Genomic DNA, 42,239 nt, shown 5'->3' with positions numbered 1-42,239 from the left:
CGAGTCCCGTCAACCGCGCCATTTTCCATTCTTTCATGATATCGATACATTGTTGAATGGTTCTGGCCGTCTTTGTGAGGCCACACCAAAGGGCTCAAGCCCCATTCAATCAATTGAATAGGGCAGGGTGCCGCGTTTGTCGGGGTCAATGGTCAAGGCGCGCTCCAAGGGCGGCACAGATCTCTGGTGGCAGTTTTTGCGTTCGCAGATGCGACATGAAATGCCAATGGGTTCATAAGCATTCGGGTTTTTCACATCCAAATCATCGGCATAGACCAAATCGGACGCGTGACTTATCTCGCAGCCCAGCCCAATCGCATAGCGTCGCACTGGCGCATGAAAAGATCCGCCAGATTTAGACACGTCACGCGCAATCGATAGATAGCGCACGCCATCGGGTGTTTCCGCCAATTGGCGCAAGAATCGACCCGGTGTTTCAAAGGCTTGGTGTACGTTCCACAAGGGGCAGGCGCCGCCGTAGCGCGCGAATTGAAGCCGTGTAGACGAGTGCCGCTTGGTGATGGTGCCGGCTTGATCCACGCGCACGAAATAGAATGGGATGCCTTTTGCGCCGACGCGTTGCAGTGTGGACAGGCGATGCCCGACTTGTTCGATTGAGGCCCCAAAGCGGTCCCCGAGCATTTCAAGATCATGGCGTGTCTCGCCTGCTGCCGCCAAAAAGTCGGTGTAGGGAAGCAAGGCCGCACCAGCAAAGTAATTGGCCAAGCCAATGCGGGCAATTTTACGCGCGTCTTCTGTGTGAAAACGCGCCAAATCCAATGTCGCATCCAGCAAATCATTCTGCGTTAGCAGCGCCAATTGGTGAAGAATTTGAAAGCTTTGCGTGGCCTTTGATGTGCGTGCGCATAGCGATAGAATGCCTCGTTCTTTGTCAAAATGGCGCACGTTGTCTGAATTGTAGCGGACGTGGATGCCTTGTGATTTTAAAACGTCAGTTGCGGCAACTGACGCGTCGCGCGTTTGTCCGTTCGGGCTGGAAAAATGTTCTGCCGCACGATCGATGGAATCAATATAATTGTCGCAATAGTGAAAGAAGTCACGGACCTCTTCCCACGGCGATGGGCGGGCGGGGCTGTCGTCGCGACCCAACGCGTCATCGAGTGAGGCCAATCGTTCTGAGCCCTGTCTGTAGGCGCTGTGCAGTTTTAGAAATGCTCGCGCAAGTGCAGGTGCGTTGCTTGCTGCCAGACGTAAGTCAGCCAAAGGTGGTGCGCCGTCGGAGAAAACCGGATCGGCCAGCGCCTCGCGCATGTCTGTAACCATGCGTTCGGCATCCCCTGTTGACAGTTCTGTCACGTCAAAGCCGAATTCTTGCGCCAAGGCCAAAACAACGCCTGTCGACACGGGGCGATTATTGTTTTCCATTTGGTTGAGGTAGGGCAAAGACACCCCGAGCTTTTCCGCAAATGCCCGTTGGGTCAGTCCCAAACGGGTGCGCGTTTCGCGTAGCTTTGCGCCAGCGTAGAGTTTCTGCTGAGCCATGGGACCTCACATATTTGCATGTTTGCGTATGTCTAGCATCGCTTTTGCAAACCTAGTGCGCAAGGGGAAGTCTTTGGTCTGCAGTGCGACTTATGTACGCTTTCAGTCTGTCCCGCGCGAGGAGCCTTGCTTTACAGGCTTAAGGCGCGCTCCCTACGGATAACCCAAACAATGGCTATGATGCTCAGTAGGGACACTATCATCATAATCATCAACAGGGGTAGGATACCGTGATCCACGGACATAAATGTTCCCGCAAAAGCCGATAAGGCTGCGCCACCGCCGATCATCATCGCGCCGCCAAGGCCCGCGGCGGTGCCAGTCAGCTTTGGGCGCACTGACATGGATCCTGTGATGGCGTTGGGCAGTGTCAAACCGTTGCCAAAGCCAAGCGGGATCATGAACGCAAAGAACCAAAAGGCTGTGATGTGGTCCGTGTAAATGAACAAGGCGCATAGGGTAATGCTAGTAAAGGGGATCAAGGTGCCGATGAGGCACATATTGTTCATGCCGATTCGCACCGAGTAGCGTGCGGAAAGGAAGTTGCCAAAAAAGTATCCGATGGCGGGGGCACCAATCCCCATGCCGAGGGCGGCCTCAGAAATGCCAAAAATCTGCACACCAACAAACGGCGCGCCGCCCAAAAAGGCAAAAAACGCGCCAGAGGCAAGGGCAGAACACAGGGCGTATCCCAAAAATCGTTGTGATGTCAGTAGGTCAGGAAAGCCTTTTGCCATATCAAGAAACGATCCGCTGGATGTCGGCGCGGTTTCTCCCATGTCGAAATAAAGTAACGCAAGCAAACCTAAGCCAGATATCAACAGCAACCAAAATGTGCTTTCCCAGCCAAAAGCCATAGCCAAAAATCCGCCAACTGTTGGTGCGATCATCGGCACCAAAGACATGCCCATGGTCACATAGGCCATCATCTTGGCGGCGATTGCGCCGGGGTAGACGTCGCGCACGACAGCGCGTGACAACACCATCGCTGTGACCACGCCCGCTTGCGCGCCGCGTAGGATCAAAAACATCTGAATCGTGGTGGCCTGCATTGCGGCATAGGTGGCAATGATAAACAAAACTACGCCAACAAGGGCGACAGGGCGCCTGCCAAAGCGGTCTGACATCGGTCCGACGATCAGTTGCAAAGCTGCGTTCATGCCCATGAAAACGCCAATGGACAGCTGCATATACGCGTAATTTGTACCGAAATATTCGGTCATTTCTGGCAAAGCGGGTAAAAATACGTTCATCGTCATGGCGGAAATCCCAGCCATGAGCACCAATGTTAGAATATGTGGCGGTGTGGTTCGGTCTAAAAAGCGGATTTTTGAATGTGTGTTCATTGGCTCACAATAGAAGCGAAAGGGCGGACGTCTACCGCAATCTTGGCGCGCATTTGCACAGGGGTTCGTCATGTTTGCGCCATCTGTTGCCTTGATCTGATTTGCGACTTTGCAATTAGCGCAAGGCCGCCTTTGCATCCTTTGCAAATCTGCCAAACTTTGCTTTGTTCGCGCTGATCACGCAGCTAAGGTGGGATAAGCCGAAGAGGAGCCTACCTGTGAAAGATATCATTCAAGAACTTCATGATCGTCGGTCTGACGCCCGTTTGGGCGGGGGGCAACGCCGTATCGACGCACAGCACGCCAAAGGTAAGCTGACAGCGCGCGAACGGGTCGAGCTTTTGCTGGACGAAGGCAGTTTCGAAGAATTTGACATGTTCAAAACCCATCGCTGTACCGATTTCGGTATGGAAAAATCCAAGCCTGCGGGTGATGGGGTGATCACAGGTTGGGGCACAATCAATGGCCGTATGGTCTATGTGTTCTCTCAAGATTTTACGGTGTTCGGCGGCTCTTTGTCTGAAACGCACGCGGAAAAAATCTGCAAGATTATGGATATGGCGATGCAAAACGGCGCGCCCGTGATCGGCATCAATGATTCCGGCGGCGCGCGTATTCAAGAAGGTGTGGCGTCTTTGGCGGGCTACGCCGAAGTGTTTCAGCGCAATATCATGGCGTCTGGCGTTGTGCCGCAAATCTCTGTGATCATGGGGCCCTGTGCTGGCGGTGCGGTTTATTCGCCTGCCATGACGGACTTTATTTTCATGGTGAAAGACACGTCCTATATGTTTGTGACTGGTCCTGATGTGGTGAAAACAGTCACCAACGAAGTGGTCACCGCTGAGGAACTGGGCGGTGCGTCCACCCATACCAAAAAATCATCCGTTGCAGATGGCGCTTTTGAGAATGACGTGGAAACCTTGATCGAAGTGCGTCGCTTGATCGATTTTTTGCCGCAAAACAATCGCGAAAAAGCGCCTGTGCGTCCGTTCTTTGATGATCCCGCGCGCATTGATTTGTCGCTTGATACGATCATTCCTGATAACGCGAACACGCCCTACGATATGAAGGAAGTGATTCATAAAGTTGTCGATGAGGGTGATTTTTATGAAATCCAAGCCGAACATGCCAAAAATATAATCACAGGCTTTGCCCGCATAGAAGGTCAAACCATCGGCGTTGTGGCGAACCAACCCATGGTGCTTGCGGGCTGTCTTGATATTGACAGTTCCAAAAAAGCCGCGCGGTTTGTGCGGTTTTGTGATGCCTTTGAAATTCCTGTTCTGACACTTGTGGATGTGCCTGGGTTCTTGCCTGGCACCAGCCAAGAATACGGTGGCGTTATCAAACACGGTGCCAAGCTTTTGTTTGCTTATGGCGAGGCAACCGTCCCGAAAGTCACTGTTATTACACGCAAAGCTTATGGTGGAGCTTATGACGTGATGGCGTCCAAACATCTGCGTGGTGATTTTAATTATGCGTGGCCAACCGCAGAGATCGCGGTCATGGGCGCCAAAGGGGCGACTGAAATTATCCACCGTGGTGACTTGAATGACGCGGAAAAAATCGCGGCTCATACGGTTGATTACGAAGACCGCTTTGCCAATCCATTCGTCGCCGCAGAGCGCGGATTTATCGATGAGGTGATCCAGCCGCAATCCACGCGCAAACGTGTGGCGCGGGCTTTTGCGTCACTTCGCAATAAAAAGCTCGAAAATCCATGGAAGAAGCACGACAATATCCCTCTGTAATTTGGGATAATGTGAGGACACCATGGGAAAAACTGGAATGCATCAACAGTGGCATATGCTGCGCGCGGACGACGGAGTGCTCACGCTGTCTCGTCGTTTGCCCGCACGCTTTGATTTCTCGGCGAAAACCGTGATTTCAGGCGGTGCAAACCTGCGAAAAGGGCGTATGGCCACGCAGGTGCGTCAAGACATGTGGCGCGTGTTGCAATCCTTGCGTGGCTTTGCGCCTGTGGTGCAGGTCAAAGTGCAAGGTGATGATTTGGAAATCACCGCAGGCGGCGCTGTTGCTGGGCGTTTTCCGAAGCTGCGATCCGAAACTTTGGTGTCTGATGTTTTGGAATGCCCTGATCGTCGCGCCAGATGGGTGCGCAGTGCGCGGAGGGCCGCAGCATGAAAGTTGCATTGTTTCTTGCGCTGACAGTCGCCGCCGCAGCATCGGCCCATGCCGATCTGACGCCACGGGAATTGGATGTTATCACTGTCCCCTCTGGCCAGCCGGTCACGTTTTTTGAAAGCTTGCTGGATCGTCCTGCCACAGGGCTGACAGCGCGCTTTCGTTTCGTTGCGCCTGAATTGCCGCAAACGCTGGCTGCCTTGAGCTATGATGAACTTGAGGCTGATCTGGCCTATTTGTGCGATACCTATGCGATGCCACGCATCGCGGCCCCCGTGCCGTCGGTGATCGTTATTTCTTTGTCCGAGCGCGAAACTGTTTTCGGATCCATCGAACAAGATGTGGCACAGGTGTTTGAGGCCTACCGCCCAGCGGGCACAGTCTGCGAATGGGAGGCGTTTTAAAATGGCACCTAAGTTTCATTTGTTTGACAAAGGCCCACGCCCTGTCGCGCCGTTTTCCCATGCGGTCGAAGACGATGGTTGGGTGATTTTGACGGGGCAAATGCCCACCGATCCGAATGCCCCAGATGCGCCTTTGCCAGATGGGATCGAAGCACAAACGCGGCGTGTGATGGACAATCTTGCGCTGATATTGGCCGAGTTGGATCTTGATTTAAGTCATGTTGTGCAATGTCGGTGCTTTTTGACCGCATTTGAGCGTGATTACGCGCTGTTCAATGACACCTACAAAAGTTATTTCCTCGAAGGCCAGCTTCCGGCACGCACCACGGTGGGCGTGACCGCTCTGGCTGTTGGCGCATTGGTCGAAATCGACCTGATCGCGCGCAGACCGCAGGAGAACGCATAACATGCCACCCAAAGATTACATGCCCAAACACAAGGGTTTTCCCGGGCGCTTTCCCGGCTCGGATTATCAATTTACGTTGCGCCGCGCCAATCCAAAAGGCGTGACGCCGCTCAAAGCGTTAGAGCGTTTCAAAGATCGCAAGCCTGTCGACAAACGCGTGGATGCGGCCTTTCTCACTGCGATTTGGGAAATGTTCGGCGATCAACCGTTCGAACGCGGTAATTTGGATGCGGGGCGTTTGTCATGGTTTTGGGGGCGTGAAATCGTGCCCGCTGATCCTGACAATTTTGATCCTGCCTCTTACGAGGCGCTGATCCAAGTCAATGTCAAGATTGCCCAAGTGACGTTCCCTGATTTGTTCGTGGCAGATGATCCCTTTGATGCAGATGCTGAAACCGATGAGGAGCCTTGGTAGGATGCGCGGATTGTCGCTGTCATATGACGTCATTGCGCAAAAGTTTGCCCGTGCTGGGGGGGCTTTTGACGCAAAGCTTGCGTGTTTGATAGCGGTCTTTCATTCTATTGATATCCGGTGCGCTTCGAACATTGCGCGCTCAGATACACGACGTTCTTACGACCCTTCCCTTGGGGCAAGGATTGCACCCGATGCGTGCGGTCCTTGCCTTCTTTCTTTTTCTTTCGGTGATGCTGCGCGTTTTGCGCCGCCTTTCGCCGAAACTGTTCGTGTCTGTGGATTTTACTTTTCTCGAACTGCTTTTTTTGGCAGAGTGAAAGTAAGTGCAACACAACAAAGAGCAGTAAAATCATGCGCAAATCACTTCTTACATTCGCCCTCATCTCAGTCACAGCCCTTGCCGGTTGTTTGGACAACGACGCAGAACGCGCCATCGCGGGTGGTCTTGCTGGCGCACTTGTTGCGGATGCGACGGGTGGCAGTGCGGCCGTTGGCGCGCTTGGCGGCGCTGCTGCTGGCGCACTGTGCGACGACGCAGGCGTTTGTCGCTAAAAAACAGTCTACAGATTTGGCTTTGAGTGCGCTGTTTGGCGGACTTGGGCGTAATGAAAAACAAGGTTTCCGAGCTGGCCAGCTCGGGAGCCTTTTTTCATGCGCATGATTTGAAATACCATCGCTGGCCGCGCCACTGTGTGTGCTGGGCAATCGATACGAAGAAAGAAAAAGGGAGAGCACATGTTTGACAAGATTCTGATCGCCAACCGAGGTGAAATCGCTTGCCGTGTCATAAAATCCGCGCAGAAAATGGGGATCAAAACCGTCGCCATTTATTCAGATGCTGACAAAAATGCGCTGCATGTGAAAATGGCGGATGAAGCGGTTCACATCGGGCCTGCGCCAGCCAACCAATCCTATATCGTGATTGAAAAGGTTTTGGAGGCTGTACGCCAGACTGGCGCGCAAGCTGTGCATCCTGGTTATGGGTTCTTGTCTGAGAATGCCAAATTTGCCGAGGCGTTGAAAGCTGAAGGCGTGGCCTTTATCGGGCCTCCTGTGGGCGCGATTGAAGCTATGGGCGACAAAATCACGTCGAAAAGACTCGCACAGGACGCCAATGTCAGCACCGTTCCGGGATATATGGGGTTGATCGAGAACGCTGACGAAGCCGTGAAAATCTCTAGCGAAATCGGCTATCCTGTGATGATCAAAGCCTCCGCGGGTGGCGGCGGCAAGGGCATGCGCGTGGCCTATAATGACGCTGAGGCGCGCGAAGGGTTTCAATCGTCCAAAAACGAGGCCGCGTCATCCTTTGGCGATGATCGTATTTTTATTGAGAAATTCGTCACCCAGCCGCGCCACATCGAAATTCAAGTGCTTTGCGATACTCATGGCAATGGCATTTACTTGCAAGAACGCGAATGCTCGATCCAACGCCGCAATCAAAAAGTGATTGAGGAAGCGCCAAGTCCGTTTTTGGACGCGGCCACCCGCAAAGCCATGGGCGAACAGGCTGTCGCTTTGGCGCAAGCGGTGGATTACGCCTCAGCTGGGACTGTGGAATTTATCGTCGATGGCGACCGCAATTTCTACTTTCTTGAAATGAACACCCGCTTGCAGGTGGAACACCCAGTGACCGAGTTGATCACCGGTATCGATTTGGTCGAACAGATGATCAATATCGCCGCAGGCGCGCCTTTGGGCATCCAACAAGAAGACGTGCAAATGAATGGCTGGGCAATGGAAAGCCGTTTGTACGCCGAAGATCCTTACCGCAATTTCTTGCCCTCCATCGGCCGTTTGAGCAAATATCGCCCGCCTGCCGAAAGCGTCTCAGATACCCATATTGTGCGCAATGACACAGGCGTTTTTGAGGGCGGCGAGATTTCGATGTATTACGATCCGATGATCGCGAAACTCTGCACTTGGGCACCAACGCGCGCCGAAGCTATTGATCACATGAGCGATGCTTTGGATGCGTTCGAGATCGAAGGTATCGGGCATAACCTGCCGTTTTTGTCTGCCGTTATGGATCACCCGCGCTTTGTCTCTGGCAATATCACCACCGCCTTTATCGAAGAAGAATACCCCGACGGGTTTGAAGGTGCTGTGCTGAGTGATGCGCAACTGCGCAAAATCGCGGCAGCCAGTGCGGCGATGTACCGTGTCGCTGAAATTCGTCGCACGCGCATTTCTGGCCGTATGGACAACCACGAACGCATTGTTGGCTCTGACTGGGTTGTGCAGATCGGTGATCAAGAATTCCCTGTCAGCATCGAGGCCGATAAAACCGGATCGAACGTCACGCTGGGCGATCAGCTGATGCGCGTTGAAAGCGCTTGGGTGCCAGGGCAAACCTTGGCTGTGGTTGCGATTGATGGCGCAAAGGTGACGTTGAAAGTGGGCAAAGTGGCAGGCGGTTTCCGCATCCGCAATCGTGGTGCCGACCTCACAGTCTACGTGCGCAGTCCGCGTGCGGCAGAATTGTCAAAGCACATGCTTGAAAAAGTACCTGCGGACACGTCCAAATTGCTGCTGTGCCCAATGCCTGGGTTGATCGTGGGCGTTGATGTGGCTGTTGGCGATGAAATCCAAGAAGGGCAAACGCTATGCACTGTTGAGGCGATGAAAATGGAAAACATCCTGCGTGCAGAGCGCAAAGGCGTGGTGTCCAAAATCAACGCCAACGCGGGTGACAGCTTGGCAGTCGACGAAGTGATCATGGAGTTTGAATAATCTCTTGGCCTACAAAGCTATGCCAATCCTCAGGCTCAAAGCCTCGCACGTGACCGCAGCCTATCGTGCGGCCTGTGCGGCGTCTTTGATGTCTTGGATTTCTTGCTGGCGTAGCGGTGTTTTGTCGATGGCGCGTGTCAGTTCACGCAAATCCCACGGGTCGGGTTTGCGCAACAACACAGTGCCGTCTTTATCGACCACCACCAAAGCAAAGCCACGCGGACGCAGTGTTTTGCGCACGTCGCTCAACGTATCAGAATTGGTGTCCGTCAGCACGACAATATCACGCTCGAACAATCGCTCGGGTCGCTCTGCCAGCAGATCCATTTGTTGGCGAAAACTGGGATCAAGTGGACTGTCGGCAAAGACCGCCACGACGCGGTTGATCCACTTGAAATCCGCCAAACTTACGCCCTCTGCATCTTGCGACAGGGGCGCCAAAACTGGTGTCTCTTGTGCAAAGGCTGCGGGCGCGACATTGATTAGAACTGCGCCTAGGGCGCTGAGAAATATGTGTTTCATCGATCCTCCGGTCCCTGTCTATATAGGGCCCTTTGCAGGATTTACCAAGATTACCACCAAGTGTTTTGCTGCAATGGCCCTGCAGTCACACATGTTTGAAAGGGACCTCTCATGACCGATAGAAAACTCTGGACTGATCTTGCCAGCAAAGAGCTTCGCGGCAAGCCTGTGGACAGCCTCGCGTGGGAAACGCTGGAAGGCATCACGGTCAAGCCACTCTATGACGAAGATGACATCAAAGACTTGCCCCATCTTGGCAACACGCCTGGGGAGGCGCCGTTTACGCGGGGCGTGAAAGCGACGATGTACGCAGGACGCCCTTGGACCATTCGCCAATACGCGGGCTTTTCCACGGCAGAAGAATCAAACGCCTTTTATCGCAAAGCACTGGATGCGGGCCAACAGGGCGTGTCGGTTGCTTTCGATTTGGCCACCCACCGTGGCTATGACAGTGATCATCCGCGTGTTGAGGGCGATGTCGGCAAGGCAGGTGTGGCGATCGACAGCGTGGAAGACATGAAAATTCTATTTGACGGTATTCCGCTGGATAAAGTGTCCGTGTCAATGACCATGAATGGCGCGGTGATCCCGATTTTGGCGTCTTTCATCGTCACTGGTGAAGAGCAAGGCCACGACAAAGCGCAGCTCGCGGGCACCATTCAAAACGACATTCTCAAAGAATTTATGGTGCGCAACACTTATATTTATCCGCCTGAACCCTCGATGCGGATCATCGCAGATATCATTGAATATACCGCCAATGAGATGCCGAAATTCAACTCGATTTCGATTTCCGGCTACCATATGCAAGAAGCAGGCGCGAATTTGGTACAAGAGCTGGCGTTCACTTTGGCCGACGGGCGCGAATATGTACGCACCGCGATCAAGGCGGGTATGGATGTGGACAAATTCGCCCCACGTCTGTCGTTCTTCTTTGCCATTGGCATGAACTTTTTCATGGAAGCGGCCAAGCTGCGTGCGGCGCGTTTGTTGTGGACGCGGGTGATGGATGAGTTCGAGCCCAAGTCAGAAAAATCCAAAATGTTGCGCACCCATTGCCAAACCTCTGGCGTGTCGCTGCAAGAGCAAGACCCTTACAACAACGTGATCCGCACTGCATATGAGGCGATGTCAGCGGCTTTGGGGGGCACGCAGTCTTTGCACACCAATGCGCTTGATGAAGCCATCGCTTTGCCGACTGAATTTTCTGCTCGCATCGCGCGCAACACCCAACTGATCTTACAAGAAGAGACAGGCATCACCAATGTCGTCGATCCGCTGGCGGGCTCTTATTACGTCGAAAGCCTGACCGCTGAATTGGCAGATAAAGCTTGGGCCTTGATGGAAGAGGTCGAAGACATGGGCGGCATGACCAAGGCGGTTAACACGGGTATGCCGAAACTGCGCATCGAGGAATCTGCCGCCAAACGCCAAGCTTTGATTGATCGTGGCACTGAGGTGATCGTGGGCGTGAACAAATACCGTAAAGACAATGAAGATCCGATTGATATCTTAGATGTCGACAATGTCGCTGTGCGCTTGAGCCAAATGGCGCGGCTTGAGAAAATCCGCGAAACGCGGGACGATGCCTTGGTGTCAGAAACTCTGTCCGATCTGGAAGCGGCGGCGCAAACTGGCAAAGGCAATCTTTTAACCTTGGCGGTCGAGGCCGCACGGGCACGGGCCACTGTTGGGGAAATTTCTATGGCAATGGAAAAATCATTTGGGCGTCACCGCGCAGAAGTGAAAACTTTGGCGGGCGTATATGGTGCTGCCTATGAAGGCGACGCAGGTTTTGCGCAAATCCAAGCCGACGTTGAAGCCTTCGCGGAGAAAGAGGGCCGTCGCCCCCGTATGCTGGTGGTTAAAATGGGCCAAGACGGTCACGATCGCGGCGCGAAAGTCATAGCGACCGCCTTTGCCGATATCGGCTTTGACGTCGATGTGGGGCCTTTGTTCCAAACTCCAGCCGAGGCCGCACAAGATGCCATCGATAATGATGTGCATATCATCGGAATTTCGTCACAGGCGGCAGGGCATAAAACGCTCGCACCGAAATTGATCAATGAACTCAAAGCGCAAGGGGCAGGGGACATTATTGTAATTTGTGGCGGAGTCATTCCGCAGCAAGATTATGCCTTTTTGAAAGAGGCGGGGGTCAAAGCGATCTTTGGGCCCGGCACCAATATCCCGGTGGCTGCGCGTGAAATTCTGGAATTGATTGGCAACGCGAAAGCATAAAAAATGGGCATGAGGGAGTGCAGACCCTTTTGTACTTTTCATTCTCTTGCTAGAGGGGCACCATACCCGAAAACGGCGCTTCGTTGCTGCCGTTCGATTAAGCATATTATTTTTGGTGACCCATGCCGTATGAATTAGACCACTTGGTGGTCTGCGCTTCCGAATTAAACCAAGGACGCCTTTGGGCGGAAGGGCTTTTGGATGTGCCTTTGGAATCCCGTGGCACCCATGCGCTTATGGGCACGCAGAATCACATCGCACGCCTTGATGTTGGGTCATATTTCGAAGTGATTTCTGTCGATCCTGATGCCCCAAAGCCCGATCATGCGCGTTGGTTCGGATTGGACGATTTCGGCGGTGGGCCAAAGCTGTCAAATTGGGTGATCCGCTGTGATGATTTGGATGAAGCGTGGGAACGCGCACCTGCCACAGTGGGGCGAATTATGTCGTTCGAACGCGGTGATTATGCGTGGCGTATGTTGGTGCCTGACGATGGAAAGCCCTTGTTCGACGGGTGCTTTCCGACCTTTATTGAATGGCAATCATCGCACCCTACAGTACAGCTGCCGCACCGAGACCTACGGTTGCGTCGTTTGAAATTGACCCACCCAAACGCAACTGATTTGCGTGCAGCACTTGCACCTTTTGTCGAAGCGATGGAAAAGGTCTCGATTGGCGAAGGCGCTGTGGCGTCATTACAAGCCGAAATTGGATCAGCCTCAGGGGAGATTTGGATCGCATGACACTTCGTACGGCAACACCCGCAGATGCGCAGGCCATCAAGGCAATCATGAAACCTGTGGTCGAGGGCTCGACAGCAACCTTTTCATCGGTGGAACGTAGCGTCGAAGACTGGGCCACTTTGATTGAGGCTCGCCTCAAAGATGGGCGCGCATTTTATGTGGCGGAAGTTGACGGTAAGGTGGCCGGATACGCCACCTATGAACAGTTTCGCAGTTCGAACAACGGCTACCGGCATACAATGGAGCATTCCGTTTACCTAAGTGATGCCGCGCAGGGACGTGGATATGGGCGTATTTTGCTGATCACCATCGAAGAACATGCCCGCGAGGCGGGGCATAAATCGATGATCGGCGTGATTGATGCCGACAACACGGCCTCCATCGCGTTTCACGAGGCGCTTGGGTACAAAGAGGTTGGTCGCATTCCGCAGTCTGGTTTTAAATTTGATCGCTGGCTGGATGCACTTTTCATGCAAAAGATGCTGTGAATTTCAGCGTATCTGCGCCTGTGGCAATCCGTCATGAGTTTGTGACCTGACAGTCTTTCGTCTTTTCGCTAAGGTCTTTTCATGTCCATTTGGTTCCGCATATTAGACGCCATCGCGGCGTTGCGCGCTGGCGAAAGCCTGTCTGCCGTTTTTGATCGTCTGCGATCTGAACCCGAACAACGCGTGGGTTTTGCCATTGCTGTGATCGCTTTAGGGGCAAAAATGGCCAAGGCCGACGGGCAAGTGACACGCGACGAAGTCACGGCTTTTCGCGAAGTTTTCGATATTTCCAGCGAAGATGAAGCCGCAGCGGGGCGTGTGTTCAACCTTGCCCGCCAAGATGTTGCAGGGTTCGAAGATTACGCCAAACGGGTGAAATCCATGTATGGCGACAATTGTACGCCGCTGCTGGATCTGTTGGACGGGCTGTTTCACATCGCAATGGCGGATGGCGAATATCACCCGAATGAGGATGCATTTTTACACCGTGTGGCTGAGATTTTCGAAATCAGTGATCGTAAATTTCGTATCATTCGGGCGCGCTTTGTGCCTGATGCCGAACGTGATCCCTATGATATTTTAGGCGTGGACCCGAACATGGCTATTGAGGATATCAAAATGGCCTATAAAGGGCTTGTTCGTGAAACGCACCCTGACAAAATGATCGCACGTGGGGTGCCTCAAGAAGCGGTACAGATGGCGACGCGACGCTTGGCAGAGATTAACGGCGCGTGGGATGATATCGCTTTGGAACGCGCAAGCTAGTGCGCATTGCCACGTACAATGTGGAATGGTTCGACGCGCTGTTTGATGCACAAGGCAGGCCGCTGTTGGATGGCGCTTGGTCGCGGCGTCATGATGTTAAGCGCATTGATCAATTACATGCATTGGCAAAGGTGTTCAGGACACTGGACGCTGATGCGATCATGGTTATTGAAGCGCCAGATACATCGCGCAAGCGTGACACAGTGCAAGCCCTTGAACAATTTGCGGATTTTTCAGGCATACGCGCCCGCGCCGTCACAACCGGCTTTCTCAATGATACCCAACAAGAAATCGCGCTGCTCTATGATCCGTTAATTTTGCGAGCCAAGCACGATCCGCGCGGGATACCGGTGGAGGATGCGGGGCGAGATGATCTGGATGGTCGCCCCCCGATGTTCAACTCAGTCTATCATCTCGATATTGACACTGATATGAGCCGCGATCCCATTGCCTTTTCCAAGCCTCCGTTAGAATTGGCCATGCAAGTGCGTGCGACTGGGTTTGCCTTTCGGATGATTGGCGTCCATGTGAAATCAAAAGCGCCCCATGGTGCACGGAGCCGCGATGAGGAAATTCGTATTTCCATCGAAAACCGTCGAAAACAGCAGGCACAATGCATTTGGTTACGTGAACGGATCGAGCAGCATTTGAGTGCAGGCGATCCATTGATTGTGCTTGGGGACTTTAACGATGGACCTGGGCTGGATGAATTCGAAGCCTTGTTCGGGCGTTCAGGTCTGGAGATTGTGATTGGTGAAGGGGTGGGGCGCAGGGCGGAAGATCATCGTTTGTTTGATCCCCATGCGCGGATGGCGATGGCCCCACGTGCCAGTGCCGCGCCCACCACATCACGGTTCTTCATTCGGCATGAAAATCGATATCTATCAGCTTTGTTAGATTATATCATGGTGTCAAAAGACTTGGCACCAAAGGGCAGATGGCGGATTTGGCATCCTTTTGATGATCGCGCATGCTACGAGGATGTCGCATTGCGTGAAGCTTTGCTGACCGCATCCGACCATTTTCCAGTGACTTTGGATTTGGATCTCATGACTGGAAATTTGGACACAAAGAATGGATGAAACCTGAACTCAGAAGCTGTATACAGGAAATATGAAACATATTTTGCGTCACATCCCTTTTGTCATTTTTGTTTTGCCGAGCTTGGCATGGGCTGATGACAGCCCGCAAGCTCCGACAGATACGCCCATGTCGGAAGGGTTTGAACTGCTGCGCGAGGGGGCGGAGCTGCTGATGCAGGATCTTTTTGATGGTCTGGAGCCTGCGCTGAAAGGGTTTGAATCCTTCGCACTTGAGCTTGATGCTTACGCACCGCCAGTAATGTTGCCCAATGGCGACATCATCATTCGGCGTAAAACTTTAGCAGAGGACGATATGGGAACGCCGGCCGCGCCAGTGCCACCCCTTCCACGCCCGCGCGTTGAAATTGACCCTATGCCTGATGACGATATCGAAATTTAGCTTCTGGCGTGCTTGATCTGTGTGTTTGCACCAAGAGACGACGCCAAGGACATAAATCGCGCCTCTGACACTTCGCCAAACAGATCTATTGCCTGTGGACGCAGGGTCAAAATCAGTTCTTTTTTCTTTGGAAAATAGCTTAGCTTTGCGATCTCGTCAGGTGCATCCACGGCGATCATCGCGCCAAAGCGCATGGCTTTGCCAAGCACTTCTGCGTTTTGAATTTCCTTGTCTGACAGCATCTCAATGAGCGGCGCAAAGCTTGTGCCTTCGCGAGAGTTTTTATAACGGTGCAATAAGGCAAGACCTAAGAACACACGTTCCTTATGTGTCAGCCCGCCAAGATTGGCGCGTGTCGCATTGTCAAAACACACTTCAGCGCGATAATCGGGATGCGCGCGCCATGTCACATCATGTAACAAACAAGCGGCGCGGATGAGGCGCATTTTATTGTAATCGCGAGCCTTAAAAATAGGCTCGATAAACCGGTGCAACCGCTTGCCAACACCGGGGATCCGTGCGTCTTTTTGTTCGGCAAAACGACAGGCTTCGATAAGCGGATCACGGGCGCGCACAGAGGTCGGCATTTGTTCGTAGAGCATACCTTCGCGGATGCCGTATGATGAAATACAAATTTCCTTTGGCTTAAAGGTCCGTACCAATTGGCGTAGCACTTCTGAAGCAATCGGAACCAAGGCCATGCGCGCAGAGGACGTGCCAGTTTTGGCGCGAATTTCTTCCAGATTGTTTGCGCGAATGTATTGGATTGTCTTGGTCACATCGCGCACAGACATGCGGTATTCGTGCAGGACATGCAGTGGGTATCCGCGTCGTTCCATATCAATACGTGCGATGGCACGCCATGAGCCGCCAACCAAAAAAATGCGCTTATGATCCATCCCCATGGTTTCGGCTAGGTCCGCCATGATGGGTTTGATGTGGTCTTTAATGCCTTTGCGCCCGCCTTTGAGACCTTGCAACTTCAGTGGCCCAAGCGGCGAGGTGATACGTTTGCCGACGTCACCATCGCCGACAACGGCCAATTCCATCGATGATCCACCAATGTCGCAAATCATGCCTTTCGCGTCAGGCCAGCCAAGTAATACACCCTGCGCAGACAGGCGTGCCTCTTCTTCGCCGTCGATAACCCAAAGGCTCAGGCCGGTCTCCTGCAATATTTCCTCCCGAAATGCAGGACCGTCCTGAGCCTCCCGCACTGCAGCCGTGGCAACGGCTGTCAGTGGGGGGATTCCCATACCTTGTGCGAGCTTTTGAAATCGCTTGATCGCCGATAAGGCGCGCGCCTTACCCGTGGGATTCAATAACCCTGTTTCGCGCAGGCCTGCGCCTAAACCACACAAGATTTTCTCATTGTAAAAATACGCGGGGCTACGCGCAGCCCCATCAAACACAACCATACGTACCGAGTTGGACCCGACATCGACGACACCGACACGTGACAAAGCGCGCGCATCTTCGTCTAGGAAAAGCGGGCGACCAAACACGCCCCATTCGTTTTGGGCTGCGGCTTGCGCCTGCGCTGTTACAGGTGTTAGCAAATTGTTTTCCTCGGTGGCTGTGGCGCAGACTGCCAAATCAAGGGCAGTGCTGTCAATCGTTGAGCACGTTTACGGCTGTCTTTGGAACACCAGCCAAAATGCGCGAGGTTAAAGGTCAGTATGTGTGAGCTCAGGCACATCCTTAACCCCCGCAGAGCCACGTCCCGATAAAGACGGGTGTTCCATAAAGAATTGGTGGCACGAAAAAGGCGTCATATCTGGATCAAGTTCAGGGCGCTGCCATGTGCCATCCCCTGCCAAAATCCAACTTTGTGCAACATCGGCCATATTTGCCGCCATGATCTGTTGTAGAATTTGTGCTTTCACGGTGGGGTTCTTGATTTCAACCAGCGTTTCGACGCGGCGGTTAAGATTGCGACCCATCCAATCGGCGGATGACATATACACATGCGCTTTCTTCGATGGCAGGCCTTTGCCGTTGCCAAAGCAAACAATACGCGAGTGTTCCAAAAACCGTCCGATAATAGATTTAACACGAATATTTTCAGACAGCCCTTTAACGCCGGGGCGCAAGCCGCAGATTCCGCGGATGACAAGGTTGATTTTGACGCCGTCTTGGCTTGCAGAATAGAGCGCGTCAATGACCTGCGGTTCAATCAGGGAATTCATTTTAGCCCAAATTTCGGCGGGTTTTCCGGCGCGCGCAAATTCTGCTTCTCGCGCAATTCCAGCCAAGAGGTCCGTTTTCAACGTATGTGGTGAAATGGACAGATTTTCCAACCCTTCGGGCGGCGCATAGCCCCCAATGTAATTAAAGACCTTAGTGGCATCTCGTCCCAGCGCGGCATCACATGTGAAAAAGCTCAAATCGGTATAAATTCGAGCCGTAATCGGATGATAATTGCCGGTGCCAAAATGCGTATAGGTCACAAGTTTGGAGCCTTCGCGGCGCACCACTGTGGAAATTTTCGCATGGGTTTTGTAGTTGGTGAACCCGTATATTACATGCACCCCAGAGCGTTCCAAGCGGCGCGACTGGCGTATATTGGCGGCTTCGTCAAAGCGGGCTTTTAACTCGACCAATGCCGTAACCATCTTGCCGTTTTCGGCAGCTTCACAAAGCGCTGAAACAATCGGGCTGTCATGTGATGTCCGATAAAGCGTCTGTTTGATCGCCACCACATTTGGATCATTTGCAGCCTGTGCCAAGAACCGAATCACAAGGTCGAACGTTTCATAGGGGTGGTGGAGCAAAATGTCTTTTTGAGTGATCGCCGCGAACATATCGCCTTCGTGATCTTGCACCCGTTCAGGCACGCGTGGCGTATAATTTGGCCATTGCAAATCTCTTCGGCTGTCCAGCACCAGCTCATTCAAGTCTGTCAGTCCTAACATGCCAGGCACTTCAAGGATTTCGTCTTCTGACAGGCCCAATTGTTCTTTGATCACGTTTCGCAATTCGTCAGGCGCGCCCTGGGAAATTTTTAATCGCACAACTTCACCACGGCGCCTGCGTTTCAGCGCGGTTTCAAATTCACGCACCAAATCCTCTGCCTCTTCTTCGACCTCTAGATCGCTGTCACGCAATACGCCAAAGGTGCAGGACCCTTCGGCAGTGTAGCCCGGGAACAGATTGCGAATGTAGATAAGCAGCAAGTCTTCAAGCGGTAAAAAACGATCAATTGTGTCAGGGGTTTCTGGCAGGCGAATAAACCGATCAATCAGGGCAGGGATCGGCAATAGAGCTTGCAGTGTACGTTTGTCTTTGTCACGGACCAATTGTAAGGCCAAAACAAAACCAGAGTTGGGCACAAACGGAAACGGATGCGCGGGGTCGATAGCCAAAGGTGATAAGACCGGAAACACTTGGGTCAAAAACACGTCTCGCAGATGTTTAAAATCGTCGTCGTTCAATTGGTCTGGGTCCACAATCGAGATGCCTTGCGAATGCATCTCGCTGCGAATCTGTTCCCAAGCCGTAACCTGCGCATCCAGCAAATCGCGCGCATCTTTGGAGATAAGCACCAATTGTTCAGCAGGCGATCGCCCATCTGCGGCAGGTGTCGTGTTGCCAGCTTTGGCCAATTCACGCAAACCTGCGACGCGTACAGTGTAGAATTCATCCAGATTGGCCGCAGAAATTGACACAAAGCGCAATCGCTCCAGCAATGGCACCCGTGGATTTTGCGCTTCGCCTAAAACGCGCCAGTTGAACCCTAGCCAACTCAGTTCACGATTGAAAAACCGTTTTGGCCCCTCAAGGCATTCTGCGGGTAAATCTATAGGCTCTGGGAATGGCGCATTCAGAAAATCTGTTGATGTCGTCAAAGTCATATCGCTTAAGTTTGCCGATGAGAGAGGATTTCAGAAGTTATCCTGCGCGCTCAAAGAGATATTGTCCAGAACTTGTGCTGCAAACTTGCGCGAAATTGGCTTGCCCAACCGCAAGGCGGCAGCATCAAGCGCTTCAACGATGCTGCGCAAATTGGCTGTTGAACGCTCCATCCGTTTGACCAAAAATGGGATCAAGGGGTAGGAAATTGCCAGCTGACGATCCTCAAACTGTTTGAGAAGCATGGCAGACAGTAACGCATCATCTGGCGCATTGATTTTGGTGACACAAGTGCCCTGCATGCGCGAGGCTAAATCGGGCAGGCATAGAGGCCAAAGATTTGGTGGTCTGCTGGCGGTCACCAACAATCGTCCACCTTCCGCCAATATCAAATTGTGTAGGTGAAAAAGGGCTTCTTCGGTGTCGCGCGCATTTGATAAATCGGCAATGCGATCGGCATTCTCGACCACGACATGGCGCATGCTGGCCAACATCGGAATATCTGCATGGGCCAGTTCATCGACATCAATGATGATGGCATCGCGATCCACAGCCCACACATGTGCCATATGAGTTTTGCCTGATCCACGAGGACCTGTGAGCACAAGCTTGTTGCTGGGCCAGAGCTCAGGTGTGTCCAGTGTTGCGAGTGCTATGGCATTGGATGGCGAGACAAAAAATGCCTCGCGCTGTAACGCTTCGCGCACAGGAAGATCAAAAGTCAGTTGCTCCGCCATCAGTTAAGAATGCTCGGGGTCATCAGTGGCGGTGGTGGCTGGGCCGGCGTCCGTTGCGGTGCGCTGACTTGTCGCCTCTAACCCAGTATACAACCGACTTTCATGGTATTGCTCCACCGCGAAACGCGCGACGACACCGATTGACGCGGCAACTGGCACCGCAATCAGCATCCCAACGAAGCCGAATATTGCTCCAAAAGCAGTCAAAGCAAAAATAAGCCATACAGGGTGTAAGCCGATGGAAGATCCTACCAGATTAGGTGTCAAAATATTGCCCTCAAAAAACTGCCCCAAAGCAAAGATACCAATCACTAGCCCGATGCGCAGCCAATCGGTTGCTGCGGTAACGGTGACCCCGTCGACCACCTCTGTACCGCCCCAAAATTGAAACAGTGCCAAACCTATGGATAAAACGCCCCCTACAAGCGCACCGACATAGGGAATAAATGTCAGTGCCCCTGCGATTGCACCTGTCACCAAGCCAAATTTTAGCCCAACAAGCATTAAAGCTGCGGCATAGAACCCGCCCAAAATCAAACAGACTGTGCCTTGGCCGCGGATGAATGAGGCAAGCGTCTTGTCAATTTGGAACGCAAGGCGACGCACCACAGGTGCGTGATCGCGCGGCAAAAGATTATCGATTTCTTCAACCATCCGGTCCCAGTCGAGTAGGAGATAAAAGGTGATCACCGGTACCAAGAATAAGATCATCATGACGTTAAAAATGCTCATGACGGACCCTACGGCCGTTGATAGCAGTTCTCCGCCTTTGGATTGAATGGTCTCACCGATTTGTAGCAACGACTGATGCAGCTGGCTTTGCTCGTCAAGAATTTCAGGGAATTTCGCGGTTAGAAATTTTTGTAAGTCGTCGAACAATTGCGGTGCAGTGGCAATTAAATCGGTGGCTTGGCCAACAAGTGTTGGTAAAACCAATAAGGCAATCAGCACAAAGGCAAAGGCTGCTACGGCGGTGATAACCACTGTGGCAACCGCTCGTGATAATCCCATTGCCTCTAATCTGTCGGCCACTGGATCAAGCATGTAAGCCACAGCCATTGCCAAGATGAATGGCAACATGACATCGCTTAAAAGCCATATTGCACCTAAGAATACAACGCTGGCGATACTCCAATATTTGACTTGGTCGCGAACTGGTAGGGCCAAAATCATTCTCCATGTTTTGTTACATATCGCCCTGTCGTCGCTTGCGTTCAAGTCCTAGCTGCTCAAAGAGCCGTTGATTTTGTAATTTGGCCACTGCCCGTGATATGAGCTTCCTGTACTGTCTGCGATAAAAGAGGGTCGTCAGAAATATTTTGTTCGAAGGATTCGTCACTGGCACCAAAGTCAGGATCTGTGGTTACAAATGTTTGAACAAGAGAACTCATCGATTGAGCTGCATTCGACAGTTGAGAGTTTGCCGCAGTTGTTTCTTCGAACATAGCCGTGTTTTGTTGTGTGACGCTTTCTAATTCACCAACAGCTGAGTTCACGCTTGTGAGATTTCGAGATTGATTGGCTGTCGATTCCGCCACGGAACTTAAGCGATTTGTAATTTTGTCCACCGAACTTTTGATGCCTTCAAGGGCATTTCCTGTTTTGTTTACAAGGTCGGCGCCACCTGAAATTTGTTGAACAGAAGAATTGATCAATTCATTAATTTCACGCGCTGCGTTTGATGACCGTTGAGCCAGCGCCCGCACTTCAGACGCCACAACAGCAAATCCACGTCCTGCATCGCCTGCGCGCGCGGCCTCGACACCCGCATTGAGCGCAAGCAGGTTTGTTTGGAATGCGATGTCATCAATAACGCTGGTGATTTTATTGATCTCTTTTGAACTGTTTTCGATCTCTGCCATTGCTTTGACCGCGTCTTGCATGATTTTACTGCCCTCAGCAGCCTCATGGGACGTAATCTCGGCAAGTTTTTGAGCGTCTCCAGAATCTTTGGCCACAGTGCTAAGGGATTCTGTCAACCCAGTGATTGATCTTGCAATTTCAGCCAGAGTTTCGGCCTGACGTTCGGTGCGCAAAGACAGATCATTGGCAGAGTTGGCGATTTCGCGCGACTGATCTTGAATGTTCCCTGATTGATCTCGCACTTGGTGAATAGTTGCCCCTAACTTTGACACGGCCAAATTGAAGCTGTGACGTAAGTCTTCGTAGTTGTCGTCCAGCGCTTCGGTGATTTTTGTGCTTAGATCACCGGAAGACAATTGGTCTAGATGGCGGCCAAAGACTGTAACCAATTGGTGCAATGCCGTATCACGATTTTTTTGAGCAGCATCTGAAATTTTACGTAGTTCTGCTCGTTCAAGCTGTGCTTCTTGGAATTCTGCGAGTGCGCGTTCCGCTTCAACCTTGGCAATGGCAGCTTCTTCGGTGGCGGTTTTTGCAGATATCAAGGCCTGTTCTGTGCGACTTTTTTCCTCACCGGCTTGCGTGGAGGCGGCACGAGCCTCGTCTAGAGCCGCATTGGTCTGCTCTTCTTTGTCTTTGATGATTGCATCGAGTTTGCTGCGCATGTGGATCATATGGGACAAAATTGCGGTTTCCATGATCACAACCACTGCATGAAAAGCTGTTCGTCCGAGGTTTTGTGTCAAGTCGATTGATGGATATAGTAAGGCTGGTGCCACCAGCGTGAACAGCACATGATGCAGAGCGATGGTTGCGGCCGCAGTCAATAGGGCAGCATTTTTGTTCATGAGCACTATCATAGCCAGAACAGCAAAATACACCATGTGCACGTCAATTTGCAGCGGATGCCCTATGAGAGCCGCATTCAAAGTGATCGTAACGCCGACGAGGGAAAGGGCGATGAAAACCTTGGCGGATTCTGTTCTAGATCGCGCTGCAAAGAACGCAACAGATGAAAAAAACACTGCCCCGACGATGGCGATGATGATCTGTCCGCCCTCTAAGGCCACAAAGCCGACGGTGGCAATTGCTAAGCCCATGCATAGCTTAGAGAGAACATTAACGCCTTGCAGTGTGGTAGGATCGATTTTGTCACGGGAACTAAACATTTTTGACTCCGCATAGAATGGCGAGCAAGTCACCGTTAAGAATAAAGAGTGCGCCACTGTGTTTTAGCGCATTACGTGCCTCTTGAGACGGTGCATCTATGATGGCTGCGAGTACGGTTCTGATCGGAAAAATTTCCTTTGTGCCAGAGGCCTTGATAGCACTGTCCATGTCTGCCCATGGGGCAAAGACTGCGATCACAGGCCCTGATTCCTTTGGCGGCACCGAGAGCAACGCAATGGGCGTAAAGGCGAGGCTGAACAATATAACCACCCCGTATAAAATGTATTTCACATGCGCACCTGTAACCTTGGAAAAAGAGAAGTGTTTCATACTTGTGCACGAGAGAGGCTACAAAATGGTTAAGTTCTAAAGGCAAAAGGTCTTGGCGTCTTGTTTGCATGAGGCGGATCGCTTAGACGGATATAAATTCACCTATACCTAGAGGCTATACGATGCGCCTAAGCCGTTACTTTTTGCCCGTTCTCAAAGAAACCCCTGCGGACGCCCAGATTGCGTCTCATCGATTGATGTTGCGTGCGGGGATGATCCGTCAGCAATCTGCGGGTATCTATTCATGGTTGCCTTTGGGTTATAAGGTTCTGAAAAAGGTCGAAAATATCGTCCATGAGGAGCAGCAGCGTGTGGGCCATATCCCACTTTTGATGCCGACATTGCAGTCTGCGGACTTGTGGCGTGAAAGTGGTCGTTACGACGCTTATGGCGACGAGATGCTGCGGATTTCTGATCGCCAAGGTCGTGACATGTTATATGGTCCGACCAATGAGGAAATGATCACAGATATTTTTCGTGCTCATGTGGGGTCTTACAAAGACTTGCCTTTGACGCTCTACCACATTCAGTGGAAATTCCGTGACGAAGTGCGTCCACGTTTTGGTGTGATGCGGGGCCGTGAGTTCTTGATGAAAGACGGCTATAACTTTGATTTAACTAAAGAAGACGCGATGCACGCTTACAATCGCCATCTTGTGTCTTACTTGCGCACCTATGAGCGTATGGGGCTGCAAGCCATTCCTATGCGTGCAGATTCAGGACCTATTGGTGGCGATGATACGCATGAGTTCTTAGTGCTGGCCGACACAGGCGAATCCGAGGTGTTTTACGATAAAGGTGTCACGGACATCAAACTCGGTGAGCGCGACATCGATCCTTATGATGTCGATCAATGCCGTGGCGTGATGGAAGAATTCACATCACTTTACGCGCGCACAGACGAGACCCATGACGCTGATGAGTTTGCTAAGGTGCCTGCGGACCGTCAAATGACAGCGCGTGGTATTGAGGTGGGGCAAATTTTCTACTTCGGCACCAAATACTCTGAGAGCATGGGCGCAGAAGTCGTTGGCCAAGATGGTAAAAAGACCCCTGTGCACATGGGATCGCATGGCATCGGCGTGTCACGTTTGCTCGGCGCTTTGATCGAAGCCAATCACGATGATAAGGGCATTATCTGGCCTGAAGGCGTGACCCCGTTTCATGTCGGCATCGTGAACCTGAAACAAGGTGATGAGGACGCTGACGGAGCCTGTGAGGCGCTTTACAAATCCTTCCAAGCCTTGGGTCTTGATCCTTTGTATGATGATCGCAAAGAACGTGCTGGCGGCAAATTCGCGACGATGGATTTAATTGGTCTGCCGTGGCGTATCACCGTTGGCCCGCGTGGGTTGAAAAACGGAGTGGTCGAAGTGACATCGCGCCGGACTGGTGAGTCTGAGGAAATGACGCCCGAGCTGGCCATTGAAAAAATCGCAAAAATCTACGCGGAACTCTAAACATCCAGGCACTTAACTTGCATGTCTCGACACTATTACAAACGCCCTGCAATTATTTGTGGGGCGTTTTGCTGTTTCTGTAGGCCTCTGCGGCAAAGACCCGCGCACCGTATAAGGATGGCTTGGCGTCATAGGGCGAATCTGACTAACCTTGCTGTAAGAACAAACAAAAATACCAGCTCCGAGGCAGAGCATGATCTTAAAAACACTGACACTCATAGGCGGGATGTTCGGTGCGGCAACGCTGTCGCAATTCCCTGAATTTACTCAACAATATATGCAGCGTTTGGGCGGACAGGTCGATGCGCTCGCTGTGGTGATCCAAGATTTTGACACCTCTGCGGGAAAAGCAAACATGACTCGTGACGCGGCTTTGGCCTCCATGGGTGGTTCAGTATTTTTGGAGAATCGCCGCAATGATATGCGCGCGACCATTGAACGTCATCGTAGGCTTAAAGAAGACCTTGCCGCACTCACCACCGCCTCGCCAATTGCGCGGGTGTCTATGCCGCATCGATTGCGCGATCAGGCCGTGGTGCGTGCGACTTATGACACCTTTCGCCCTGCCTTGCCTTTGACGCTTGAGGGCGCTTTGTCCTCTGGGATTGGCTTTGCAATCGGTTGGGCCTTTATTGCAGCTGTGCTGCATTTCATAATGTGGCCGTTTCGCCGGCGTCGTCCAGCACGGTTTTAGCTGTGCGAGGGGGATTGCGGACTGATGCAGCACAGTTCGACGGGCATTTGGAACACGTCCTATTGCTGTCGCAAATGTTTGGCGAACTTGACCTTTTGTAACTTTGCCAACATGGTCGCCTAAGCAATCAATGGCGCCAAAGGAAGACCCTGTGACCCAAACCAAACCCGTCTCAAGGCCTCCGTTCTCACGGTTTGAATGGCTGATCGCTTGGCGTTATTTGCGTGCCCGCCGCGAAGAAGGCGGCGTGTCGACGATGACGTGGATTTCACTCATAGGTATCACTCTGGCTGTGGCCGCTTTGATCATCACTTTGGCCGTGCGCACAGGCTTTCGCAACGAATTTGTTGATACAATTCTGGGCTCTAACGCTCATGTCACCGTCTATTCGTCAATCTATGTAGAAGAGGGCCAGACCTCACGCGCGATCACCGATTTCGATGCTTGGTCTGATGCAATCCGCGCCGTCCCAGGTGTCACTCGTGCCGCCCCTTTGGTGCGCGGGCAGGTGCTTGGGTCTTACCGGTCCTCCAATGCCGCTATCGATGTTTACGGCATCTCTTACGATGACCTGTTGACCATCCCGCGTGTGGGGCAAACGCCTGATGACTCTTGGGGCGATATTTCGCGCTTTTCTGATGGCATTGCTATTGGCTCTGGTGTCGCACGCGAACTGGGGGTCGCTGTTGGTGATCGGATCAAATTGATCTCGCCAAACGGGGCCAAAACCGCCTTTGGAACCTCGCCGCGTGTGTCGTCTTATGACGTCGTTTATGTCTTTACCGCTGGGCGATATGATATCGATAAAACAAGAGCTTACCTGCCTTTCGCTGAGGCGCAAAAATACTTTAACCGTGCGGGCGCTGCCGATGAAATCGAGGTCATGGTGGAACACCCTGAGCAGGTCGATGATCTGGCGCTTCCCTTACTGACGGCTGTGGGCGAACGCGGCATGGTTTGGACGTGGCGCGATGCCTCTGGGTCGTTTTTGCGCGCCTTGGACATCGAAGACAATGTGATGTTCGTCATTCTATCCATTTTAGTGCTTATCGCTGCGATGAATATCGTTTCTGGGCTGATCATGCTGGTCAAAAACAAAGGCCGAGATATCGGCATTTTACGCACCATTGGATTGACGCAAGCCTCTGTAATGCGGGTGTTTTTCATCTGTGGTGCCTTCACCGGTATCATCGGTACTGTGGCTGGTGTGGCCCTTGGGGCGCTCTTTGCGATGTACATCGATAACATCATGGCTTTCGTGAATTATCTCAACGGTGGGGGGGCTTGGGACCCGTCCATTCGGGGCATTTATGCCTTGCCTGCTGAGCTGCGATTTGTCGATGTGGCCAAAGCCGTATCCCTGTCTTTGGGCCTGTCGTTTATTGTGACCATTTTTCCGGCGCGTAAGGCCGCACGTATGAACCCTGTGGAGGCGCTGCGTTATGAGTGATATGCTGCAAATACAAGGGGTTAAAAAGCATTATAACATCCATAAACCCAATGAAATTCGGGTGCTCAATGGTGTGGATTTGACGGTTAAAAAGGGCGAAGTTGTGGCGTTGGTTGCCCCCTCTGGAGCCGGTAAATCGACGCTTTTGCACATCGCTGGGCTGCTGGATTCCGCCAATGGTGGCACTGTGCATATCAACGGCACAGATGTCACAGGATTGGACGACCATGCGCGCACGGCTATGCGGCGGGCGCAGGTGGGATTTATCTATCAGTTTCACCATCTTTTGCCGGAATTTTCCGCGTTGGAAAATATCGTTTTGCCGCAGCTGGCCAATGGTGTTCCGCAAGCGGATGCTGAGGCTAGAGCCTTGAAATTGTTGACATCTGTTGGTGTCGAGGCCCGTGCAGATCACCGTCCTGCGGCGATGTCGGGTGGGGAGCAACAGCGGGTGGCGTTTTGCCGTGCGTTGGCCAATCAACCTGCATTGTTATTGGCGGATGAACCGACTGGGAACCTTGATCCAGCGACGTCAGACCGTGTGTTTGAGGCGCTGATGACGGTCGCACGCGACGAGGGACTGGCCGCTTTGATTGCCACGCATAATATGGAATTGGCGGGCAAAATGGATCGCGTTCTGCGGCTGGACAATGGCGTGCTGATTGAGGCCTGAGCCCCGTGTTTTAAAGACATTATGGCGCGTGTTTTAAACTGTTTAACACTTTGGGGCAGGGCGGTTTTACATGTTTTAATGGTTTTTGCGCGGCCATTCCCGCTTGATCGACCAAATCCAGACAAAAACGCCCCGCAGCGATCGCGCGATTGGGACAGGACGCGAGATCATTGCGGGGCGCAGGTCTTGCGCTGAAATCGGGAATTATTTCAGGGCATGAACCAGTAGGCCAATCGCACCGATGAGGGCGGCGGTTTCGCCGACGTTATTGTTCGATTGCTTGGCATGGGATGGTTTGACGGGGACATATTTGGTTTGAACTTGTTTGACCTGAACCTGTTTTTTGTGAACCGGTTTGGCTTGAACATGCTTGGCTGGCACTTGCTTGGTTGTGGTGGTGACCACCACGGTTTGCTGTCCGGACTGGTGTCCACGCGCAAGAGCAGGTGTTGCGGCCATAAGCATGGCGGTGACGATGAGGACAGAACGAGTTACTTTGGTCGGGCGCATAACGGCCTCCTTACTGTTGGATATAGGTAATACGCGTTGGGCGCTGGGTTCCGTCGCGGCTCCGTCATTTTTTTGCTTTATGTGCAAACAGTCAGGCCAGTGTGCGCTCAGTTTACTGTTTGTCCACGATGTTTTGTGTCTGCTGGGACTGCACAGTGTGACGCGGATCGTCGGAGTCGGCCAAAGCGGGCGAGGCCATCAAAGCGGAGAGGGTGAGGATGAGGGATTTGAAAAAGTTATTCATTTTGAGGGTCCTAAATCTATGCCCACGAAAGGGGCTTATTTGCCCACAAAGGAGGCCCAAGATGAGCCAGCTTCGGGCTGCGTCAGACCGTTTTGCGGGACTTGTCCTATAGATAAAGGGGGGTGCTGGCCCGATCTCAAGAGCGCGCACGAAGCTGTGATTGGGATGGCATCCATTTACATGGTCACGAATTTGGTTTTGATTGTCGTTTTAGATAAAAGTCTAAGGATGCATTTTGACTGATTTTGATCGAACAACAATTGTAGTTGGTGCCGGAGCAAGTTTTGATTTTGGATTTCCCACCGGTGATGGGCTCATCAGCACGATTTCAAAATTCGCAGGGGCAATTTCGGAGGACCGAACTCATGGGCATATTGTTACTCATGACAAGTTTTTAGAAGTCGTTCGTAAGCGTGGCCGAAACTTGTTTGGATCTGATGAGCACAATGTTCTGCGAGTAGTGCGTTGCTCCGCTAGGATAAAACGAGGTCTTTGGCTTGCTGCCTCAATAGATAATTATCTCAACGAACAACAAGATGAAGATATTGAGATAATTGGGAAATTTTTAATTTCAGCATCGATTCTATATCACGAGCGAGTTGCTTTTGAAGCTGAGAAAAGAACCGACTGGCCAGGGCGTCGTAATTTACTCCAACTCGCTCTCACCAATGATAGCATAGGTTTCAGCGATCTCCGTCAAACTTGGCTTGTTCCATTTTTTAGAGCATTACGGGGCCAAGGAAGCTCAAATGATTTCGAGGAACGGCTAAAAAAGCTGACCCTTATTATTTTTAACTATGACCGTGCGGTTGAGTTTTTCCTTTTTCGTGCCATTCAAACTTATGAAAATGTTGACGCAGCTGAAGCAAAGCGTCTGCTGGATCTCATACAGATTATTCACCCTTACGGAACAATTGGCGACCTTCCTGAGCTCAGTGATGAGGAAAAAGGGATCGCTTTTGGAGAAAACGAACCCGTTACCTTCATAAAGCATTTTAAAGCTGAAATGACAATTCAGACGTTTGGTGAAGCAAATGCAGGTGGACAACGAGATGAGGCTCAAGCCGCAATCAAGGCATCCCAAAATCTCGTTTTCCTAGGTTTTGGATTTCTTCCACAAAATGTAGGTTATCTTGGACGGGCGACTGATCTTACTGTTGGCCCAAACAAATTTCGAAAAGTATTTGCTACTACCTATGGTATGAGCTCGTACCGACAAGGGGTTGTTCGCGGCACACTTGTGAAATTTGCAAAGTCGGACCCAAGACTTTCAGCGCGCGAAAATCAAGTCGTTACCGTTCAAGGGACGGGAAAAGACATCATTGATGAATATGGCGGGGAGTGGTTTAGATAACGCTCCTTCTCGAAGGTAATACTTTCGAGAATCCCTTACACATCCAATTCCTCAGCAAATTGCGCATTCGCTTGAATATATTGGAACCGCAGCTCCGGTTTTTTACCCATCAACCGCTCAACCAGATCACCGGTTTCTCCGGGGGTGTCTTCGTCAATGGTCACGCGAATTAATTTCCGCGTCTTTGGGTCCATTGTCGTTTCTTTCAAATCCTTGGCATCCATTTCGCCAAGTCCTTTGAACCGCTGCACGTCGATTTTGCCTTTGCCGCCAAGGCCTTTGTCCATCCAGAGGTCTTTTTCCGCATCATCCGTCACGTACATCCGTTTGGCCCCTTGGGTGAGGCGGTAGAGCGGCGGGCAGGCGAGGTACAAGTGCCCTTGGTCGATCAAGGGGCGCATCTGGGTAAAGAAGAATGTCATCAGCAAAGCGGCGATATGTGCGCCATCGACATCCGCATCGGTCATGATGATGATTTTGTCGTAGCGCAGGTCTTCGACGTTGAACCGCGTGCCCATGCCAACGCCCAAGGCTTCGCAGAGGTCATTGATTTCTTGGTTTGTATTCAGCTTGTTAGAAGCAGCGCCAAGCACGTTAAGGATTTTACCTTTGAGCGGCAAAAGGGCTTGGGTCTCGCGTTTGCGCGCGCCTTTTGCTGAGCCGCCCGCAGAGTCGCCCTCCACAATGAACAGTTCGGTGCCAGAGCGGTCTTTTGACGTACAATCGGTGAGCTTGCCCGGAAGACGCAGCTTTTTGGTGGCTGTTTTGCGCTGGGTTTCTTTTTCTTGGCGGCGACGCAGGCGTTCTTCTGAGCGCAGCACAAGGAAATCAAGGATAGCGCCCGCGGATTTGGTGTCAGCGGCCAGCCAGTTGTCAAAGTGGTCACGCACAGCGTTTTCCACCAGACGCGCGGCATCAGCGGTGGCAAGGCGGTCTTTGGTTTGGCCGACAAACTCAGGCTCGCGGATGAAACAAGACACCAAAGCGCAGCCGCCGGTGATCAGGTCCTCGCGGGTGATGTCTTTGGACTTTTTATTGCCCACAAGGTCGCCGTAAGCGCGGATGCCTTTGAGAATGGCGGACCAAAAGCCGCCCTCATGGGTGCCGCCCTCAGGCGTGGGCACGGTGTTACAATAGGATTGCATGAAACCATCACGCGAGGGCGTCCAGTTGACGGCCCATTCAACCTTGCCCGGCACACCAAAGCGCGGCTGAAATTCAACGGTGCCCGCGAAGGGCGCATCGGCATAGGTCATGGATTTGCCAAGGGTCTCATTCAAGTAATCGGCAAGGCCACCAGGGAAGTGGAAAGTGGCCTGCGTGGGCGTCTCGCCGTCATCGATTTCGGTCTTCCAACGGATTTCAACGCCAGAGAACAAGAAAGCCTTGGAGCGCGCCAATTGGAACAGGCGTTTGGGTTTGAACCGGTGCTTGCCAAAGATTTGCTCATCGGCGTGAAATGTCACGAAAGTGCCGCGCTTGTTGGGGGCGGATCCGATTTTTTCAACGGGGCCTAAAGGGATGCCGCGCGAGAAACGTTGTTCATAGAGTTCTTTGTTTTTCGCGACTTGCACGACCAAACTGTCGGACAGAGCATTGACAACAGAGGAGCCAACCCCGTGCAAACCGCCAGAGGTGGCATAGGCATCGCCTGAAAACTTACCGCCCGCGTGAAGCGTACACAGGATGACTTCCAAAGCGGATTTGTCAGGGAATTTCGGGTGCGGATCGATCGGAATACCACGGCCATTGTCGGTGATGGTGATGGAAAAATCCGCGTGCAGGGTCATCTCGATGCGATTGGCGTGGCCTGCGACGGCTTCGTCCATAGAGTTGTCGAGGATCTCGGCCACAAGGTGGTGCAAAGCGCGCTCATCCGTGCCGCCGATATACATACCGGGGCGTTTGCGCACGGGCTCTAGGCCTTCTAGAACTTCGATGGAGGAGGCGTCGTAGGCGGGGGTGGCCCCTGCGAGGAGATCGTCGGACATTGGCACTGTGCTCGATTCTTGGTGTTTGCTCTTTGGGATAGGATTAGACCACTCAAGTACCAAAACCGCAAGATGTAGGCTGCGGGAGATGTGGAAGGAGATGCGGGGAATGCGCATTCAAATCAAAGGGCATTAGGGGCAGGGGCCAGATCAGGGGGTACAGTTTGTGACGTTCGGACGAGAGATTTTGCCATGGCCTCTGATTTTGCAGGCCTTTAATGTCGGCTAAGCGGACAAAGTGAGCTTTCGCTGCGCTTGCGCCATTTGGTCAAGTCTACATGATACTTGCGTCCGATAGAAATTTAACCAGTTCATCCACGCCCTTCTGGCCAGTTCGGTTTGTGCTCTGCACCAAGAAGTATCCCTTCCCAGTTCTGTGCCGCTCCTCACCAAGCGGAAGGAGCGCGCTAGACGCGAGTTCTTCGCGCAGCAAGGTGCAGCTGGCCAAAGCAATGCCTTCGCCCGCAATCGCCCGCCCGATGGACTGACCGTAAGTTTGGCAAACAACTCGCGGCAGCTGCATCAGTGGCGATGACGTATGACGCTTTGCCCAGACATCCCAGTTGATCCAGTCGGGTGCATGTCGTTCATACTCAAGCAGCGGCATGCTTTGGGGATTCTCGCGGTATTGTTGAACGCCACTGGGCGACGAAACCGGTGCCAGTTCCTCATCCATCAATTTATGTCCCGTCCAACCCTCGGGAGGGCCACTGGCGTAGATGATGGCTAGATCGTTATCGGCGGCCAACAGGTTTGAGGGATCGTCAGTGACAACGGTTTCAACCGGACAAGAGACCTGACTAAAGGTAAACGCTTTGAGGCGCGGGAATAGCCAGAACATGGAGACCGCATTATTGGCCGCAATTCTAACGGAGGGGTGCGCAGGGGATCTGAAACTATCAAGTGATGTCCGCAAATAGTCGAGAGCCATGGTAACAGGTTCGGCGAGCGCTTCGCCAGCCGGTGTGGGGTTGAGGCTGCGCGTGCTGCGCTCAAACAGCGGCGTGCCCAACCAGTCTTCAAGCTGCCGGATACGTTTGCTGACAGCGGCTTGCGAGACATAAAGCTCGGACGAGGCAGACGTGAAGCTGCCCTTGCGTATCACCGCTTCAAAAAAAACGAGCGTATCAAGCGGCGGAAGTTGTTTTCTAAGCTTATTCATAACTCATGGTTATGCAATAGCCCGAATTTTTCAAGCGTTTAGTATGCGCGCGTTCCGCATTAGTTATCTATCAAGGGAGAGAACAACCGCAGGAGAGCACCCGATGGCAAATTTCGATTGGCACGCAGAGCGCAGTGATTTGGCAGGCATCGCCCTTCTTGACCGCGCACCGGAAAGTGAAGGCATCGATCTGAAGGCGATCCGCCTCTACCGGCTTGGACGTGTGCGCCAAGAGATGAAACGTTACGGCGTCGATGCCGTGATCTTGTCAGACCCGATCAACATTCGATACGCAACTGGATCGCGGAACATGCAGGTGTTTTGCCAACGCAATGCCCCTTCACGCTATCTGCTTTTGACTGCTGATAGGTCCATCTTGTTCGAATTTACGGGCTGCCTGCATCTTGGCGAAGGCTACGAAACCATCGATGAAGTCCGTCCCTCAAAAACCGCCAGCTTTGTCGCTGCTGGGCCTGAGATTGCGACGCGTGAAAAAGCATGGGCCACTGAGATGAACGACCTCATCTGCGAGTTGGTTGGGGCCGGTGCGACGGTTGGACTGGAACGCTTGAATGCAGGGACCGCCATCGCGTTAAAGGAATGTGGTCTCAACATCGTTGACGCACAGCAGCCCGTCGAAATGGCCCGTGCAGTCAAATCAAGCGAAGAAATGAAATGCATCAATGCGTCATTGCGGGCCACGGAAAACGGAGTCGCCAAATTGCGCGCCGCCATTCGACCCGGAATGACCGAAAATGAACTGTGGTCAGTGCTGCACCAGTCTGTGATCGCGCAGAATGCGGATTACTGTGAAACTCGCCTGTTGAATGCGGGCGATCGGTCTAACCCGTGGTTTCAAGAAACATCCAGCAATGTGATCGGCGAGAATGAATTGATCGCGCTGGACACCGATGTTGTCGGTTGCCACGGCTACTACTCCGATTTCTCGCGCACGTTCCATTCCGGGCCGGGCAAGCCCACCGACACTCAGCGCGAGCTCTACAAAGTTGCGCACGAGCAGGTGCTTAGCAACATGGGCATCATTCATGCGGGCATGAGTTTTCGCGACTATGCCGAGCGTGCGTGGGACATTCCGCAGAAGTTTTACCAAAACCGTTACTACCTCTCTGCGCACGGCTGCGGCATGACAGGAGAGTATCCGTATCTTTACCACAAAGGTGATTTTCCCGATGCGGGTTATGACGGCGAAATCGTCGCTGGTATGACGCTTTGTGTGGAAAGCTATATTGGTGAGGCTGGCGGCAAGGAAGGCGTGAAGCTGGAGCAGCAGGTTCTGGTAACAGACACTGGCATTGAGCTGTTGTCGCGCTTCCCGTTTGAGGACGACCTGCTAAAGTGACACTCGCGTTCGTCGACTTGAAATAGCAGGCAATCGGCAAAGAGGACTCATTGCTGACTTTAGCTGTGGTTGCGCAAGAGTAAATATGATGCCGTCGAAAGAGGCTAATCGCGCAGCCATTTCACTTGTTTTAAAAGTCTTTCTAGAAACTCGTGCGCGGGTGTGTCATTAGGCTTGGAATTGAATCGAACAAGGACACAAAAACTGATGCGGCGATCTAAGGGGATCATCTCTTCTGCAGAACGGATCGCAGCGCAGGCTTTGGCATCGCTGGATGCGGCTGTGCATGGTGAACGCAAGGCTGTTGTCTTTGATATAGACGGCACGCTGACGCCATCGATTTTGTCTGTGCGCACGCCACGTCAGGGCGCTGCTGAGGCGGTAAAGGCCTTTTTCGATGCGGGTTTCGATATCGTTTATATTTCCGCGCGGGTACGCTTGTTGCAATCTGGCGTCAGTGATTGGTTGGACAAGCACGGCTTTCCAGACGGTCAATTGCACATGACGGAAAGCCGCGAAGACCGGCTTGATACGGGGGCCTTTAAAAAGCGTGTTTTGAAAGCTTACGCCGATCACGGCTGGAGCTTTACGGCTGCTTTTGGTGATTCTACCTCTGATTTCAACGCCTATGTTTATGCAGGCGTGCCGCATGATCGCATTTACGCACTGCGTCGGCGCGGGGCTGCGGGCTGTCAAGCGGGTGTGTGGCAGGGGTGCTATGGCGGATGGGAAGACCTGCGCCAAACCATTGCTGACATTCTGGCCGAATAGGCCGCACCTGTCAAAAAGGCGCGGCGTAACATGTGCGGGGGGCGTTGAAAAAAGGGGCGCGATCAGTCGCCTTTGTTGTCGCCAAATCCGCCCATACGTTTGGCCCATTGGAACGCCACGATAGCCCCTTTGAAACGTGGCAACAAAAACAAAGACAAGGCCACGGTGCCGGCCGCAAAGACTGCGAGCATCACCAAAGGTTCGGGGCGAAATTCCACATAATACCAGCCCATGGTTGGCGCCATCAAATGGCCCACGATCAAAATAGTCAAATAGGGTGGACCATCATCCGCGCGGTGGTGATGAAGCTGTTCTTGGCACACGGGGCACTCGGAACGCACTTTAAGATAGCCTTTGAGCATCGGCCCGTTGCCGCAGGATGGGCAGCGGCGTTTCCAACCGCGCAACAAGGCGGTTTTCATCTCGCGCTCAGGCAAATCTCTGGCAGTGGGTTTGGTGGATGCGTGAAGAGCTGTATCAGTCATGCGACGTGCCTTTTGGATCATAGATCGTTTTGCTTATGACATCTTTATAAGAGGACTACCTTACGAAATAGAGGACAGATTGTCGTTGCGTCCGGTTGTCGCGTCACACGGCATGCCAAATCCGCTGTCATAACTTTTTTATCCGCCCCGCGACGGAAAACGAAAGGTGGCGCGTTTTACTATTATAAGCGCTCAGCACTGACACACACAGCGGAGCGCATGGATAACAGATAAGGATTATATCTTATGAAACGTACTACACTCATCTCTGCAGTTGCTTTGATCGCTGTCATTGGTTCCTCTGCTGCAAGCTTTGCGCAAGGCGAAAAAGATATGGATCGCCGTGGTGGCAAAATGCCAAGTATCGAAATGTTTGATACGAATGGTGATGGTCAAGTGACCCAAGAGGAAATGGACGCGCATAAAGCGGCTCGTTTTGCCGAAACAGATACAGACGGCAACGGATCATTGTCTGCTGAGGAAATGGCCGCCGCTGCTAAAGGCAAAAAGGCTGAACGTCAAACCAAGCGGATCGAGAAAATGATCTCTCGTATGGACACAGATGGCGATGGCGAAGTCTCTGCCGCTGAAATGGACGCGATGGCGAAAAAATCACCTTTCGAGCGTCTGGACACCAATGGCGACGGCGTTTTGTCGGCTGAAGAATTTGCAGCAGGCCATCACGGTCACAGCAAAGGCAAAGGCGGCAAGCACCATAAAGGTGGCGACCACGATCACGACAGCGACGACAATTGATCTCGCGTGATCGGACTTGCTAAAGTCAGGTAAGCCTTAACTCTGATAGGTCTATATAACACAGGTCGGGGCGTCAGCGCCCTGATCACATTGACGACAAATGCGTGAAGACGACAAAAGCGTAAAACTGCGCAAGACTTTAAGACCTGGCACAGGTCATAGGATAAAACTGACCATGGACGCCGATCTCATCGCAGGCTACGTCTGATAGGAATGGATATGCCTTTTGACGCCCAAAATGACACGTCTGACGACGCATTGCTGATTGCCTTTGGCAACGGTGACCGTTTGGCTGCGCGGGTTTTAACAGATCGCCACGCACCTCGGGTGATCGGTTATGCGGCGCGGTTGTTGAAAGATCGTGCCGAGGCCGAAGATGTCGCGCAAGATGCGATGATGCGCTTGTGGAAAATCGCCCCTGAGTGGCGCACAGGCGAGGCTAAGGTGACGACGTGGTTGTACCGTGTGGTGACCAACCTATGCACCGACCGGTTGCGCAAAAAACGCGGCACGGGTTTGGATGAGGTCGCAGAACCCGAAGACGGCAAACCGTCACAAGATGCGGTTTTGATGCAAAAACAACGGGTGGCAGCGCTGGATGCGGCGTTGCACACTTTACCAGACCGGCAAAGAGAAGCCGTCGTTCTGCGCCATATCGAGGGGTTATCGAACCCAGAAATCGCGCAGGTTTTAGAGATTGGTGTCGAGGCGGTCGAAAGTTTGACCGCGCGCGGCAAACGGGCGCTGGCCAAGGCTTTGGCAGATCAGCGCGAAACATTGGGGTTTGAAGATGACACAGCGTGAAGATTTTCTCAGTGATGCTGATCTAGATACTCTGTTTGCGGATGCGCAATCGGATGCACCGGTGCCGTCTGACGCCTTTATGGCGCGGGTTCTGGCCGATGCGGATTCCGTGCAAGAGGCAAGTGGAGCAGGTCTGCCAGATTGGGCAAGATCCAAGCCCGCGCAGCCTGTACGCAAGTCTTGGTTTGCAAATCTGTTGGACAGTGTCGGCGGCTGGCGCGGTGGCGCGGGTTTGGCCACAGCCACAGTTATGGGGTTGGCCATCGGCTTGGGCGCGCCCACAACTGTGACGGATTTGGCCTCTGGAACATGGGGCGGCACCGCGGTCGCGCAGTCGGCGGGTGCCAGTATAGAGACCACGAGCTATGCGCTCGATGATTTGGTGCCAAGCTTTTATGACTTGGCAGCGGAAGGGTAGACTATGAGCGACGCGAATATTCAGAAAAAGCCAAGCGGATCACGGCGTATGCGCCTCATCTTGATCCTGTCTTTGGCGGTGAACTTGGCAGTCGTGGGGCTGGTGGCGGGGGCTGCTTTGCGCGGTGGTGAACGTGGCGGTGCCTCTGGTGATGCTCGTGCACGTGCCATGCAGACCCGTGACTTTGGGTTCGGGCCCTATGTGTCCGCCTTGGATAGAGATGCACGCCGCGATATCGGCCGTAATTTTATCAGCAAAGCGGGCGGCCCTGCCAAGGCCCGTGCGGGTGCACAAGAAAAGTTCGAGGCGATTTTGGACGCACTCAAGGCCGAGCCGTTTGACGCAGATTTGTTCCAAGGCGCAATGCTGGCACAGCTCAATGATTTGGCTGAAAAGCAAAACATCGGGGCGTCTGTGATTGTCGATCATGTGGCGATGATGACGCCTGAGGCACGGGCTGCCTATGCGGTGCGTTTGGATCAAGCGCTCAAACGCCCGCCGCGCCATGATGCTGGCCCTGATGGAGGCCCTGATGCCAAGCCCAAGCCCAAACCCAAGGCGCAACCATAAACACCAAGCGTACCGGTTGAGCCCTAAACGAGGTCGCAATCTTACGTTGAGAAAAACGCTGCGTTGAGGCAGTGCCGTTGCGGTCACGCAGCATGAGAGCCGAGGGTCACTTGATTGCGACCTTCGGCTTTTGCGTCATAGAGCGCACGATCCGATATCTCCATTAGCGTCTCGATCGACGCATTTGTATCGCCGCCCATGGACAGCCCGATCGAGGCTGACACCGACACAAGCGTGCCGTTCGCGGTCTGCGTGACAGGCGTGCCACAAATCGCGGCGCGCAGGCGTTCTGCGGCAGAGCGCGCATCGACCAATGTGGTCATCGGCATACAGACCAAAAATTCTTCGCCACCAAAGCGTGCGACCAAATCAATGCCGCGCAGGGTGTTGCGCAACCGTTTGGCCACCTCGATCAAGACCTCATCGCCAATGCAGTGACCAAAGGTGTCGTTGATGGTCTTGAAACGGTCCAAATCAATCAGCATGATCGCAAAATTTTGACCTGATTTGGACGATTCTTGTGAAATTTGCGTCATATGGGGCAGGGCGTAGCGCCGATTGTATAGCCCCGTCAGCGGATCAATCATCGCCAACCGCAGACCTTCGTCCACTGAGGTGCGCAGCGCATCGGCTTCTTTTTTGCGCCGCATTTGCAACCGCAGACGCAGGGCCAATTCTTCGGGGTCTGCGCCGCGGGTGATGATGTCGTTCGCTCCCAGATCAAGCGCCATGACCGCTTCTTTGCGATTTTGCAGGCCATGCACAACAATGATCCCCGCAAAGCGGGTGTTCGGGCGTGCGCGAATATCCGCGATCATACGCAACCCGCTTGTGTCATCAAATGTGTCGCTGGAAATCACATAGATATCTGCGGCATTGCCCCCCGCGATGGTTTCCAGCAGGTGATCGGCGGCGATGATTTCTATGTCATCGGAGACCAAGCCTCGCAATCCTGCACGCCAAATCATCGCATCTTCCGCCGTGCGCCCAACAAGGGCTATTTTGCCGGGTATTGCAAAATTAAAGGCCACTTCGGCAAAACCGAAAGACCGCGCGGTCTCGTCACGCCTGCGCAATTCATCTGTGGTCGCGCGCGCACGCATGAGGGCGCGCACGCGGGCAGTCAATGTCAACTCGTCAATCGGTTTGGCCAAAAATTCGTCCGCGCCCGCTTTGAGCGCCGCGATTTTGGCCTCGGTATCGCCTGCGGGCGTGGCGATTAGAACCGGAATATGGCGTGTGGCTAGGCCGGCTTTCAATTGGGCACAGGCGTCATGGGCGCTCATATCCCCAAGATCAGTATCAAGGATGATGATGTCAGGCTGGCATTCGCCTGCGCACAGCACAGCGTCGTGGCCAGATGCCGCCTGTATCACCTCGTAGAAGGCGGATGACAGCTTTACTTTCAGAATAATGCGGTTCGTCGGGACATTGTCCACGATGAGAATCCGTCCTGCCATTGTGCCCTCGGAAATCTATGATATGCGATGTTTATTGGGACGCATCTTTTGTTAAGATATGCGTTTAAAATGAGCCTCAAAGGTTAATAAAGGGTTTCCAGCCCCAAGGAGTTATCCACACATGCAGCAAAATTCCGCCGAGATTCTCGCCCTTAAAATTCTGGTCTGGTTGGTCGGGAACGAAGAGCTTTTGCCTGTTTTTCTTGGGTCTACGGGACTTGGCGAAGATGATCTGCGCAATCGGGCCAGTGAACCAGAGCTTTTGGCTGCCGTTCTGGAGTTCGTTATGATGAATGATGAATGGGTTAACGATTTCGCCCAGAATGCATCGATAGACCCTTATGACGTTGTACGCGCCCGACAGGCGTTGCCCGGCGGGGAGGACATCCATTGGACATAACATCAGTTCGCGCGATTTTGTTCGACAAAGACGGCACCCTTTTTGATTTTCAAAAGTCGTGGTCGCCTTGGGCTGCCGCCGTGATTGATCGTTTGGCGCAAGACGATGCAGCCGTGGCGCAGGCTGTGGCCGGTGTCTTGGGCTTTGATATCGCGCAGGGGCAATTTTTGGCCGATGGCTTTGCCGTGTCCAGTACACCTGATGAGCAAATAGAACGGCTTAAGCCGATTTTTCCAGATTTGAGCGAAGAAGATATTTTAACCCGCATGATGTCGAAAATGGATGTCGCTGTGCCCGTGCCTGTGCGCGATTTGGACAGGTCTCTACAGATATTTCAAACGCATCAGATCAAAATGGGTGTGGTGACCAATGATTTCGAACAGGTCGGGCGGGATCATCTGCAACACGCTGGTGTGCAAGACGCTTTTGATGTGGTGATCGGGTTCGACAGCGGCTTTGGCAGCAAACCTGCGCCTGATGGCTGTTTGGCTGCCGCCATGGCGCTGGGGGTCGATCCTGCGCGCACTGTGATGGTGGGGGACAGTTTGCACGACTTGCGCGCAGGACGCGCGGCGGGGATGCAAACGATTGGCGTGCTGACCGGAACCGCAAGCCGCGCAGATTTGACACCTTGGGCTGACATTGTGGTGCAGGATGTGGCCGAAATCGCTGCATTCTTTGCATAAGATGCTCTGTTTGGGGCGGCTTGATGCTGTTTTTGGGTGACGCAAGGGGATATATGTCAGCATTTTAAGGTTATTTGCGAAATGCAATGGTGGCTCTTGGTACTTTATTAAGTCGTGGCGCGTAGTCTTAGGCCTGTACAAGTAAAAGGGCCTATTGCTTATGCATGGGATGATAAATCGCGCAATTCAATGTTTTCTTCGCGACACATACGGGCCACAGATTTGGTCCGATGTTGCCGAGCAAGCTGACCTTGGTTTCGATAACTTCGAAGCCATGTTGAATTATCCTGACGATGTCACCATCAAACTGTTGGCCTCGGCTGCGCGCAATTTGTCAAAGCCCGTAGACGCAATGCTGGAAGACATCGGAACCTATCTTGTGTCTCATCCCAACGTGGAAGCGATCCGCAGGCTGCTGCGATTTGGGGGGGATGAATATAGGGAATTCTTGTTCTCTCTCAATGAAATCGAAGGGCGCTCACGCCTCGCTTTGCCAGATCTTGAAGTGCCCAAACTTGAAGTTTTTGAAAACCCTGACGGGACGCATAGCTTAACCTGTCTGCATACGATGCCTGGGTTCGGTTATGCGATGGTGGGCGTCATGCGCGCTATGGCGGATGACTACGGCGCGCTGGTGTTCTTGGAACACCAAGGGTGGCGCGATTCAGGTGAAGAAATCATCAATATTCAATTATTGGAAGAATCCTTTGCCGAGGGGCGCAGTTTTGATCTTGCTGCACAGGCGGTTTGAAAAATGATGCATGTAGTCAATTTTGATAAACCCTCTCTTGATCTGTTGATGCCTATGCATCTGATTTTGGACGCGGCTGGCGTGATCTGCGGCGTGGGGCCGACGTTGTGCAAGCTACGCAGTGAAACGGCTTTCTTGAAAAAAACTGTTTTTGATGTTTTCGAATTGCGTGATGACGGGCGTCAAAAAGGCGATCGCCTTCTGCCAACGGATAAAAAGCTTTACCTCACCTTTAAGGACGGCGTGCCTACGACTCTTAAAGGCGTGGCGACACCGGTGGCGGGCTGTGATGGATTGTTGCTCAACCTGTCGTTTGGCATATCTGTTGTCGATTCCGTACGCGCGTATCGTCTGACAGCTGGTGACTTCGCGGCCACGGATTTGGCTGTTGAAATGCTTTATCTTGTTGAGGCAAAATCCGCGGTCTTGGAAGAAACAAAACAGCTTAACATGCGCCTGCAAGGGGCCAAAGTGGCCGCTGAAGAGCAGGCATTCACCGATACGCTCACAGGGCTTAAAAACCGCCGTGCGATGGATCATGTGCTGGATCGAATGATCCGTGGGGCCTTTCCTTTTGCATTGATGCATCTTGATTTGGATTACTTCAAAGACGTCAATGATACTTGGGGGCACGCAGCGGGGGATGCGGTGCTGCAAAAGGTCGCCAAGATTCTTGTCCAAGAAACGCGTGGCGATGATATGGTGGCGCGTGTGGGGGGGGATGAATTCATTCTCATTTTACACAAAATGACAGAGGCGGACCGCTTGCTGAAGGTCGCCAAACGGATCATCAGCCAGTTGCAAGTGCCTGTGCCTTTTGGCGATACGGTGTGCCGTATTTCGGGATCTATCGGAATCACCACAACGGATTTCTATGAGGCAATTGATCCAGACCAAATGATGCAAGATGCGGACAGGGCGCTGTATGCTTCGAAACACCAAGGGCGTGCCTGCGCCAATATGTTTGAACAGGGCATGGCTGGGGGGGAGACCGTGGTCCACAACGCGGCTGCATCTCGACACTAAAGCGCCCCGCAGTTGCTGAGGCTTGAGTATTCATTTTCAAGGAGTGTTGGCCAATGGCAGTCCCTAGGG

The 42,239-nt window shown here is 52.7% G+C and carries 43 protein-coding genes; 28 read left to right on the top strand and 15 right to left on the bottom strand.

What is annotated here, in order from left to right:
* Window positions 1-105 precede the first annotated feature (105 nt).
* Both KO503_RS15435 and KO503_RS15430 read right to left on the bottom strand, forming a co-directional pair.
* Window positions 106-1,503, bottom strand: a complete 1,398-nt coding sequence (locus tag KO503_RS15435; RefSeq protein ID WP_215992450.1) for a helix-turn-helix domain-containing protein — start codon at window positions 1,501-1,503, stop codon at window positions 106-108.
* A 131-nt stretch (window positions 1,504-1,634) separates the two neighbouring features.
* Window positions 1,635-2,849: a multidrug effflux MFS transporter gene (locus tag KO503_RS15430; RefSeq protein WP_215992449.1), complete on the bottom strand. Its 1,215-nt coding sequence runs from the start codon at window positions 2,847-2,849 to the stop codon at window positions 1,635-1,637.
* A gap of 218 nt (window positions 2,850-3,067) precedes the next feature.
* Here KO503_RS15430 and KO503_RS15425 point away from each other — a divergent pair, with 218 nt between their 5' ends.
* The 7 genes from KO503_RS15425 (at window position 3,068) to KO503_RS15395 (ending at window position 8,952) form a co-directional block, all read left to right on the top strand.
* Window positions 3,068-4,600: an acyl-CoA carboxylase subunit beta gene (locus KO503_RS15425; protein WP_215992448.1), complete on the top strand. Its 1,533-nt coding sequence runs from the start codon at window positions 3,068-3,070 to the stop codon at window positions 4,598-4,600.
* Window positions 4,601-4,622: 22 nt separating this feature from the next.
* Window positions 4,623-4,994: a hypothetical protein gene (locus KO503_RS15420; protein ID WP_252731128.1), complete on the top strand. Its 372-nt coding sequence runs from the start codon at window positions 4,623-4,625 to the stop codon at window positions 4,992-4,994.
* Complete coding sequence (locus tag KO503_RS15415) at window positions 4,991-5,398, top strand: DUF6497 family protein (protein ID WP_215992447.1); 408 nt, start codon at window positions 4,991-4,993, stop codon at window positions 5,396-5,398. The genes KO503_RS15420 and KO503_RS15415 overlap by 4 nt, the downstream gene beginning before the upstream one ends.
* A gap of 1 nt (window position 5,399) precedes the next feature.
* Entirely contained in the window at window positions 5,400-5,804 is a 405-nt protein-coding gene (locus tag KO503_RS15410; RefSeq protein ID WP_215992446.1) for a RidA family protein, read from the top strand.
* Between the two features lie 19 nt (window positions 5,805-5,823).
* Complete coding sequence (locus KO503_RS15405) at window positions 5,824-6,219, top strand: hypothetical protein (protein ID WP_215992501.1); 396 nt, start codon at window positions 5,824-5,826, stop codon at window positions 6,217-6,219.
* Window positions 6,220-6,570: 351 nt separating this feature from the next.
* Window positions 6,571-6,771: a hypothetical protein gene (locus tag KO503_RS15400; RefSeq protein WP_215992445.1), complete on the top strand. Its 201-nt coding sequence runs from the start codon at window positions 6,571-6,573 to the stop codon at window positions 6,769-6,771.
* Between the two features lie 183 nt (window positions 6,772-6,954).
* Window positions 6,955-8,952, top strand: a complete 1,998-nt coding sequence (locus tag KO503_RS15395; RefSeq protein ID WP_215992444.1) for an acetyl-CoA carboxylase biotin carboxylase subunit — start codon at window positions 6,955-6,957, stop codon at window positions 8,950-8,952.
* A 60-nt stretch (window positions 8,953-9,012) separates the two neighbouring features.
* On the opposite strand, the gene KO503_RS15390 is transcribed toward KO503_RS15395, so the two are convergent.
* Window positions 9,013-9,474, bottom strand: coding sequence for a DUF4174 domain-containing protein (locus KO503_RS15390; protein WP_215992443.1), 462 nt, complete (start codon window positions 9,472-9,474; stop codon window positions 9,013-9,015).
* A gap of 111 nt (window positions 9,475-9,585) precedes the next feature.
* Between KO503_RS15390 and scpA the strand changes: the two genes are divergently transcribed.
* The 6 genes from scpA (at window position 9,586) to KO503_RS15360 (ending at window position 15,193) form a co-directional block, all read left to right on the top strand.
* Complete coding sequence (gene scpA / locus KO503_RS15385; RefSeq protein WP_215992442.1) at window positions 9,586-11,715, top strand: methylmalonyl-CoA mutase; 2,130 nt, start codon at window positions 9,586-9,588, stop codon at window positions 11,713-11,715.
* Window positions 11,716-11,837: 122 nt separating this feature from the next.
* Window positions 11,838-12,458: a VOC family protein gene (locus tag KO503_RS15380; protein WP_215992441.1), complete on the top strand. Its 621-nt coding sequence runs from the start codon at window positions 11,838-11,840 to the stop codon at window positions 12,456-12,458.
* A complete protein-coding gene (locus KO503_RS15375) occupies window positions 12,455-12,946 on the top strand; it encodes a GNAT family N-acetyltransferase (protein ID WP_215992440.1) in 492 nt (163 codons plus the stop codon). The genes KO503_RS15380 and KO503_RS15375 overlap by 4 nt, the downstream gene beginning before the upstream one ends.
* 81 nt (window positions 12,947-13,027) lie before the next feature.
* A complete protein-coding gene (locus KO503_RS15370) occupies window positions 13,028-13,711 on the top strand; it encodes a TerB family tellurite resistance protein (protein WP_215992439.1) in 684 nt (227 codons plus the stop codon).
* Window positions 13,711-14,793, top strand: a complete 1,083-nt coding sequence (locus tag KO503_RS15365) for an endonuclease/exonuclease/phosphatase family protein (protein ID WP_215992438.1) — start codon at window positions 13,711-13,713, stop codon at window positions 14,791-14,793. The genes KO503_RS15370 and KO503_RS15365 overlap by 1 nt, the downstream gene beginning before the upstream one ends.
* Before the next feature lie 31 nt (window positions 14,794-14,824).
* Window positions 14,825-15,193 carry a hypothetical protein gene (locus KO503_RS15360; RefSeq protein ID WP_215992437.1) on the top strand — a complete coding sequence of 123 codons (369 nt, stop codon included), beginning with the start codon at window positions 14,825-14,827 and terminating at the stop codon, window positions 15,191-15,193.
* Here KO503_RS15360 and KO503_RS15355 read toward each other — a convergent pair.
* From KO503_RS15355 to KO503_RS15330, 6 genes are all read right to left on the bottom strand, one after another.
* Complete coding sequence (locus tag KO503_RS15355; RefSeq protein WP_215992436.1) at window positions 15,190-16,752, bottom strand: Ppx/GppA family phosphatase; 1,563 nt, start codon at window positions 16,750-16,752, stop codon at window positions 15,190-15,192. The genes KO503_RS15360 and KO503_RS15355 overlap by 4 nt on opposite strands.
* A 108-nt stretch (window positions 16,753-16,860) precedes the next feature.
* Window positions 16,861-19,041 (bottom strand): RNA degradosome polyphosphate kinase, encoded by a 2,181-nt coding sequence (locus KO503_RS15350; protein WP_252731127.1) that lies wholly within the window; start codon window positions 19,039-19,041, stop codon window positions 16,861-16,863.
* A 36-nt stretch (window positions 19,042-19,077) separates the two neighbouring features.
* Window positions 19,078-19,782, bottom strand: a complete 705-nt coding sequence (locus tag KO503_RS15345; protein ID WP_215992434.1) for a DnaA ATPase domain-containing protein — start codon at window positions 19,780-19,782, stop codon at window positions 19,078-19,080.
* A gap of 3 nt (window positions 19,783-19,785) precedes the next feature.
* Entirely contained in the window at window positions 19,786-20,949 is a 1,164-nt protein-coding gene (locus KO503_RS15340) for an AI-2E family transporter (protein ID WP_215992433.1), read from the bottom strand.
* Window positions 20,950-21,011: 62 nt separating this feature from the next.
* Window positions 21,012-22,814, bottom strand: a complete 1,803-nt coding sequence (locus tag KO503_RS15335; RefSeq protein WP_215992432.1) for a methyl-accepting chemotaxis protein — start codon at window positions 22,812-22,814, stop codon at window positions 21,012-21,014.
* Window positions 22,807-23,106 carry a hypothetical protein gene (locus tag KO503_RS15330; RefSeq protein ID WP_215992431.1) on the bottom strand — a complete coding sequence of 100 codons (300 nt, stop codon included), beginning with the start codon at window positions 23,104-23,106 and terminating at the stop codon, window positions 22,807-22,809. Before KO503_RS15330 ends, KO503_RS15335 begins: the two co-directional genes overlap by 8 nt.
* Before the next feature lie 161 nt (window positions 23,107-23,267).
* Between KO503_RS15330 and proS the strand changes: the two genes are divergently transcribed.
* The 4 genes from proS to KO503_RS15310 all read left to right on the top strand — a co-directional run bounded on the left by proS (window position 23,268) and on the right by KO503_RS15310 (window position 27,422).
* Entirely contained in the window at window positions 23,268-24,605 is a 1,338-nt protein-coding gene (proS, locus tag KO503_RS15325; protein WP_215992430.1) for a proline--tRNA ligase, read from the top strand.
* Between the two features lie 193 nt (window positions 24,606-24,798).
* A complete protein-coding gene (locus tag KO503_RS15320) occupies window positions 24,799-25,299 on the top strand; it encodes a DUF2937 family protein (RefSeq protein WP_215992429.1) in 501 nt (166 codons plus the stop codon).
* Window positions 25,300-25,450: 151 nt separating this feature from the next.
* A complete protein-coding gene (locus tag KO503_RS15315; RefSeq protein WP_303505676.1) occupies window positions 25,451-26,749 on the top strand; it encodes a lipoprotein-releasing ABC transporter permease subunit in 1,299 nt (432 codons plus the stop codon).
* Window positions 26,742-27,422, top strand: coding sequence for an ABC transporter ATP-binding protein (locus tag KO503_RS15310; protein ID WP_215992427.1), 681 nt, complete (start codon window positions 26,742-26,744; stop codon window positions 27,420-27,422). The genes KO503_RS15315 and KO503_RS15310 overlap by 8 nt, the downstream gene beginning before the upstream one ends.
* A 204-nt stretch (window positions 27,423-27,626) precedes the next feature.
* Here KO503_RS15310 and KO503_RS15305 read toward each other — a convergent pair whose 3' ends face one another.
* A complete protein-coding gene (locus KO503_RS15305) occupies window positions 27,627-27,932 on the bottom strand; it encodes a hypothetical protein (protein WP_215992426.1) in 306 nt (101 codons plus the stop codon).
* Between the two features lie 112 nt (window positions 27,933-28,044).
* Entirely contained in the window at window positions 28,045-28,176 is a 132-nt protein-coding gene (locus tag KO503_RS17945; RefSeq protein ID WP_290122954.1) for a hypothetical protein, read from the bottom strand.
* 235 nt (window positions 28,177-28,411) lie between these two features.
* Between KO503_RS17945 and KO503_RS15300 the strand changes: the two genes are divergently transcribed.
* Window positions 28,412-29,530 carry a hypothetical protein gene (locus KO503_RS15300; protein WP_215992425.1) on the top strand — a complete coding sequence of 373 codons (1,119 nt, stop codon included), beginning with the start codon at window positions 28,412-28,414 and terminating at the stop codon, window positions 29,528-29,530.
* A 35-nt stretch (window positions 29,531-29,565) separates the two neighbouring features.
* Here KO503_RS15300 and parE read toward each other — a convergent pair whose 3' ends face one another.
* Both parE and KO503_RS15290 read right to left on the bottom strand, forming a co-directional pair.
* Complete coding sequence (gene parE / locus KO503_RS15295; protein WP_215992424.1) at window positions 29,566-31,521, bottom strand: DNA topoisomerase IV subunit B; 1,956 nt, start codon at window positions 31,519-31,521, stop codon at window positions 29,566-29,568.
* A 274-nt stretch (window positions 31,522-31,795) separates the two neighbouring features.
* Window positions 31,796-32,683 carry a LysR family transcriptional regulator gene (locus tag KO503_RS15290; RefSeq protein ID WP_215992423.1) on the bottom strand — a complete coding sequence of 296 codons (888 nt, stop codon included), beginning with the start codon at window positions 32,681-32,683 and terminating at the stop codon, window positions 31,796-31,798.
* A 103-nt stretch (window positions 32,684-32,786) separates the two neighbouring features.
* On the opposite strand from KO503_RS15290, the gene KO503_RS15285 reads away from it, so the two are divergent.
* Window positions 32,787-34,043, top strand: coding sequence for a M24 family metallopeptidase (locus KO503_RS15285; RefSeq protein ID WP_215992422.1), 1,257 nt, complete (start codon window positions 32,787-32,789; stop codon window positions 34,041-34,043).
* A gap of 207 nt (window positions 34,044-34,250) precedes the next feature.
* On the top strand, window positions 34,251-34,814 hold the full coding sequence (locus KO503_RS15280) for an LNS2 domain-containing protein (protein ID WP_215992421.1): 564 nt from the start codon (window positions 34,251-34,253) through the stop codon (window positions 34,812-34,814).
* A 62-nt stretch (window positions 34,815-34,876) separates the two neighbouring features.
* Here the strand turns inward: KO503_RS15280 and KO503_RS15275 are convergent, their stop codons facing one another.
* Window positions 34,877-35,299, bottom strand: coding sequence for a DUF983 domain-containing protein (locus KO503_RS15275; protein WP_215992420.1), 423 nt, complete (start codon window positions 35,297-35,299; stop codon window positions 34,877-34,879).
* 246 nt (window positions 35,300-35,545) lie between these two features.
* On the opposite strand from KO503_RS15275, the gene KO503_RS15270 reads away from it, so the two are divergent.
* The 4 genes from KO503_RS15270 (at window position 35,546) to KO503_RS15255 (ending at window position 37,847) form a co-directional block, all read left to right on the top strand.
* Window positions 35,546-36,055, top strand: coding sequence for an EF-hand domain-containing protein (locus tag KO503_RS15270; protein WP_215992419.1), 510 nt, complete (start codon window positions 35,546-35,548; stop codon window positions 36,053-36,055).
* Between the two features lie 213 nt (window positions 36,056-36,268).
* Window positions 36,269-36,859: an RNA polymerase sigma factor gene (locus tag KO503_RS15265; RefSeq protein WP_215992418.1), complete on the top strand. Its 591-nt coding sequence runs from the start codon at window positions 36,269-36,271 to the stop codon at window positions 36,857-36,859.
* Window positions 36,846-37,277 carry a dihydroorotate dehydrogenase gene (locus KO503_RS15260; protein WP_215992417.1) on the top strand — a complete coding sequence of 144 codons (432 nt, stop codon included), beginning with the start codon at window positions 36,846-36,848 and terminating at the stop codon, window positions 37,275-37,277. Before KO503_RS15265 ends, KO503_RS15260 begins: the two co-directional genes overlap by 14 nt.
* Before the next feature lie 3 nt (window positions 37,278-37,280).
* Entirely contained in the window at window positions 37,281-37,847 is a 567-nt protein-coding gene (locus KO503_RS15255; protein ID WP_215992416.1) for a periplasmic heavy metal sensor, read from the top strand.
* Window positions 37,848-37,930: 83 nt separating this feature from the next.
* On the opposite strand, the gene KO503_RS15250 is transcribed toward KO503_RS15255, so the two are convergent.
* Window positions 37,931-39,307, bottom strand: a complete 1,377-nt coding sequence (locus KO503_RS15250; RefSeq protein WP_215992415.1) for a diguanylate cyclase — start codon at window positions 39,305-39,307, stop codon at window positions 37,931-37,933.
* A gap of 121 nt (window positions 39,308-39,428) precedes the next feature.
* On the opposite strand from KO503_RS15250, the gene KO503_RS15245 reads away from it, so the two are divergent.
* The 4 genes from KO503_RS15245 (at window position 39,429) to KO503_RS15230 (ending at window position 42,170) form a co-directional block, all read left to right on the top strand.
* Window positions 39,429-39,707: a DUF3572 domain-containing protein gene (locus tag KO503_RS15245; protein ID WP_215992414.1), complete on the top strand. Its 279-nt coding sequence runs from the start codon at window positions 39,429-39,431 to the stop codon at window positions 39,705-39,707.
* Window positions 39,698-40,393 carry an HAD family hydrolase gene (locus tag KO503_RS15240; RefSeq protein ID WP_215992413.1) on the top strand — a complete coding sequence of 232 codons (696 nt, stop codon included), beginning with the start codon at window positions 39,698-39,700 and terminating at the stop codon, window positions 40,391-40,393. The genes KO503_RS15245 and KO503_RS15240 overlap by 10 nt, the downstream gene beginning before the upstream one ends.
* A gap of 160 nt (window positions 40,394-40,553) precedes the next feature.
* On the top strand, window positions 40,554-41,144 hold the full coding sequence (locus KO503_RS15235; RefSeq protein WP_215992412.1) for a heme NO-binding domain-containing protein: 591 nt from the start codon (window positions 40,554-40,556) through the stop codon (window positions 41,142-41,144).
* A 3-nt stretch (window positions 41,145-41,147) separates the two neighbouring features.
* Window positions 41,148-42,170, top strand: a complete 1,023-nt coding sequence (locus KO503_RS15230; RefSeq protein WP_252731126.1) for a GGDEF domain-containing protein — start codon at window positions 41,148-41,150, stop codon at window positions 42,168-42,170.
* The last annotated feature ends 69 nt before the right edge of the window (window positions 42,171-42,239 follow it).

The organism is Pacificibacter marinus, from assembly GCF_018860505.1.
In the GTDB taxonomy this organism is placed as follows: domain Bacteria; phylum Pseudomonadota; class Alphaproteobacteria; order Rhodobacterales; family Rhodobacteraceae; genus Celeribacter; species Celeribacter marinus_B.
This window is presented reverse-complemented; position numbering and strand designations above follow the sequence as displayed.

What these genes read in the sequence shown, in the direction of transcription:
- KO503_RS15280 (WP_215992421.1), top strand. Translation starts at nt 34,251, where the DNA reads ATGCGGCGATCTAAGGGGATCATCTCTTCTGCAGAACGGATCGCAGCG.
- KO503_RS15430 (WP_215992449.1), bottom strand. Translation starts at nt 2,849, where the DNA reads ATGAACACACATTCAAAAATCCGCTTTTTAGACCGAACCACACCGCCA.
- KO503_RS15270 (WP_215992419.1), top strand. Translation starts at nt 35,546, where the DNA reads ATGAAACGTACTACACTCATCTCTGCAGTTGCTTTGATCGCTGTCATT.
- KO503_RS15265 (WP_215992418.1), top strand. Translation starts at nt 36,269, where the DNA reads ATGGATATGCCTTTTGACGCCCAAAATGACACGTCTGACGACGCATTG.
- KO503_RS15405 (WP_215992501.1), top strand. Translation starts at nt 5,824, where the DNA reads ATGCCCAAACACAAGGGTTTTCCCGGGCGCTTTCCCGGCTCGGATTAT.
- KO503_RS15335 (WP_215992432.1), bottom strand. Translation starts at nt 22,814, where the DNA reads ATGTTTAGTTCCCGTGACAAAATCGATCCTACCACACTGCAAGGCGTT.
- KO503_RS15380 (WP_215992441.1), top strand. Translation starts at nt 11,838, where the DNA reads ATGCCGTATGAATTAGACCACTTGGTGGTCTGCGCTTCCGAATTAAAC.
- KO503_RS15245 (WP_215992414.1), top strand. Translation starts at nt 39,429, where the DNA reads ATGCAGCAAAATTCCGCCGAGATTCTCGCCCTTAAAATTCTGGTCTGG.
- KO503_RS15420 (WP_252731128.1), top strand. Translation starts at nt 4,623, where the DNA reads ATGGGAAAAACTGGAATGCATCAACAGTGGCATATGCTGCGCGCGGAC.
- proS (WP_215992430.1), top strand. Translation starts at nt 23,268, where the DNA reads ATGCGCCTAAGCCGTTACTTTTTGCCCGTTCTCAAAGAAACCCCTGCG.
- KO503_RS15345 (WP_215992434.1), bottom strand. Translation starts at nt 19,782, where the DNA reads ATGGCGGAGCAACTGACTTTTGATCTTCCTGTGCGCGAAGCGTTACAG.
- KO503_RS15250 (WP_215992415.1), bottom strand. Translation starts at nt 39,307, where the DNA reads ATGGCAGGACGGATTCTCATCGTGGACAATGTCCCGACGAACCGCATT.
- KO503_RS15400 (WP_215992445.1), top strand. Translation starts at nt 6,571, where the DNA reads ATGCGCAAATCACTTCTTACATTCGCCCTCATCTCAGTCACAGCCCTT.
- KO503_RS15375 (WP_215992440.1), top strand. Translation starts at nt 12,455, where the DNA reads ATGACACTTCGTACGGCAACACCCGCAGATGCGCAGGCCATCAAGGCA.
- KO503_RS15230 (WP_252731126.1), top strand. Translation starts at nt 41,148, where the DNA reads ATGATGCATGTAGTCAATTTTGATAAACCCTCTCTTGATCTGTTGATG.
- KO503_RS17945 (WP_290122954.1), bottom strand. Translation starts at nt 28,176, where the DNA reads ATGAATAACTTTTTCAAATCCCTCATCCTCACCCTCTCCGCTTTGATG.
- KO503_RS15320 (WP_215992429.1), top strand. Translation starts at nt 24,799, where the DNA reads ATGATCTTAAAAACACTGACACTCATAGGCGGGATGTTCGGTGCGGCA.
- KO503_RS15275 (WP_215992420.1), bottom strand. Translation starts at nt 35,299, where the DNA reads ATGACTGATACAGCTCTTCACGCATCCACCAAACCCACTGCCAGAGAT.
- KO503_RS15360 (WP_215992437.1), top strand. Translation starts at nt 14,825, where the DNA reads ATGAAACATATTTTGCGTCACATCCCTTTTGTCATTTTTGTTTTGCCG.
- KO503_RS15310 (WP_215992427.1), top strand. Translation starts at nt 26,742, where the DNA reads ATGAGTGATATGCTGCAAATACAAGGGGTTAAAAAGCATTATAACATC.
- scpA (WP_215992442.1), top strand. Translation starts at nt 9,586, where the DNA reads ATGACCGATAGAAAACTCTGGACTGATCTTGCCAGCAAAGAGCTTCGC.
- KO503_RS15305 (WP_215992426.1), bottom strand. Translation starts at nt 27,932, where the DNA reads ATGCGCCCGACCAAAGTAACTCGTTCTGTCCTCATCGTCACCGCCATG.
- KO503_RS15290 (WP_215992423.1), bottom strand. Translation starts at nt 32,683, where the DNA reads ATGAATAAGCTTAGAAAACAACTTCCGCCGCTTGATACGCTCGTTTTT.
- KO503_RS15285 (WP_215992422.1), top strand. Translation starts at nt 32,787, where the DNA reads ATGGCAAATTTCGATTGGCACGCAGAGCGCAGTGATTTGGCAGGCATC.
- KO503_RS15395 (WP_215992444.1), top strand. Translation starts at nt 6,955, where the DNA reads ATGTTTGACAAGATTCTGATCGCCAACCGAGGTGAAATCGCTTGCCGT.
- KO503_RS15260 (WP_215992417.1), top strand. Translation starts at nt 36,846, where the DNA reads ATGACACAGCGTGAAGATTTTCTCAGTGATGCTGATCTAGATACTCTG.
- KO503_RS15370 (WP_215992439.1), top strand. Translation starts at nt 13,028, where the DNA reads ATGTCCATTTGGTTCCGCATATTAGACGCCATCGCGGCGTTGCGCGCT.
- KO503_RS15390 (WP_215992443.1), bottom strand. Translation starts at nt 9,474, where the DNA reads ATGAAACACATATTTCTCAGCGCCCTAGGCGCAGTTCTAATCAATGTC.
- KO503_RS15255 (WP_215992416.1), top strand. Translation starts at nt 37,281, where the DNA reads ATGAGCGACGCGAATATTCAGAAAAAGCCAAGCGGATCACGGCGTATG.
- KO503_RS15235 (WP_215992412.1), top strand. Translation starts at nt 40,554, where the DNA reads ATGCATGGGATGATAAATCGCGCAATTCAATGTTTTCTTCGCGACACA.
- parE (WP_215992424.1), bottom strand. Translation starts at nt 31,521, where the DNA reads ATGTCCGACGATCTCCTCGCAGGGGCCACCCCCGCCTACGACGCCTCC.
- KO503_RS15410 (WP_215992446.1), top strand. Translation starts at nt 5,400, where the DNA reads ATGGCACCTAAGTTTCATTTGTTTGACAAAGGCCCACGCCCTGTCGCG.
- KO503_RS15435 (WP_215992450.1), bottom strand. Translation starts at nt 1,503, where the DNA reads ATGGCTCAGCAGAAACTCTACGCTGGCGCAAAGCTACGCGAAACGCGC.
- KO503_RS15415 (WP_215992447.1), top strand. Translation starts at nt 4,991, where the DNA reads ATGAAAGTTGCATTGTTTCTTGCGCTGACAGTCGCCGCCGCAGCATCG.